The organism is Conexibacter arvalis, assembly GCF_014199525.1.
In the GTDB taxonomy this organism is placed as follows: Bacteria; Actinomycetota; Thermoleophilia; order Solirubrobacterales; family Solirubrobacteraceae; genus Conexibacter; species Conexibacter arvalis.
The window spans coordinates 1-55,740 of sequence record NZ_JACHNU010000002.1 but is presented as its reverse complement, the minus strand read 5'-3'; the positions used below and the strand labels follow the sequence as shown (position 1 = coordinate 55,740).

Here is a 55,740-nt window from a genome sequence, read left to right as displayed (position 1 = left end):
CCCGCCTCGCCTCGGGCGATCGGGCGGTCGCGGCGGCGCATGCGGTCGCCGAGCAGGTGCGGGCCGGGGCGGTCGCGCGCGACCGCGAGCACGCGCTGCCGCACGCGGAGCTGGAGCTGCTGCGGCGCTCGGGGCTGCTCGCGCTGTCGGTCCCGGCCGAGCACGGCGGGGTCGGCGCCTCGCACGTCGTGATCGCCGAGGTCTTCCGGATCCTCGCCGCCGCCGATCCGGCCTTCGTGCAGATCGTCCAGCCGCACGTCGCCTTCGTCGACGCCGTGCGGCGCTTCGGGACGCCGGCGCAGCAGGCGTTCTTCTTCGGCGAGGCGGTCGCCGGCAGGCGGTTCGGCAACGCGCTGTCGGAGCGCGGCACCAAGCATGCGCGCGACTACCGCACGCGGCTGACGCGCGACCCGGCCGGCGGCTGGCGGCTCAACGGCGCCAAGTACTACTCGACCGGCGCGCTCGGGGCCGACTGGATCGCCGTCTTCGCGGCCAAGGACGACGGCGAGTTGGTCTTCGCCTACGTGCCCGGCGATGCGCCCGGGGTCGCCGTCGACCAGGACTGGACCGCCTTCGGCCAGCGCTCGACGCTGAGCGGCACGACGACGCTGGACGAGGTCCACGTCCCGGACGAGCACGTGCTCGACTACGGCCTCGCGCCGGCCGCGCCGAGGCCGACGATCTCCGGCGCCTTCCCGCAGCTGCAGCACGCGGCGATCGACGTCGGCATCGCGCGCGGGGCGCTGGAGGACGGCATCGCGTTCGTGCGCACGCGGGCGCGGCCGTGGCCCGACGCTGAGGTCGAGCGAGCCGCCGACGAGCAGGCGACCCAGCTCCACTACGGGCGGCTGACGACGCTCGTCCACGCCGCCGAGCAGCTGCTGCGGCGGGCCGCCGAGCTGATGGACGTCGCGCGCGACGAAGGCGGCGAGGCGGCTGTCACAGCCGCGCGGCTGGGGGTCGCGGAGGCGAAGGCGTTCGGCGGCGAGGTCGCGCTGGAGGTGGCGACCGCGATCTTCGAGTCGGCCGGCTCCAGCGGCGTCGACGCCAAGCACGGGCTCGACCGTCACTGGCGCAACGCGCGCACGCACACGCTGCACGACCCCAACCGCTGGAAGTACATCCACGTCGGCAACTTCGTGCTCAACGGCGTCGCTCCGTCGGCGACCAACCACGTGATCTGACGGGCGGCGGCGGGGCGGCGCCGTCCGGTGACTATTCCGATAAAAGCGATCAAGATTGTCGAGTTTGTGCTAGGGTGATCGCTCGTGCACTCACCGTGAGGGGTCGGACGGACCGGCGCCTCACCGTGAGTTGATCGACGTACTCACCGTGACCATGAATGAACTCACTGCGCCGCCGGCGCGGGTCGACGTGCTGGTCGCAGGCGGCGGACCGGTCGGCTCCGCGCTCGCGCTCGAGCTCGCCCGCCGCGGCGTGCGCCCGCTGATCGTCGAGCGCCGCCGCGCGATCCAGACCGCGAACGTGCGCGCCCGCAACATCTCGATCCGCACGCTGGAGCTGTGCCGGCGGTGGGGCGTCGCCGGCGCCTTCCGCTCCGCGCAGACGCTGCCGCAGTCGTGGCATCGCGGCACCGTCGTCGCGACGCGCGTCGCCGGGGCGGAGCTGTGCCCGCCGCTCGGCGCCGGCCGCCCGACCTGGAGCCCGGCCGCGCCGTGGTGGGAGCTCGCCTCCGAGCCGCCGCAGGACCTCCCGCAGTACCACGTCAACCGCATCCTGCGCGAGCGGGCGCTCGAGCTCGGCGCGCGGATCGCGCTCGGGTGGGAGGTCGCGGAGGTCAGCCAGGACGCCGACTCCGCGACCGTCGAGGTCGTCGGGCCCGACGGCGAGCGGCGGTCGGTCGAGGCCGCATGGGTCGTCGGCGCCGACGGCGGACGCAGCGCCGTGCGGCGCAGCGCCGGCATAGAGATGGTCGCCGACGAGCCGCTCGGCCGCTACCACAACTTCGTCTTCCGTCTGCCGGGCGGCTTCGCGGCGCTCGGCGTCGAGCCGGCCGTCCTCTTCATGGTCTTCAACGCCGACGTCCACGGCCTGATCTCGCCGTTCGAGCCGGAGCTGTGGCGCGTCGGGATCGGCCCGACGCCGGTCGAGGTCACGCTCGAAGCGGCGCAGCTGCTCGACGCCGCCCGCCGCTACCTCGGCGTCGGCCCGGAGATCGTGCTGGAGGCGGTCTCGGTCTCGACCCACCTCGTCCAGAAGCGGGTCGCCGAGACGCTGCGCAAGGGACGCATCCTGCTCGTCGGCGACGCCGTCCAGGCCTTCCCGCCGCACCTCGGCCAGAACCTCAACTCCGGCATCGCCGCCGCCGCGACGCTCGGCTGGGCGCTCGCCGCCGTCGTGCAGGGGTGGGGCGGCGACACGCTGCTCGACGCCTACGCCCACGAGCGCGCCGCCGTCGCCCACCGGCTCGCCGACGCGACGATGGCCAGCGCGGCCGGCATGGCCGAGCTGCGCGCGCGGCTGGAGGCGCTGACGGCGCTGGAGCAGGACGGGCCGGAGGGCGAGGCGCAGCGCGCCGAGCTTGGCGCCGAGCTGGCGGCGATCCTCTCCGCCGGCAGCGACGGCATCGTCTTCGACCACCGCTTCCCCGACTCGCCGATCGTCGTCGCGCAGGAGGACGGCCCGCCGGCGCCGCCGTTCGACCCCGAGCGGGTGACGCCGTCGTCGGCGCCCGGCCACCGCGCGCCGCACCTGTGGCTGGCCGACGGCACGCCGCTGTCGGATCGCTTCGGCGACTGGTTCACGCTGCTCGACCTCGGCGCCGATCCCGCCGACGTCGCGGCGGTCGCGACCGCCGCGGAGGCGGCCGGCCTGCCGCTGGAGGTCGTCGCGCTCGACGAGCCGGCGGCGCGCGCCGCCTACGAGCTGCCGCTCGTGCTCGTGCGACCCGACCACGTGGTCGCCTGGCGCGGGACCGGGGCGCCGAGCGACCCGCTCGCGCTGATCGACGCGATCCGCGGCCGCCGCGTGCGCGCGGAGGCGGCGGCATGAGCGCGACGGAGGCGAGCGCCCGCTCGGCGTCCGGCGCGGCGGCGACGGGCGCGGCCACCGGCGCGGCGGCGACGGCGCGCGGGGCGGAGGCGCCGCACGGCGCGCCCCAGCTGCTGCTCGACGACGTCCGCAAGCGCTTCGGGGGCGTCCACGCGCTGCGCGGGGCGCGGCTGGCGCTGACCCGGCCGGGCGTCGTCCACGGGCTGATCGGCGCCAACGGCTCGGGCAAGTCGACGCTGCTCGGCGTCCTCTCCGGTCAGCAGCGCCCCGACGCCGGCAGGATCGTGCTCGACGGCGCCGAGATCGCGCTGACCAGCCCGCTGGCGGCGCTGCGCCATGGGATCGCGATGGTCTCGCAGGAGACGGCGCTCGCGCCCGACCTGTCGATCGCGGAGAACGTCTTCCTCGGCGGCCGGCTCGTCCGCCGCCGCGTGCGCGGGATCGACTGGCGCGCCTCCAACGCGCGCGCCGCCGAGCTGCTCGCGAGCCTCGGCCTCGACGAGGATCCCGCGACGCCGGTCGGCAGGCTGCGGCCCGACCGCCAGCAGATGGTCGAGATCGCCCGCGCGCTGTCGCAGGAAGCGCGGATCCTGATCCTCGACGAGCCGACCAGCTCGCTCGGCGACGACGAGGTGCAGGCGCTGTTCGCCGCCGTGCGGCGGCTGCGGGCGCGCGGCGTCTCGACGATCTTCGTCTCCCACCGTCTGCCCGAGCTGCTCGCGCTCGCCGACGAGCTGACGGTGCTGCGCGACGGCGAGACGGTCGCCGCCGGCCCGATCGCCGACTTCGACGCCGACCGCATCGTCGAGGCGATGGTCGGCCCGGCCGTCGCGGAGCGAGCGCGCGCCCGCAGCGGCGCCGCGACGCGGCCCGCAGCCGCCACCGCCGGATCCACCACCACCACCACTGCCTCAGTCCCCGCGCTGCGCCTGCGCGGCGTCGGCGCGCCCGGCCTGCTGCGCGAGGTCGACCTCGACGTCGCGGCCGGCGAGGTCGTCGGCCTCGCCGGCGTCGTCGGGGCCGGGCGCAGCGAGCTGCTGGAGGCGATCTTCGGCGCGCTGCCCGCGAGCGGGACGGTCGAGCTGCACGGCAGCGCGCTCCGGGCGCGCGACCCGCGCGCGGCGATCGCCGCCGGGGTCGGCTACCTGCCGCCCGACCGCAAGCACCAGGGCCTCGTCCTTCAGCGCTCGGTCGCCGACAACCTCGCGATGGTCGCCACGCGCGACGCCGGCCGCCTGCGCGCGCCCGGCGGCGCGGCCGAGCGCGCGCTCGTCGGGGAGGCGATCGCGACGCTGCGGATCGTCGCCGCCTCGCCGGCAGCGCCGGTCAGCACGCTCAGCGGCGGCAACCAGCAGAAGGTCGCGCTCGGCAGGTGGATCGCCGCCCGCTCGCGCGTGCTGCTGCTCGACGAGCCGACGCGCGGCGTCGACGTCGCCGCGAAGGCCGAGATCCACCGGCTGCTGCGCGCGGCCGCCGCCGACGGCGCCGCTCTGCTCGTCAGCTCCTCCGAGACCGAGGAGCTGCTCGCCCTGTGCGACCGCATCGTCGTGCTGGCGCGCGGCGAGGTCGTCGCGTCGCTGACCGCAGAGGAGGCCTCCGAGGAGGCCGTCGCCCGCTTCGCAGGAGGACACGCATGACTGCCGCACTGCCCCGCCGCGCCTGGGCCGCCACCCACCGCTTCCGCCCGGTGCTGTTGATCCTGGCGGCGCTGTTCCTGCTGTTCGGCGTCACGCAGGAGGGCTTCCTCGACGCGACCAACCTGCGCAACCTGCTGACGGGCGTCTCGATCCTGTGGGTGCTGGCGCTCGGGATGACGTTCGTGCTGATCAGCGCCGGCGTCGACCTGTCGGCCGCGGCGATCGTCGCGCTCGCCGGCGTCTTCCTCGCGAGAGCGCTCGGCGCGGGCGCCCCGCCCGGCGTCGCGATCGTCTTGACGGTCCTCTTCGGCGGGCTCGTCGGGGCCGGGGTCAACGGCCTCCTGATCGGCCGCCTCGGGCTCTCGTTCTTCGTCGTGACGCTCGGCTCGATGACGGCGCTGACCGGCATCGTCAGCCTCTGGTCGCAGACGGAGACGCAGTTCGTCACCGCGAGGCTGCTGCGCGAGATCGGGATGGGCTCGATCCTCGGGATCGCGACCCCGATCTGGATCATGGCCGCGACGCTGCTCGTCGCGCTGTGGATCCAGCACCGCACCTACCTCGGCCGCGACATCTACGCCGTCGGCGGCAGCCGCGTCGCCGCGCGGCTCGCCGGCATCCGCACCGTCCGCACGACCGTGGTCGTCTACGGCATCTCGGGCCTCTGCGCCGGGATCGCCGCGCTGATCGCCGTCGGTCGCATCGGCGCCGCCAGCCCGCAGGTCGACAACGCGATCGCGCTGCAGGCCGCCGCCGCGGTGCTGCTCGGCGGCACGAGCCTGATGGGCGGCGCCGGCGGCGTCGGCGGGACCGTCTTCGGCGTCCTCTTCATCGGCGTGCTGCAGAACGGCCTCTCGATCGCGGGCGTCCAGTCGTTCTGGCAGCAGGTCGTGACCGGCGTGATCCTCGTCCTCGCCGTCCTCGGCGACCGCATCTCCGCGGCCGGCGGCGTCCGCCCGCTGATCGCCGCCGCGCGCGCCCGCCTCGCCGCCACCGCCGACCGCCCGTCGGACACCGCCAACGAAGGGAGCAGCGCATGACCGCCACCACCGCCGGCCTCGACCTCGACCGCACGATCCCGTCGGCCGACGACGAGCTCTGGTACACGCGCTGCCCGATCCCGACCGCCTTCGAGCTGGCGCTCGCGACCGGGGCCTTTGAGCGCGAGTTCGACGGCAGCGGGCTGTCGTGGCTGCCGATCGCCTCCTCGCCCGATCCGGCGACTCACCAGTCGCACTTCACTCACCGCAAGGCCAACTCGTTCCGCCACGGCGGCAACGTGCCCGCGATCGTCGCCCGCGCCCGCGGCGCCGACACGGTCGTCATCGGCGTCTCGTGGACGCGCGTCCCGTACCCCGTGCTGGCCCTGCCGGCGTCAGGGATCGAGCGGGCGGCCGACCTGAGGGGACGCCGGCTGCTCGTGCCACGCCGCGACGGCGCCGCCGTCGACTTCTGGCGCGCCTCGACGCTGCGCGTCTACGCCGAGGCGCTGAGATCGGCGGACCTGAGCTTCGACGACGTCGAGCTGGTCGAGGTCGACGAGCCCGACCACGTGCTGCCGAACAGCGACCACGCCGACGTGCGCGGCCGGCTGCGCTGGGCGCTGCACGACAAGTGGTACTTCCAGCGCGCCGTGCTCGGGCCGCTCGTGCGCGGGGAGGTCGACGCGGTCACGTCGCAGAGCACCCACGCGCTCGAGCTGCAGGGGCTGGCCGGCGCGCGGATCGTCTTCGACCAGGCCGAGCAGCCCGACCGGATCGCGCGCGTCAACAACGGCGTCCCCGACACGCTGACCGTCAGCGGCGCCCTCGCGCGCGAGCGGCCCGAGCTGGTCGCGCGCGTGATCGCGCGGCTGCTGGAGGCGGCGGCGTGGTCGCGCGAGCACCGCGACGAGTCGGCGCGGCTGCTGTCGCACCGCCTGCAGCTGCCGACCGCGCTGCTGGAGGCGAGCTACGGCGACACGCTCACCGACGCGCTCGACGTCGCGCTTCCCGACGACACCGCGGCCGTGCTGCAGAGCCAGCACGACCACCTGCTCGCGCACGGCTTCATCGCGCAGCCGTTCGACGTCGACGCGTGGATCGACCCGCGCCCGCTCGAGCTGGCCCGCGAGCTGGCGGCCGGGCGCGGCTGACCATCACCACACGAGAACCAGGAGAACCACCCCGATGCACCGCATCGCACCCGATTGGGCGAAGCGCGCGTTCGCGCTGCTGATCGCCGCCGTCGCGGCCGTCGCGCTCGCCGCGTGCGGCTCGTCCGACGACGACGCCGCCGCGACCGCCGCCGCGCCGGCGACGCCCGCCGCCGGCGGCGGCGACGGCGCCGCGCGGGTCGCCGACGTCGTCTACGACGGCCCGGAGGCCGACCTCCCGACGAGCTTCCCGGAGCCCGAGATCAGAGCGGGCTTCAGGTTCACGATCGGCTTCCCGAATCCGTCGACCGCGGTCCCGTCGCTGGTCGCCCAGGAGGAGGCCGTGAGAGACGAGGTCGCGCGCCTCGGCGGCAGGGTGATCGCGACCGACGCGCAGTTCAGCGTTCAGAAGCAGGTCTCCGACGTCGAGCAGCTGCTGGCGCAGAGAGTCGACGCGATCGTCCTCTCGGCGCTCGACCCCAACTCGCTCACGCCGCTGCTCGACAAGGCCAGAGCGCAGGGCACGCTCGTCTTCGTCAACGACGTCCCATACAGAGCCGACCTGCCGTTCCAGGAGGGCTTCGCCGGCGAGATCTTCTCCGGCACCGACAAGTCGGCCTACGACCGCGCGAAGCTGCTCGCCGAGACGCAGCCCGGCGCCACGTACGCGCTGATCGGCCTCGGGATCCCGGCGCCGATGCTCGACTACAAGGTCAGACAGGTCAGATACTGGGGCGACAGGTTCGGCCTGCGGTACGTCGATCGCGTCGACGCGAGAGTCGACACGCCCGAGGCCGGCGCCGAGGCCGGGACCGCGCTGTTCGCCAAGCACCGCGACCTCGACGCCGTCTTCACCGCGACCGACAGCCTCTCGGTCGGCGTCTCGACCGCCGCCCGCACCTCCGGCCAGGACGCGGTGAAGATCATCGGCAACGGCGGCTACCGGCCGGCGCTGGAGGGCGTCAAGCGCGGCGACCTGTTCGCGACCTACTGGAGCAGCCCGCACGAGCTGCACAGACAGCTCGTCTGGGCCGCGTACAACGCGCTCACCGGACAGCACGCAGACCAGCCCAGACAGGTCGTCCTGTCCGGCGGCAGGGTGATCACGAGAGCGAACGCCGACTCGATCGAGGACCCGGTCGGATGAGCCTCTCCGACCACCGCATCCGTGGGCGCAGCGGTCTGCGCGTCACGCCGCTGACGCTCGGGACGATGATGCTCGGCGCGGCCGGCAACCCCGACCACGACGACGCGATCCGGATCGTCCACCAGGCGCTCGACGCCGGCGTCAACGTCGTCGACACCGCCGACGTCTACTCGAGAGGCGAGTCGGAGACGATCGTCGGCAAGGCGCTCGCGGGCGGACGCCGCGAGCGGGTGATCCTCGCGACCAAGGCCTACCGGCCGATGAGCGAGGACCCCAACCACCAGGGCGGCAGCCGCCGCTGGATCGTGCAGGCGGTCGAGGCGTCGCTGCGCCGGCTGCGAACCGACTGGATCGACCTCTTCCAGATCCACCGGCTCGACCGGCACACCGACCTCGACGAGACGCTCGGCGCGCTGAGCGATCTCGTCGCGGCCGGCAAGATCCGCTCGATCGGCTCCTCGACCTTTCCGGCCGAGTGGCTGGTCGAGGCGCAGTGGGTCGCCGAGCGGCGCGGGCGCGAACGGCTCGTCTCCGAGCAGCCGCCGTACTCGCTGCTGGCCCGCGAGGTCGAGAAGGACGTGCTGCCGACCGCGCGGCGCCACGGGATCGGGATCCTGCCGTACAGCCCGCTCGGCGGCGGCTGGCTGACCGGCAGGGGCAGAGCGATCGCCGAGAGCCGGCGCGGAGCCCGCTTCCCGCACCTCTACGACCTGTCGCTGCCGGTCAACCAGCGCAAGTACGCGGCGGTCGAGCGGCTGCAGGCGCTCGCCGACGAGGCCGGGATCAGCCTGATCCACCTCGCGCTCGCGTTCGTGATCCGCCACCCGGCGGTCACCTCCGCGATCATCGGCCCGCGCACCTCCGCGCAGCTGGAGAGCCAGCTCGGCGCCGCCGACGTCGCGCTGAGCGACGACGTGCTCGACCGGATCGACGAAATCGTCCCGCCCGGGACGACGATCAACCCGGCCGACCGCGGCTACGACAACCCGGCGCTGTCGCCCGCGGCGCGCCGCCGACCCGCAGGAGGGGAGCGATGAGCATCGCCGAGGTCACGGAGGCGGCGACCACCACCGACTGGGTCAGCGTCGCCCGCCGCAGCGTCGCCGGGTTCGCGGCGACGGTCGCCGAACGCGAGCGCGCCGGCGAGCCGCCGCACGCCGAGCTGCAGGCGGTCCGGGCGGCGGGGTTGACCAACCTGCTGATCCCGCGCGAGCACGGGGGAGAGGGGGCGACCCACGTCGAGGCCGCGGCGGTCGTCAGCGAGCTGTCGGCGCTGGACCCGAACGTCGGCGGCCTGCTCGCCTACCACTTCACGAACTTCATCCCCGACCTGCTCGACTACGACGGCGGCAACGCGGAGCTGCAGCGCGCCTCGGCCGCCGGGCGGTGGCTGTGGGGCAACGTGACGCAGCCGTTCGTGCCGTTCAGAGCGACGCCGACGCCCGAGGGCGGCTACGTGCTCAACGGCGTCAAGCCGCTCAACACCGGCGCGCTGACCGGCGACCTCTCGACGGTGCTCGCGCCGCGCACCGACGAGCGCTCCTACGTCTACGTCGCGGTGCCGAGAGACCGGGAGGGCCAGACCTTCCACGACGACTGGGACCACCTCGGCCTGCGCCGCACGGCGACGGTGACGATCGAGTTCAGAGACGTCGTCGTGAAGCCGGAGGAGGTCTACGCCGACAGCCACCCCGGACCGCGCGACTCGTTCCCGCCGTTCTACGAGGCGCCGGGCGGGCTGTTCTTCGCCTCGATCCTGGTCGGGGCGGCGCAGGGGGCGCTGCGGACGGCGCTCGGGCTGGTGCGCGGCGGCGGCGAGCCGCCGCCGGCGACCGCGGCCGAGCTGGATCCGGAGGCGCTGTCGCTGCTCGGCCGCCTGTCGGCGCGCGTCCAGGCGGCGGTCGCGCTGCGCGACGAGGTCGCCGCCGAGATCGCCGACGGCTTCGCGCGGCGGCGCGAGCTGGAGGTCGAGGAGATCGTCGCGCTCAAGCAGCGCTCCGAGACGCTGCGGCTGTTCGCGGCCGGCGTCGGCCTGGAGGTCGGCACCGAGGTGCTCGAGCTGCCGGGCGTCGCCGCCGGCCGCCACGCGACCGGCATCGACCGCTACTGGCGCGACGTGCGGATCCACTCGCTCCACCTCAACCCGCCGATCTACCACCACCGCATCGTCGGCGACGTGCTGCTCAACGGCTCACGCGAGCTTGGGCCGCGCTTCTACGGCGACTGACGCCAGCAAGGAGGACTGTTGCGATGACGACGATCGACGACCACCGCGCCGCGACCGCGGCGACGCTCGCGGCGCTGCGCGCCGAGGGGGCGCCGGCGCTGCTGGCGCCGAGCTCGCTCGGCGGCGAGGGCGCGTCCGTCGCGGAGGCGGCCGAGCTGGTGCGGGCGACCGCCGAGCGCGACGGCTCGGCCGCCTTCGCGCTCGGGTCCCATTTTGCGGTGATGGCGACGCTGCTCGCGCTCGGGGCGCCCGGCGCCGCGGCGGCCGCGCTGCGCGCGGCCGCCGCGCGCGGAGCGCTGCTCGGCGACGGCCGCGAGCTGCCGCCGGCCGCCGAGCGAGTGGGGCTGCGCGGCGTGCCGGACGCGGTCGCGCCGCCGGGCGGGACGCCGGCCGGGGCGACGGCCGCCGTCCCGGCGGCCGGGCGGGAGCGGGCGCCTGCGGGCGAGGCGGCGCTTCCGGTGCTGCTGGAGGCGCTGCAGGCGCTGTTCGACGGCGCCGTCGCCGCGGGGCTCGCGCTCGGCAGCGTCGAGGCGTCGGCGGAGCTGACGCGCAGACGGCCGCGGCCGCGCCCGCTCCCTGGCGTGAGCGCGGCGACCGGCGACCCGTTCAGTCAGACGCTGCTCGGAGCCGGGCTCTCCGAGGCGTGGGGCGCCGCGGCGCTCGTGCGCGCGGCGGCGGCCGAGCTCGGCGAGCTGCTCGGCGGCGGGGAGGGCGACGCGGCCAGCCCCGGCGCGGCCGCGACCGTCGGGGGCCGGGCGGCGGAGGACGCGGGCGCCTTCGCGCGCGCCTCCCGTCTGCGCCCGAGCGCGGTCGCGGCCGCGCGCGACCGCGCGCTCGCGGCGCTGGAGGTCGCGCTGACGACCGCCCAGGCGCAGGGCGACCGCGTCTGGCAGGTCGTCGGCACGAGCGGCACCGCCAACGCGCTCGGCTTCGACGCGGCGTGGCGCGACGCCCGCGCGCTGGCCGATCTGCATCCGCGCGCGGCCCGGCGCCGGCGGCTCGGCGCAGGCGCGCTCGCGGCGGCCTGAGCGACGGCGGGGCCGGGGAGCCCCGCCTCAGTCGAGGATCCGGCCCGGGTCGCCGCCGAGGCGCTCGATCACGGAGGCGACTGACGAGGTGATGTGCTCGGCGATGACGGCGACGGCGACCTGCTCGTCGCCGCCTTCGAGCGCGTCGACGACGGGGTCGTGCTCGTGGACGATCTCGTCGAGGTCGACGTAGTTGCGGTCGTCCATCCCCATCGCCATGTGGATCGGGCCCTGGAGGTTGCGGAAGACGGCGCTGACGTAGCCGTTGCCGCAGAGGTCGCAGAGCGTCTGGTGGAAGCGGACCTCGGCGTCGACGACGGCCTCGGTGTCGCCTCTGCCGGCCGCCGCCTCCATCTCGTCGACGAGCGCGCGCAGCGGGGTGGTCGACGCGCCGGCGCGGATGAAGAGGCGCGCCGCGGTCGTCTCGATCGCGACGCGCAGGTTGTAGATGTCGGCGATGTCGTCGGCGTCGAACTCGCGCACGAAGACGCCGTAGCGCGGGCGCTCGACGACGAGGTGCTCGTCGGCGAGCCGCTTGAACGCCTCCCGGATCGGCGCGCGGCTCATGCCGAGCTGGTCGGCGAGGTGGGTCTCCTTCAGCTGCGTGCCCGGCGGCACCTCGCCGGCGAGGATCGACCTGCTGATGCTGGCGTGGGCCATGTCCGCGAGCGACGGGCGATCGACGCGGTCGAACGCGAGCACGTCGGCTCCCTTTCTGGGCCTGCGCGGAGGTGCCATCGCGGAATACCCTAACGCACGCCCGCCACGAAAGTCGACAGTCGACCGAATGGCGCATGCCCTGCGGGGGCTTGCGTCGCGCGTCATCGGGGTCAGAGCGAAAGTGGACTAGTCGACTGTCGACAATCCTGTTAGCGTGTGCGCCCAGAGGAGACCGCCCCCCTAATCCCCGAGAAAGAGGACGGTTCAATGAGAAGGTGTTTCCGTGGGTTCGCGGCGCTTGCGCTCGCCCTCGCTTCGGCCGCTGCCCTGACGGCATGCGGCAGCAGCGGCGAGTCGTCGGGCGGCGCGTCCACCGCATCGGGCGACAAGCCGGTGCTGCGGCTCGGCATCTCGAGCTACACGGGCTACGGCCCGTACTTCATCGGCAAGGAGAAGGGCTTCTTCGAGGAGGCCGGCGTCGACCTGCGGCCGACGGTCGTCGGCGACGACGCGCTGCAGCGCGGCGTCGCGGTCCGCGCCGGGAAGCTCGAGGGCTTCGCCACGACGCTCGACACGGTCATCAACACGATCGCCAAGGGCGTCCCGGTCGTGAACGTGATGGTGACCGACGCCTCCGACGGGGCGGACGGCGTCGTCGGCGGCGACGGCATGAGCACGGTCGCCGATCTGAGAGGCAGAGAGGTCGCGGTCCAGGAGGGCACGACGACGCAGTTCCTGCTCGCGTACGCGCTGCAGAGAAACGGGATGAGCCTCGACGACATCACCGCGCGCAACCTCGATCCCTCCGCCGCCGGCTCGGCGTTCGTCGCCGGCAGAGTCCCGGCCGCCGCGACCTGGCAGCCGTGGCTCGACCAGGCGGCCGAAAGCGGCGGCACGGTGCTCGCCTCGACGAAGGACTACCCCGACGTGATCGTCGACACGATCGCGCTCGGCAGGGAGTGGGCCGAGGACAACCCCGACGCCGTCCGCGCCGCGATCGCCGGCTGGGACAGATCGATCGAGTTCCTGCGCTCCAACCCCAAGGAGGCGATCGAGATCATGTCGCGCGGCCTCGACACGAGAGCGAGCGACATCGAGGACCAGCTCGAGTCGATCAAGTTCTACACCTCCGCGGAGGCGCGCAGACTGATGGGCACGGCCGACGCGCCCGGCCCGCTGTACGCCGTCGCCGACGAGGCCGGCCGCTTCTGGAGCGAGATAGGCGACGTCTCGACGGCCGTGAAGGCGACCGACGCGCTCGACCCCCAGTACCTCGGCAATGGTTGAGACGCACGCCCGCGACGCGGCCGATCGCACGGCCGCGACGGCGCCCGGCCCGCAGCTTCCGCTGCGGGCCCGGCGCTCCCGCCTCAGCACCGCGATGCGGCCGAAGGAGCCGATCTCGCGCCCGCTCGCGCTCGCGCTCACGAGCGGCTGCTTCCTGCTCGTGCTCGCGCTCTGGAGCATCGTCTCCTACGGCGAGCTGGTCGACGACCTCTTCCTGCCGACGCCGAGCGCGACCGCCGACCGGCTCTACCAGCTGTTCGCGAACGAGGGCTTCGCCGGCGACGTCTGGTCGAGCACGCGGCGGATCCTGATCGCCTTCGCGCTGTCGGCGGTCGTCGCCGTCCCGCTCGGCATCGCGATCGGCTCCTTCCGCGCGGTGCAGGCGTTCATCGAGCCGCTGGTCGCCGCGGTCCGCTTCATGCCCGCGACCGCGTTCATCCCGCTGTTCATCATCTGGTTCGGCATCGACGAGACCGAGAAGGTCGCCGTCATCTGCATGGGCGTCTTCTTCCCGCTGACGCTGCTCGTCGCCGACGTGTCGGCGAACGTCCAGAAGAACCTGCTGTCGATCGCCTACACGCTCGGCGCCTCCAACCGCCAGGTCTTCACGCGCGTGCTGCTGCCGGCCTGCTGGCCGGGCGTGATCGACAACCTGCGGATCGCGATGGGGTGGGCGTGGACCTACCTGATCGTCGCCGAGCTCGTCTCCGCCGAGACGGGGATCGGCCACTCGATCCTCAACGCCGGCCGCTACATGGACAGCGAGACGGTGATCGCCGGGATCCTCACGATCGGGGCGCTCGGCCTCGTCAGCGACGCGCTGTTCCGCCTGCTCCACCGCCGCCTGTTCCCCTACGCGAAAGGCCGTCGCTGATGGGCGCCATCCAGATCGACCGCGTCACGAAGGTCTACAACGCCGACCGCCGCGACGTGCTCGCCCTCGACGACGTCTCGCTGACGATCCCCGACGGGGAGTTCGGCTGCATCGTCGGCGGATCGGGCTGCGGCAAGTCGACGCTGCTGAACGTCATCGCGGGCCTGGAGCCGCCGACCGAGGGCGCCGCGCTCGTCGGCGGGCGGCCGGTGACCGGCCCCGGCCCCGACCGCGGCATGGTCTTCCAGAGCTACACGCTCTACCCGTGGCTGCGCGTGCGCGAGAACGTCGAGTTCGGCCCGTCGCTGGCCGGCACGCCGGCGAAGGAGCGCCACGGGCAGTCGGACGAGCTGCTGGCGCAGATGGGGCTGTCGGAGTTCGCCGACGCCTATCCGTCAGAGCTGTCGGGCGGCATGCAGCAGCGGGTCGCGATCGTGCGCGCGATCGCCAACGACCCCGACGTGCTGCTGATGGACGAGCCGTTCGGCGCGCTCGACGCGCTGACCCGCAGCGGCGCCCAGCGCTTCCTCACCAACCTGTGGGAGCAGCGGAGGCGGACGATCGCCTTCGTCACCCACGACATCGACGAGGCGGTCTTCCTCGCCGATCGCGTCTACGTCATGTCACCCCGGCCGGGGCGCCTGCGCAAGGAGGTCGTGATCGACCTGCCGCGCTCGCGCGACCCCGAGGTCCTCACGACGCCCGAGTTCGCCGACTACAAGCGCGAGATCCTCGAGCTGATCCACGAGACCGCCGCGGAGACGCGGGCCTGAACATCCCCCCGAATCAGGAGCAGTGAAAGCCGTGCCGTTCATCGAAGTCAAGGCATTCGACACCCGCTGGGAGTCCCCCGAGAAGACCGCCGAGCTGATCGAGCGCATCACCAAGGCGATGGCCGACACGTTCGGCGAGCAGGTCGGTCGCGAGACCGAGGTCGTGCTGATCGGCGTGCCGAGACCCCAGTGGGGCTTCGGCGGCAAGGCGCGGATCTGATGGCGACGACCGCACCGACCCGCCTGCTGTCGACCAGCCTCACCGCCGGCAAGGCGGCGGTGCCGACGGTCGTCGGCGGCGACGGGATCCACTTCGAGCTGAAGGACGGGCGGCGCGTCATCGACGCCAGCAACACCGCCGCCCCGCTCGGCCACCGCCATCCGGAGATCGTCGAGGCCGTCCGCGCCGCGGCCGACGCCCCCGTCGTCAACGAGGGCTGGGGCTGGTGGGAGCGCGAGGCGGCCGCCGAGGACCTGATCCGCATCGGCTTCCAGGACGAGGAGTGGATCGGCGCCGTCCGCTTCTTCATCAGCGCCTCGGAGGCCAACGACGTCGCGCTCGCGCTCTGCCAGGCGCTGACCGGCCGGCGCGACCTCGCGACCCGCCTGCGCGCCTACCACGGCGGCGCCGGCCTCGCCCGCGACATGACCGTCCAGCCCCAGTGGCACGGCGGCCTCTCGTCGCTGGAGGGCGGCGTCGCGCCGGCGCCGCCGATGGTGCCGGTGCACACGATCGCCGCGCCGACGAGCGGGCGGATCACCGGCCAGGCCGACCCGACGCTCGCCGACGACGGCTGGGTCGCCGACGCGACCGAGAAGCTCTCCAAGAGCGCGGCGGTGATCCTCGACTACAGCCAGGGCGGCATCTACCACGCGCCCCACTACCAGGACCGCGTCGCCGCGATCGCCCGCGAGACGGGGACGATCTGGATCGCCGACGAGACGGTCACCGGCTTCGGCCGCGTCGGCGGCTGGCAGCAGTTCCACAGGGGCGACTCGCGGCCCGACATGGTGACGATGGGCAAGTCGCTGGCGGCCGGCGGCGCGGCGGCCGGCGCGCTGCTGATCTCCAAGCAGATGCTGGAGCGGCTGTCGGGCAAGGCGTGGCAGACCTACAGCACCTTCCGCGGCCATCCGATCGAGGTCGCCGCGATCCGCGCCCACCTGAAGGTCGCCGAGCGCGACCGCGTCCACGAGCGCGCGACCGAGCTCGACGCGGTGATGGAGGAGCAGATGCGGCTGATCGCCGAGGCCCACCCGTCGGTCCGCCGGATCGACGGGCGCGGCCTGCATTGGACCGTCGAGCTGCACGGGCCCGACTGGCGCACGTGGAAGGGCGAGGAGGCCGAGCCGCTCGCCAGCCGCGTCGCCGCGCGGGCGCTGGAGGCCGACGTGCTGATCACGACCAGCGGCGAGCAGACCTCGCTGTTCATCGCGCCGCCGCTGATCGCCGAGGCCGACGACATCAAGGCGATCGCCGCCGCGCTCGACCACGGCCTTGCGGTCGCCGACGCCGAGCTGGAACGGGGAGGGGAGGGCGCATGAGCGCGCAGGCACCGGACCTCGCCGCGGCGGCGCTGAGCGGCCTCGACGAAGTCGAGCGGCGGCTGGTCCGCTTCGCGCAGCGGCTCGTCGCGACGCCGAGCCTCCCCGGCGAGGAGGCGGCCGTCGCCGACCTGCTCGTCGCCGAGCTGGAGACGCTCGGTTACCGCGAGATCGAGCGCGACGAGCACGGCAACGTCGTCGCGCGGATCGGCAGCGGGCCGAACCGGCTGATGTTCAACGGCCACGTCGACCACGTCCCGCCGGCGGCGATGGACGACCCGTACGGCGCGCAGATCGTCGACGCGGCGGCCTACGGCGGCAGCGGCTTCGCGATCCGCGGCCGCGGCTCGTGCGACATGAAGGCCAACGTCGCGGCCGGCGCCTACGCGGCCGCATTCCTCGACCCGCAGCAGCTGCGCGACGGGACCTACGTGTTCACCGCCGACGTGCAGGAGGAGACCGACTCGCCGCTCGGCGTGCCGGCGCTGCTGGAGCGCGGGATCCGCGCCGAGTACGGGCTGAGCGGCGAGTCGACCCAGCTCGACCTGTACCTCGGCCACCGCGGCAAGATCCAGGTCGACGTGACGGTGAAGGGCCGCTCCAGCCACGCCTCGACGCCGGAGGACGGCGTCAACGCGGTCTACCGCGCGATCCCCTTCCTGCGGGCGCTGGAGCAGATGCCGCGGACGCTGCCCGCCGACGAGCTGTACGGCCGCGGCACGGTCACCGTCACCGACGTCAGAGCCGACCCCGGCGCGGAGGTCGCGGTCGTCCCGAGCGGCTGCACGATCCGGATCGACCGCCGCTACGTGCCGTCGGAGACGCCCGAGTCGGCGCTCGCCGAGATCAGGGCGCTGGTCGAGCGGGTCGGGCGCGAGACCGGCACGGCCGCCGAGGTCGCGCTCGTCAACGTCTACCCGCTGATGTCGATCCCGGCCGACCACCCGCTCGTCGACGCCGGCCGCGCCGCGATCGCCGCCGTCACGGGGAGCGAGCCGCGCCTGAAGACCTGGCGGTTCGGCGTCAACGCGACGTTCATGGGCGCCGCCGGCATCCCGACGATCGGCATCGGGCCCGGCAGCGAGGACTTCGCCCACACCCGCGACGAGCACGTCCCGATCGACCAGCTGGTGCGGGCCAGCCGCATCTACGCCGACCTGATCGTGCGGCTCTGCGACGGGCGGAGCGACCGATGACGACGATCGACACGCCAGGCTTCGCGGCCAGCCGCGCGCTCGACCGGCGCGGCCTGGAGGCCGACGTCGCGGCGCGCCGTGCGACGCTCGCGCGGCTGCTGAGAGAACGGGGCCTCGACGCACTCGTCGTCGCCAGCGAGGCGAACGCCCACTACCTGACCGGCTACGAGACGACCTTCTTCGGCAACCGCTCGAAGCCGTTCGTCGTCGTGCTGCTGGCCGACGGTACGGCGACCGTCGTCTGCCACGTCGGCGAGGCGACGAGCGTCGAGCTGGACGCGATCGACGTCGCCGTCCGGCCGTACGTCGGGCCGGCGGTGCTCGACGCCGACGGCGTCCAGGTCGACTACCAGGTGCCGGCGGTCGAGGAGCTCGTCGCGTTGCTACACGAGCGCGACGTCGCGGCGATCGGGATCGAGGAGAAGTGGCACTTCATTCCCGGCTTCACGCTGCACGCCTTCGACCGCCTGCGCCTGTTCGACGGGCAGGTGAGCGACGCCTCCGGGCTGATCTGGCGGGCCCGGCGGGTCAAGTCGCCGTGGGAGCTGGAGCGGATGCGACATGCCGCGGAGATCTGCGAGGAAGCCCACCAGGCGTTCGCGGCGCAGGCGCGCGTCGGCATGAGCGAGCGCGACCTCGGCCGCCTGCTGCGGCGCTGCGCCTACGACGCCGGCGCCGAGCGGATCGGCTACAGCGGCATCATCGCCGGCGTCGACCGCGCCCCGCTCGGCGGTCCGACCGACCGGCCGTGGGAGCGCGGGCAGCTGCTGTTCGCCGACCTCTGCCTGCAGATCGGCGGCGGCTACTTCGCCGACTTCAACCGCGTCTACGCGAGCGCGCCGCCGACGCGCGAGCAGCAGGCCGCCTACGAACAGCTCAACGTCGCGCTGCGGCGTGCGCGCGAGGTCGTCGCGGCCGGCACGCCGGTCGCCGAGCTGGCCGCCGCGCTGCTCGGCGAGGCGCCGTCGATCTACGCCCGCGCCGGCCACGGGCTCGGGCAGGAGATGCCCGAGCCGCCGTCGCTGTCGCCGCACGACCCGACGCCGCTGCGCGCCGGCGAGGTGCTCTGCCTCGAGCCCAACGGCGAGTTCGCCGGCGTCGGCTGGCTGGTCGGCGAGGAGGAGGTCGTCGTCGCCGACGGCGGCCACCAGCCGCTGTCGGTCCGCTTCCCGGAGGAGTTGCGCGTGATCGGCGGGGCGGCGGGGCCGGCGCGGGCGGCAGGGGAGGCGCAGGCGGGCGCGCAGGCGGGGCCGGCACGGGCGGAGCAGCCGGTCGCGACCGCCGCGTCGCCCTCCGCCTCGCCTTTCGCGGACGCGCAGGCGGGGCGTCCCGACCTGCAGCCGCTCGACTCGGCCGTGATCCCGCGCTATGCCGAGGTCGCGACCTTCATGCGGCTGCCGCGCGTGGAGAGCCTGGAGCACGTCGACGTCGGCGTCTTCGGCGTGCCGTTCGACAACGCCACCTTCCGCGGCGGCACGCGGGAAGGGCCGGCGGCCGTGCGCGAGGCGTCGCGGGCGATCCGGCGCGTCAACCCGTCGACCGGCACGAGCCCGTTCGACCTCGTCAACGTCGCCGACGTCGGCGACGCGCCGGTCAACGTGCTCGACGTGCCGGGGTCGTTCGCGGCGGTCGAGCGGTACGTGCGCGAGCTGCGCGAGCACGGCGTCGCGCCGCTGGCGGTCGGCGGCGACCACTCGACGACGCTGCCGATCTTCCGCGGCCTGCGCGACGCGGCGCCGTTCGGCGTCGTCCAGTTCGACTCCCACGCCGACATCCAGGACCGCTTCTTCGGCCAGAGGGACACGCACGCCTCGCTGATGCGGCGGGCGGTCGAGGAGGGGCTGATCGACCCGCGCCGCGTCGTGCAGATCGGCCTGCGCGGGACCCGCTTCGGCGACGACGACATCCAGTACGGGGTCGACGCCGGCTTCACCGCGATCACCTACGACGAGTACGAGGAGATCGGCCGCGCGGCGGTGATCGAGCGGATCCGCGAGGTGATCGGCGACGCGCCGGTGTACGTCACCTACGACATCGACGGCCTCGACCCGTCGCACGCGCCCGGCACCGCCGCGCGCGAGCCCGGCGGCCTGTCGATGCGCGACTCGCAGGTGATCCTGCGCTCGATGAGCGGGATGGACGTGATCGGCGGCGACGTCTGCGAGATCGCCCCGTCGCTCGACCCGACCGGCCTGACGCAGTTCAGCGGCGCGAACCTGCTGTTCGAGATCTGCTGCCTGATCGCGACCGCGCGGGCGCGGTGACGATCGACCGGGCGCTCGACGCCCGGCAGGGAAGCGACGGACGGCCCACGCGGCGCCGGAGCGACGGCTCCGGCGCCGCCGTGGCGAGCGGGGAGGGCGGTGCAGGAACCGCCAGCGGCGGGCGCGGTGCGGGTGGCGCGGGCGAGGTCTCCGGCGCCGCGCTCGTGCTGAGCGCGTCGCTGCTGATCCAGACCTCGTCGGCGCTCGCGACCTCGGTCTTCAAGACGCTCGGCGCGCTCGGCACGAGCGGGCTGCGCTTCGCCTTCGGGGCGCTGATGCTCGCCGGCCTCCTGCGCGGCGGGATCGGCCGACGGTCGCGCGGCGCCTGGCTCGGGATCGGCGGGATGGGACTGTCGATCGCCGGCGCCAACGTCGGGCTCTACTGCGCGATCGACCGCATCCCGCTCGGCACCGCGGTCGCGATCCAGTTCTGCGGTCCGCTGCTGGTCGCCGCGAGCCGCTCGCGCCGCCCGCGCGACCTGGCGTGGGTCGCGCTCGCCGTCGCCGGCGTCCTGCTCGTCTGCGGCGGCCTCGCGCTCGACTCGCTCGCCGGCGCGGCATTCGCGCTCGGCTCGGCGGCCTGCTGGGCCGGCTACCTCCTCAGCGCGCGACGGGTCGGCGACGACTCGGCCGGCCTCGACGGGCTCGCGCTCGCCGTCGCGGTCAGCGCCGTCGTGACACTGCCGTTCGCGCTCGACGCGCTCGCGCGGGAGCCGCGGCCGGGCGACCTCGCGCTCGTCGCGCTGCTGAGCCTGCTCGGCGTCGCGCTGCCGTACGCCTGCGAGCTGATCGCGCTGCGGCGGGCCGGCCTGCGCGTCGTCAGCGTCCTGCTCTGCCTCGACCCCGCGGTCGCCGCGCTCGTCGGCCTCGTCGCGCTCGGTCAGCGCCTCGGCGCCGCGCAGGTCGCCGGCGTCGCGCTCGTCACCGTCGCGAGTGTCGGCGTGGTCGTCGGCGGCCCGGATCCCGCCGCCGCCTGACCCGAGCCCGCGCGAGGTGGCTGGACGGGCGGGCGGCGGGACGCGCGGTGGCGGGACGGCGCCCGCTGGACGCGCGGCGGTTGGACGCGCGCCGGCTGGACACGCGCCGGCTGGACGCGCGCCCGCTGGATGCGCGGCGGCTAAACGCCCCCGCATTGGCTTTCTGCACGTCTCAGAGACGTGCAGAAAGCCAATGCGCGCCCGGGCGTCCGGTGGCGGAGCGCTGCGCGGCGTCTCGGACGACGCGCTAGCCGAGCGGCTCGACGTGGGCGCGGACCGCCGTGCCCGCCTCGTCGAGCCAGCCATGCCCGCGGGCGAACGCGACCATCTGGTCGAAGCCGGCGCGCCAGGCGGGGTCGTCGGCGCGCTCGCCGGCGAGCGCCAGCAGCGCGTCGATCGCGACGAACACGTCGCCGCCGTCGGTGAGACGGCCGTGTCCGGCGATCGCCTCGCCGAGCCCCGCGTCGTCGCCGGTGCCGTCGATCACGGCGAAGCGGCCGAAGTCGTCGGGCTCTTCGAGCGCGACGGTCGCGTGCCGCATGTCAGCACCGCCGGCGCCCGCGCCCGCGCCCGCTCCGCCCGCGCCCGCCGCGTCCGCTCCGCCCGCGCCCGCCGCGTCCGCTCCGCCCGCGCCCGCCGTGCCCGCTCCGCCCGCGCCCGCCGCGCCCGCGGCACCGCCCGCGCCCGCCGGGCCCGCGCCGTCGGCACCGCCCGCGCTCGCACTCGCGCGTACGACGAGCCTCACGCGAGCGCGTTGCGGTGCGCGTGGGCGGCGATCAGCTCGGCGATCCGGTCGGGCTGCTGGACGACGGCGAGGTGGGAGGCCGGCTCGTCGCCGACGCCCTCCAGCTCGACGTGGGTCGCGCCCGAAATCAGCTCGGCCCAGCGGCGCGGGTGGGCGGCCGGAACGAAGCGGTCGTCGGCGAAGCCGATCACCTGCGTCGGCGCGGCGACGCGCGCGAGGCGGCGGTCGAGCCGGACGTCGTAGCGGGGGTTCCAGGTCAGCCGCGCGAAGGTGATCGACTCGCCGTAGGCGTGGAGCGTGTCCTCGACCTCGCCGGCCTGCTCGAGGTACTCGGCGTAGCGCTCGCCGACGCCGCTGAAGAGGGTCTCCAGCGCGACCTCCGGCGACCAGCGGAAGGGGTCGGCCGGCGGCGCCTCCGGGACGCGCAGGCCGATCGGCGCCATCAACGTCAGCGATGCGAAGCGGCGCGGGTAGGTGAGCGCGAGGCTCGCCGCGATCCACGCGCCGAGCGAGTGGCCGACGAGGTGGACGCGCTCGACGCCGAGGCCGTCGAGGAAGGCGTCGTAGTGGAGGACGAGGTCGTCGATCCCGTCGAGCCATTCCGGCATCGCGGTGTCGCCGAAGCCGGGATGCTCGGGCACGATCGTGTCGAACGACTCGGCGAGCCGCGCGTACAGCGGCTGCCACATGCGCGTCAGGCCGGCGCCGTGCAGGAACAGCAGCGGCTCGCCCTCGCCCTCGCGCCGGTAGGCCGTCTCCAGGCCGTCGACGGTCGCCCACGCGGGCGTCGTCCAATGGGCCCAGGAACGGGCCTCCAGCGTTGCGGTGTCGTGCGCCACGGAATTCCTCCCTACAGGTCTTGGCATCCGAATATCGGGCTGCTATGTTCGGCTAACGGTATTGAGGGAGACCTCGCACGTCAAGCGCGGGCCAGGTGAAGGGTCACGGTGACAGTGCATGAAAGGGAGACGATGAATCGGCTTGAGTTCCACCTCTTCAACTACGGCGCGTACCCGGACATCCCGCACGCCGACGAGCTGCCGAACTCGGCCTACATCGACCTGCCCAACAGGCACTACGACCCGGTCCGCGGCCAGTGGTACCTCGACTCCTACCTCGACACGCTGGTCTTCGGCGAGAAGCTCGGCTTCGACGGCATCCACACGACGACGCAGATGGGCGGCCCGGTCGGGATGACGCCGTCGGCCAACCTGACCGCCGCGTACCTGGCGGCGAAGACCGAGCGGATCATGATCGGCACGCTCGGGCCGATCCTCAACGTCTTCAGCTCGCCGATGCGCGCCGCCGAGGAGCTGGCGATGCTCGACGCGATGTCGGGCGGGCGGCTGATCGTCGGGCTGCCGATGGGCCACGGCATGAACTATCACGCCGCCGCCACGATGAACCCCTCGCAGGCGCGGGAGCGGTACTGGGAGGGACATGACCTGATGATGAAGGCATTCACCTCGCCGGGTCCGTTCGAGTGGCAGGGCAAGTATTTCCACGTGCCGTACGCGAACCTGTGGCCGCGGCCGATCCAGCAGCCCCACCCGCACGTCTGGATCCCCGCCGCCGGCTCGAAGCTGACGCTGGAGAAGTGCGCCGAGCACAGATACACCTACCAGGCGCTGTTCTCGCCGCGGCGGGTGCTGAAGCGCAACGTCGAGACGTTCAGAAAGGCCGCCGACAAGCACGGCTACGAGCCGTCGCCCAAGCAGATCGCCGCGGTCCTCTTCATCCACGTCGCCGAGTCCGACGAGCAGGCCCGCCGCGAGGCCGAGCCGCACCTGATGTGGCTGTTCCAGAACATCAACCGCTCCCCCAGACACGACGCCTTCCCGCCCGGCCACTTCAGCATCGAGTCGCTGCGCGGCTTCATGCTCGGCGGCGGCTACCGCGAGAAGGACATGGGCCAGATGACCTACGACGAGCTGACCGCCGAGGGGTGGGCGGTGATCGGATCGCCCGACACGGTCACCGAGCAGCTCGAGGAGATCGTCGCCGAGCTCGGCGCCGGGATCGTGATCCACGTCGCCGACTTCGGCGCGATGCCCAACTGGCTGATCCGCAAGTCGCTGACGCTGATGGCCGAGCAGGTGATGCCGCGCTTCCGCGACCCCGGCGGCAAGCCGATCTGGGCGCAGGAGGACCCGCGTCCCGCAGGCACCCACGCCCAGCTCGGCGCGGTGCGCGAGGCGCCGGAGCGATTCCCGCAGGCGCGGATCCCCGGCCACGGCGTCGTCGACGTGCGGACCGCGCACGTCGAGGAGCTGCGCGCCCCGCTGCGGCCGTGAGCGGTCCGTCGCGCGCCGCCGGCCGGCCGGCGGGCGGCGCGGCGACCGGTGGGCGGGCGGCCGGCGAGCACGCACTCCGCGGCGCCGTCGGCGGCGAGGCGATCGAGCCGCTCGCGGTCGTCCGCGGCGTCGTCGTGCCGGGCGACAGGCGCGGGCGGCTGCTCGGCTTCCCCACCGCGAACCTGCGGCCGGGGCCGGGGGCGCAGCTGCCGCCGTTCGGCGTCTACGCCGGCACGGCCGGCGGTCGCCCCGCGGCGGTCTCGATCGGCGTGCGGCCGACCTACGGCAGCGGCCTGGAGCCGCTGCTGGAGGCCCACCTGCTCGACTTCGAGGGCGATCTCTACGGCGTCGAGCTGGAGGTGGTGCTGCTGCACCGGCTGCGACCGGAGCTGGCGTTCGCCGGCGAGGCGGAGCTGATCGCGCAGATCGCCGCCGACGTCGCCGAGGTGCGGCGGCTCGTGTCGCCCGGCTGAGCGACCGCGCCTGTCGCGCCGGCCCGTGCCGGCCCGCGCAGGCTGCGCCTCCCGCGCGTGTCGCGCCCGGCGCGCCTGCCGCGCCGCCCGCGCCGCCGCGTCGCCCGCGCCGCCGCGTCGCCCGCGCCGCCGCGCGCCGCCCGGCCCGCCCGCCGCCGCCGCCCACTACGCGGGCGCGTGGTGTCGGGAATCGAAGTATTGGATGCTGTCACCCGGAGAGAGACCGGGCTGTGACGTGCTGCGCGAAGGACGCGTCAGCGCGCGATTTCCCCTGCTCGGATGGTGAGTTGGTCAATCCCGCATCTCGCCGTCCGGAGCCTTGACAGCCCGCCGCCGGCATCCTTAGGATTCCAGACATCGAACTTAAGTGTTCGTTTTTCGGACAGGGAGTGATGGAGTGACTGCGACAGGGACGCCGGACCACCGGCCCCCGCACATCGAGGCCCGTGGCGTGGTGAAGCGCTACGGCGGCGTGCACGCGCTGCGCGACGTCGACGTGACGATCCGCCGCGGCGAGATCCACGCGCTGGTGGGGGAGAACGGAGCCGGCAAGTCGACGCTCGGCAAGATCCTCGCCGGCGTCGTGCGGCCGGACGGCGGCACGGTCTCCGTCGGCGGCCGCGCCGTCCACTACCGCGCCCCGCACGAGGCGATCCGCGACGGGATCGCGATGATCGACCAGGAGCTGGCGCTCGTCCCGGCGCGCTCGGTGCTCGACAACGTCTTCCTCGGCAGCGAGCAGCACCGCGCCGGCGTCGCGAAGGACCGCCAGGCGCGCGAGCGCTTCCGCGCGCTCGCCGCGCGGACCGGCTTCGACCTCGATCCCGACGCGCCCGTCGGCAGCCTCCGCGTCGCCGACCAGCAGAAGGTCGAGATCCTGCGCGCGCTCGCCCGCAACGCCGAGCTGATCGTGATGGACGAGCCGACCGCTCCGCTGACGCCCGACGAGGCGCAGCGGCTCCACGCGATCATGCGCGACCTGCGCGACAGAGGCACGACGATCGTCTTCGTCTCGCACTTCCTGCGCGAGGTGCTGGCGCTGTCGGACACGATCACCGTCCTCAAGGACGGCCGCTTCGTGCAGAGCGGGCCGGCCTCCGAGCAGACGCAGGACAGCCTCGTGCTGGCGATGCTGGGGCGCTCGCTCGACGTCGCCTTCCCCGACCCGGCGCCGCCCGCCGACGACGCCCCGGTCGTGCTGCGGGCGCGTGGCCTGACCCGCGCCGGCGCGATCGAGGGCGTCGACGTGACGCTGCGCGCCGGCGAGATCGTCGGCATCGCCGGCCTCGTCGGCAGCGGCCGCACGGAGGTCGCGCGGGCGCTGTTCGGCGCCGACCGGATCGACGCCGGCACGATCGAGCTCGACGGCAGGGCGCTGAGGCTGCGCGCGCCGGCCGACGCGATCCGCGCCGGGATCGCGATGCTGCCGGAGAGCCGCAAGGAGCAGGGGCTGCTGATGCTCCGCTCCGTCGGCGAGAACATCACGCTCCCGCACCTGCGCCTGGTCGCCGGCGGCGGGGTCGTCCGCCGCCGCGGCGAGAGCGCCAGAGCGCGGGAGCTGATCGAGCGCCTTGGGGTCAAGTGCGACGGCGCCGACGCGCCGGTCGCGAGCCTCTCCGGCGGCAACCAGCAGAAGGTCGCGCTCGCCAAGTGGCTGATGAAGACGCCGCGCGTGCTGATCGCCGACGAGCCGACGCGCGGCGTCGACGTCGGCGCCAAGAGCGCGATCTACGACCTGCTGCGCGGCCTCGCCGCGCAGGGCGTCGCCGTGCTCGTGATCTCCAGCGAGCTGGAGGAGGTGCTCGGCCTCGCGAACCGGGTGCTGGTGATGCGCCGGGGCCGCGTCGCGGCCGAGCTCTCGAGCGACGAGGCGACCGACGAGAAGGTGCTGACCGCGGCCTTCGGCACCAGCAGACGAGTCAAGGGCATCGACGAGGAGGAAGCAGCGTGAGCACCAACGAACCGCAGGGCCCGACCGCCGCGCTCGACGCGCGCACTCAGGCCCGCGGCGGCGCGCGGCGCTCGTTCGAGGTCGGCAGCCTGCGCGACTACGGCATCGTCTTCGCGTTCATCGCGCTCTTCCTGGTCCTGACGTTCAGCTCGGACGTCTTCCTGACGAAGGGCAACCTGCTCAACCTCGCCGACCAGTCGGCGGCGCTCGGGATCCTCGCCTGCGGGATGACGCTCGTGATCATCGCGGGCGGCTTCGACCTCTCGGTCGGCGCGATCTTCGCCGTCACCGCGATCGTCGGCGCGAAGGTGACCAACTCCTCCGGCGCCGAGCTGGGCGTGCTGGCCGCGTTGACGGCCGGCATGGCGCTCGGCCTCGTCAACGGCGTGCTCGCGACCGTCGGGCGGCTCAACCCGTTCGTCGCGACGATCGCGACGACGCTCGTCTTCCGCGGGCTGGCGCTGGCGATCTCGGGCGGCTTCCTCGTGGCGATCTCGGACGCCTCGTTCGGCAACCTCTCGCAGCCGAGAGTGCTCGACGTTCGCATATCGGTCTTCATCTTCGCCGCGTTCGCGCTCTTCTGCGCCTTCCTGCTCAACCGCACCGTCTACGGACGGCACCTGTTCGCGGTCGGCGGGAACGCCGAGGCGGCGCGGCTCTCGGGCGTGCGCGTCAACCGCGTCCGCGCGCTCGCCTACGTCCTGATGGGCTTCGCCTCGGCGCTCGGCGGCGTGCTGGTCGCGAGCCGGACGCTGACGGTCGACGGCAACACCGGCATGGGCATCGAGTTCGACGCGATCGCCGCGGTCCTCGTCGGAGGGACCTCGGTGATGGGCGGCGAGGGCGCGATCTGGCGCACGATCCTCGGCGTCTTCCTGCTCGCGCTGGTGGGCAACGGCTTCAACCTGCTCGGAACCGATCCGCTGTACCAGCGGATCTTCACCGGGGCGATCATCATCCTCGCGGTCGGGAGCGACGCGTGGATTCGCCGCGGCAAGCGGGCCTGAAGGTTCTCGACAACGACGCCGGCCCGCGTGTCGGCGTGTCCAGGAGGTCAGTGGTGAGGAGCACATTCGGTACGCGTCTGGCGGCGGTCGGCGCGATCGCGGCGATCGCCGCGTTCGGCGTCGGCTGCGGATCCGGCGACGACGACGGCGGCAGCGGCGCGACGGCGGCGGCGACGACCGCCGACGGCGCGACGGCGCCCAAGATCGCCTTCCTGACGGGCGACATCAGCGACTTCGGCCAGGGCCAGGTCAACGGCCTCAGAAGCGTCGCCGAGGCCAACGGCGGCAGCCTGACGATCTTCGACGGCGGCTTCGACGCGCAGAGACAGAACGCCGACTGCCAGGACGTCGTCACGACCGGCAAGTACAACGGCATCGTGATGAACGGCAACAGCGGCCCGGCCGCCGTCGCCTGCGTCACCGCCGCGCGCGAGGCCGGCATCCCGATCGTCGCGCTGGAGACGGCGATCGGCCCCGACCCGGAGAAGCTCGAGCCGCAGGTCGAGGGCGTCGTCGGCTCGGTGCTGATTCCGGCCTCCTCGACCGCCGAGGGGCAGATCGAGCTGTTGAGAGAGGCGTGCGAGCAGCTGAGAGCCGACCCGTGCAACTACCTGCTGATCATCGGCGACCGCTCCTACCAGCTCGACGACACGCGCATGAAGGTCTTCGAGGAGCAGCTCGGCGGAGACGCCGGCTACAAGCGGCTCGGCCTCGGCGAGGACGGCTACGACGGCGCCGTCGGGCAGAGAGTCGTCAACGACCTGCTGCGCGCGCAGCCGAACACCGACGTGATCGTCGCCTCGACCGACTCGACGGCGGTGCAGGCGGCGAAGGTCGTCAAGGACCTCGGCCGCGAGGGGAGAGTGCTGATCACCGGCGACGGCGGCTCCAGGGAGGGCGTGAAGGGGATCGCCGCCGGCGACGTCTTCTCGACGCAGGCGCTCCTTCCCGTCCAGATGGGCGAGATCGCGGCGCAGATGATCGTCGACGCCGTCAACGGCAGAGCGATCGAGAGAGACGCGGTCAGCGTCTACGACCTGACCGAGCCGCGCGTCCTCAAGCAGGACAACGTGGACGCGTTCACCCCCGAGTGGGGCTAGAGCGGAAGAGACGCGACGGGGCGCGCCGTCCGGCGCGCCCCGCGCCGAGGGAGGAATCGATGGCAACGACCGGTTTCGTCTGGCACGAGCGCTACGCCTGGCATGACATCGGCGCAGGCACCGGCCCGCTGCGCGCGGGCGGCTGGGTCGAGCCCGGCGAGCAGCATGCCGAGCACGCCGCGACGAAGCGGCGGATCCGCAACCTGATCGACGCGAGCGGACTGCTGGGCAAGCTGGTGCAGCTCGAGCCGGCGCCGGCGACCGACGCGCAGCTGGAGCGCTTCCACACGCCCGCCCACATCGCCCGCGCGCGGGAGCTGTCGGAGGGGGAGGGCGGCCCGTTCGGCTTCGACGCCTTCGTCGGCCGCGGCTCGGAGCCGATCGCGCGGCTGGCGGCCGGCGGCGCGATCGCGGCGGTCGACGCCGTGATGGCGGGCCGGGTGGCGAACGCCTACGCGCTGATCCGCCCCTGCGGCCATCACGCCGTCGCGGCGGAGGGCAAGGGCTTCTGCATCTACAACAACGTCGTGCTGGCGGCGCTGCACGCGCGCGCCGAGCACGGCGCCGAGCGGATCGCGATCGTCGACTGGGACGTCCACCACGGCAACGGCGCCCAGGAGGCCTTCTGGGCGGACCCGTCGACGCTGACGATCTCGCTCCACCAGGAGAACGTCTTCCCGCCGGGCTCCGGCGCGCTGGAGGAGCGCGGCGGCGGCGCCGGCCATGGGGCCAACCTCAACCTGCCGCTGCCGCCCGGCTGCGGGATCGGCGCCTACGAGGCGGCGTTCGAGCGGGTGATCGTGCCGGCGCTCGACGCCTTCGCGCCCGACCTGCTGCTGATCGCCTGCGGCTTCGACGCCGGCGCGCACGATCCGATGGGCCGCCAGCAGCTCAACCCCGGCGCCTTCCGCACGATGACGCGGCATGCGATGGAGGTCGCCGAGCGCCATTGCGCCGGACGGCTGGCGATGACCCACGAGGGCGGCTATCACACCGGCCTCGCGCCGTTCTGCGGCCTCGCGGTGATGGAGCAGCTGTCGGGCGAGCGGACCGAGGTCGAGGACCCGTGGGAGCTGCCGATCGCGTCGATGGGCTGGCAGGCGCTGCAGCCCCATCAGGAGGCGGCGATCGAGGCCGCGGCGGCGCTGGTCGGCGAGGTTCCGCGCCCGTCCGCATGACGGCCACGGGTGCTACAATAACGAACGTCACGCATCGATAATCGGACACTGTGATTGAGATGGGAGCAGGGAGATGACGGTCAGGCTGCCGGCGACGCAGCTGTATCTGGACGGGGAGTGGCGCGACGCCGCCGACGGCGGCGCCTTCGCGCTGGAGAACCCGGCCACCGAGGAGCGGATCGCCGAGGTCGCGTCCGCGACCGAGCGCGACGTCGACGCCGCCGTCGCCGCCGCCCGGCGCCAGTTCGACGGCGGCCCCTGGTCCCGCATGCCCGGCGCCGAGCGCGGACGCCTGCTCAACCGCCTCGCCGACCTGATCGAGCGCGACGTCGACGAGCTGGCGACGCTGGAGGCGCTGGAGGTCGGCAAGCCGGTCGGCGACCCGCGCGCGATCGACGTGCCGGCCGCCGCCGAGACCTTCCGCCACTTCGCCGGCTGGGCCGACAAGCTCCACGGCGCGACGATCCCCGTCCCGGAGATGGGCGGCAGACCGCGCCTCTCCTACACCGTGCGCGAGCCGGTCGGCGTCGTCGCGGCGATCACGCCGTGGAACGCGCCGACGATGATCGCCGCCTGGAAGATCGCGCCGGCGCTGGCGGCCGGCTGCACCGTCGTCGTCAAGCCGCCGGAGGATGCGCCGCTGACCGCGCTCAAGCTCGCCGAGCTGGCCGCGGAGGCCGGCATCCCGGCCGGGGTCCTCAACGTGCTGCCCGGGCTCGGCGCGGTCGCCGGCGCGGCGCTCGTCCGCCACCCCGGCGTCGACAAGGTCTCCTTCACCGGCAGCCCGGAGGTCGGCGCCGAGATCGCGCGCGTCGCCGGGCCGCCGTTCAAGAAGGTGACGCTGGAGCTGGGCGGCAAGTCGCCGCAGGTGATCCGCGCCGACGCCGACCTCGACGCCGCGCTGCCGGTCGTCGCCGCCGCGCTGTTCGCCAACGCCGGCGAGATCTGCGCCGCCGGCTCGCGCGTGCTCGTCCATCGCGACCGACGCGACGAGGTCGTCGAGCGGCTCGCCGCGGCGGCGCGCGAGCTGACCGTCGGCGACCCGTTCGACCCCGCGACGAGAATGGGCGCGCTGATCAACGCCGCCCAGCGCGAGCGGGTGCTCGGCTACGTCGCCGCGGGCGAGCGCGAGGGGGCGACGCTCGTGACCGGCGGGCGCCGGATCGACCGCCCGGGCCACTTCGTCGAGCCGACCGTCTTCCTCGGTCGCAACGACCTCACGATCGCGCGCGAGGAGATCTTCGGCCCGGTCGGCACGGTGATCGAGTTCGCCGACGACGCCGAGGCGCTCGCGCTCGCCAACGACACGAGATACGGCCTCGTCGCGATGCTGTGGACGCGCGACCTGTCGGCCGCCCACCGGCTCGCCGCCGGCGTCCGCGCCGGCGCCGTGTGGGTCAACGGCTGGGGTATCCCCGACCCGCGGCTGCCGTGGGGCGGCGTGAAGGCGAGCGGCATCGGCCGCGAGCTCGGCCTCGCGGGGCTGCACGCGAACACGGAGGAGAAGGTTGTCTCGGTCATCCTCTGACGCGGCCCGGTCCGCGACCGCGCCCGGCGCGCCCGCACCCGGAGCGCCCGGCGCGTCGCTCGCCGACGCCGTCCGTCAGGTCCACCGCGGCTACCCGACCGGCGTCACGATCGTGACGGTCGCGGTCGACGGGGTCCCGTACGGCCTCGCCGTCAACGCCTTCTCGTCGATCTCGCTGGAGCCGCCGACGGTGATGGCCTGCGTCGCGGAGTCGTCGCAGACCCACCCGCACCTGCTGCGCGGCGACCACTTCGCGGTCAACGTGCTCGCGCACGACCAGGCCGCCGTCGCGGCCGCCTTCGCCAGGTCGGGCGGCGACAAGTTCGCCGCGCTGCGCTGGCGGCCCGGCCGCCGCGGCTCGCCGCTGCTGGACGGCGCCGCCGCCCACCTCGAGGTGGAGGTCGAGTCGAGGACGCCGGCCCACACGCACACGATCTTCGTCGGGCGCGTCGTCGACGCCGACTCCACCGGCGCGGCACCGCTCGTCTACCTTGGCGGCCGCCTCTACGACGGCGACCGCCTGCAACCGGCCGGGGAGGCCGCATGAGCACGACCGCTGCAGAGGCCAACCGCTCCGCGCTGCTCGCCGCCTGGAGGGCGATCGACGACGAGGGGCGGCTGGATGAGATGGGCCGCTGGTTCGCGCCCGGCTACGTCCGCCGCTCGGCCGACGGCGAGTACACGCGCGAGGGCTTCCGCGACGTGCTCGCCGCGCTCAAGCGCGGCTTCCCGGATCTGAGCACGCGGATCGAGGACGCCGTCGCCGAGGGCGACCGCGTCGCCTACCGCTGGGTCGCGATCGGCACGCACGCCGGCGACTACCTCGGGATCGGCCCGACCCACAAGCGCATCACCGCGACCGGGATCACGATCAGCCGCTTCGACTCCGAGGGGCTGATCGTCGAGGACTGGGCGTCATGGAACAAGGCCAGCGTGCTGCACGCGCTGGGGATCATCCCGCTCGGCTGAGCAAGGACCAGCAGATGAGAGACATCGAATTCTTCGTGCTCCACGACGGCGAGTACCCGTTCGTGCCGCACAACGACGAGATCGGCCAGTGGTCGCGCACGAACTTCATCTCGCTGCCGACCGAGTTCTACGACGGCCCGTCGGCGCGCCGGATGCTCGACGACTTCCTCGACACCTTCGTCTTGGCCGAGAAGCTCGGCTTCGACGGCGTCCTGCACAGCGAGCAGCACAACGGCCCGATCGGCCTCAGCGGCAGCGGCCTGACGCTGTCGGCCTACATCGCGGCGGTCACGAGCAACATCAAGATCGCCGCCGTCGGCCCGATCATGAACGCCTACCAGTCGCCGATCCGGCTCGCGGAGGAGGTCGCGCTGGTCGACCAGCTCTCCAACGGGCGGCTGGTGCTCGGCCTGCCGATGGGCACCGGGATGCAGTACCACAGCTACGGGAACATGAACCCGGCGTTCGCACGCGAGCGCTGGAACGAGGCCCACGAGCTGCTGATCGCGGCGATGACGAGACCGGGCCCGTTCGACTTCCAGGGCAAGCACTTCCACGTCCCGTACGTGAACCTGTGGCCGCGCCCGGTCCAGGCGCCGCACCCGCCGATCTTCATCCCGGCGGCCGGCTCCCGCGAGACGCTGGAGCTGACCGCGAAGCACAGATACACCTACCAGGCGGTCCTCAACCCGCGCGCGGCGCTGAAGCGCAACTGCGACCTCTTCCGCGAGCTGTGCGAGCAGAACGGCTACGAGGCCGATCCGCGGCAGATCTCGGTCAACCTCTTCGTCCACGTCGCCGAGACCGACGAGCAGGCCCGGCGCGAGGTGGAGCCGCACATCATGTGGCTGATGCAGAACTTCTTCCGCTCGACCTTCCAGGACTCGTTCCCGCCCGGGCACGTCTCGCTGAGGTCGCTGCGGGGGATGGTCGACGGCGGCTACCGCAGCAAGCCGCCCGCCGAGATGACCTGGGACGACCTCGTGCGCGAGCGCTGGATCGTTGTCGGCTCGCCCGAGACGGTCGCCGCGGGGATCGAGGAGATCGTCGACGAGCTGGGCGCCGGGCGCGTCTGCCTGTCGGCCAACAACGGCACCGAGCCGCTGTGGATGATCCACAAGAGCCTGACGCTCTTCGCCGAGCAGGTGCTGCCGCGCTTCCGCCCCAAGGGCGCCGCCCCGACCTGGGCGCGCGAGCCGCAGCCGATCCCGCGCACGCGCGCCGAGCTGGCCGTCCGCTCGCAGCCGAGGCGCCAGCCGCAGGCCGAGATCGAGGGCGTCGGCATCGTCGAGACGCTGACGGCCCACGTCCCCGAGCTGCGCAGAGCGGTGCGCGATCGGCTCGACGCCTGACCTCTTCCCGATCTGCAGAAGGAGCCTCATGGCTGAGACGACGACGGCCCCGCTGTGGCCGTTCCACACCGAGCCGGAGTTCATCGAGGTCGACGGCCTCAGAACCGCCTACCGCCGCGACGGCGCCGGCGAGCCGGTGCTGTTCCTGCACGGCGCCGGGCAGACGCGCCGGTGGCTGCCGTTCCACCAGGCGCTGGCGGAGCGGGTCGAGCTGCTGGCGCCCGAGCACCCCGGCTTCGGCGACACGCCGCTGACCCCCGAGGTCGACCGCATCGACGACGTCGTGCTCCACTACGACGCGCTCGTGCGCGCCTTCGGGTGGGAGCGCTTCCACCTCGTCGGCCACTCGCTCGGCGGCTTCCTCGCGGCCGAGTTCGCCGTCTACTACCCGGAGCGGGTCAAGAGCCTCACGCTCGTGACCGCACCGGGCCTGCGCGTCCCCGGGCACCCGATGGCCGACGTCTTCCGCATGACGCCGGAGGAGGCCGACGGCCTGCTCTTCAACGGGCACGCGGCGGAGTACGCGGAGTACCTGGAGGAGGGCGACCCCGGCGAGGCGCTGATCCACGGCTACCAGGAGATGACGATGCTCGCGCGGCTGCACTTCAACCCGCGCTACGACGTCAAGCTCGACCACCGCCTCGCGCGCGTGACCGCTCCGGCGCTGCTCGTCGCCGCGGAGGACGACCGCCTGATCCCCGGCGCGCACATGGAGCGCTGGGCGGAGCTGCTGCCGAACGGGCGCCTGGAGGTCCTCACGGGCGACAGGCACCCGACCGGCCACCTGCCGCACGTGACCGAGCCGCGGAAGCTCGCCACGACGATCGCCGACTTCGTCGCCGCGCAGGCCGGCGCCTGAGCGGCCACACCGAACCCACCACACAGCAGAAGGAGAACGCACGATGTCCGACTGGGTCTCGTTCCGGCCGCCCGGCACCCCGCATCCGTTCGCGCTCGCGATCGCGAGCGACCAGGCCGTCTTCGTCTCGGGCCTCAGCGGCCACGATCCGGAGACCGGCGAGCTGCCCGACGACATCCCGGCGCAGGCGCGCCAGGCGATGCTCAACCTGAAGGCGTCGCTGGAGGCGTCGGGCTCGTCGCTCGACGAGATCGTCTGGTTCCACCCGTACGTCACCAAGCGCGAGTACGCGCTGGAGATGGACGAGGTGATCAAGGAGTTCATCGGCGAGATCCCGCCGGCCTCGGGCGCACTGGTCATCTGCGACCTCGCCTTCCCCGGCATGAGACTCGAGTTCGAGGCGGTCGCCGTCAAGGGCGCCCGCCGCGTCGCCCACCCGGCCAACGGCTGATGAGCGCCTGCTTCGAGCTGGTCCGCTTCGCGCCGAAGGCCGGCGCCGAGGAGGCGCTGGCGGCGGCCCGCCCGGCGATGGAGGCCGCCTTCCGCGCCGCCTACCCGGGCCTCGTCGACCTGCGCCTCGGGCGGCTGGAGGACGGCACCTACGCCGACCTGTTCGTGTGGAGAACGCGCGCCGACGCCGACCACGCGCAGGCGACCGAGCACGACATGCCGGAGTTCCAGGCGTTCGTCGCCAACGTCGAGCGTCTGCTGGCCCACGACTTCGGGACGCTCGTCGCCTGACGGCGCTCCCTCACTCATCTGATCAGGAGGACCGTCGCAATGGCAGTGGCAGTGGAGAAGATCGGGCACATCGGCATCGCGGTGCGCGACATGGAGCGGACGATCCGCTTCTACACGGAGGTCCTGGGCCTGCGCCTGACCGAGCAGTTCGAGTACCCCGAGGACGAGATCGGTCACGGCGTCGCGGTCACGGCGGGCGCGTTCGTCCGCTGCGACACGACCCATCACTGCATCTCGATCTTCACGCTCAAGCAGGGCGCCGAAGAGGTCGAGGGCGTCGGCTACGGGCTGCACCACATCGCGTTCGAGATCGCGACGCCGGAGCGGCTCCTGGAGCTGTACCGCGAGTTCAAGTCGCGCGGGGTCGAGATCGTCAACGCCCGCCGCGGCGGGCCGGGCAACCAGCCGCGCTTCTACGCGCGCGACCCCGACGGCAACCTGCTCGAGTTCTACTGGGGCATCGACCACATCGGCTGGGACGGCCGTCCGCGCCCCTACCCGCCGATCGAGGAGATCGACCTCGAGTCGTTCGACTTCGAGGCGTTCCTGGCCCAGCGCGAGCAGGACGCCGCGGCCGCCCAGGAGCAGGCCTCGGGGGACCGCGTCGCCTGAGCGGGGCGACACGAGGGGAACGAGGACGCCGCCGCCGGCATCGCCGGCGGCGGCGTTTCGCTTCTCAAAGCGAGAAGGGGCGCGTCTTGAGCGAGCGCACGCCGAGGTCCGTCAGGACGTGCGTGGCGACGTGCGCGTGGTGCGTGGCGGCGAGGAGGTCGTGGGCGGAGGCGGCGAAGCCGTCGGCCGGCCCGTCCTCGCCGTCCGCGAGCGTGCGCGGGGCGAGCGACAGCAGCACGCCGCCGCGCTTCGCCGTGCGCGCGAGCGCGGCATCCAGCTGCGCACGGCGGCCGGCGCGGGCGGCGTCGAAGGCGTCGAGCAGGGGGTCCTGCACGTGCACCTCGACCGGCGCCGGGGCGGCCGCGTCGCGGTCGGCCGGCAGCAGCGCGAGGTGTCGGCCCGGCAGCAGCCGGTCGGCATAGGAGACGGCGCGGACCGGCCCGGCGGTCGTCTCCAGCGGTCGGTCGGCGACCCGCCGCACGAGCGGCTCGGAGCGCAGCAGGTGGTCGAGCACCTCGATCGTCGAGACGACCCGCGCGCCGATCCGCTCGGCGAGCGCGTCGAGCGCCGCACCGGTCGCCGGCTGGCCGGCGGCGTCCATCGCCTGGCAGAGCGCGGCGCCGCCCGGGAGGCCGGCGAAGGCGGCGAGCGCGGCGCCGGCCGCGAAGGCGTCGGGGCGCCGTGGCAGGTCGTCGCGCTCGACGCGGTGGGCGGTGATGTGGCCGGGCTTGGCGACGTCGGCGGCGGTCGCCTCCGGCGAGCTGGCGATCCGCATCGTCAGCGCGCGATCGGCCGCGGAGATACCGGTCGTCACGCCTTCGGCGGCCTCGATCGCGACCATCGCCGGCGGCGGGCCGCCGGGCCGCGGGCGGCCGAGCGCCCACAGCTCCAGCGCCCGGCAGCGCTCCTCCTCGAGCGCCAGCAGCGGCATGCCGGCCGCCTCGCGCAGCATCGTCGCGACCATGTCGGCCGTGACCGTGCGTGCGGCGGCGACGAGGAAGCCGGCGCCGCCGGTCTCCGGCGGCTCGACCAGCAGCGCCATCTCGCCCGCCGCGACCTCAGCGACGGCCGCCTCGAAGGCGGCCGACGCGGGCGCGGCGAGCAGTCCGGCGGGGGTCATGCCGACGCGGCGTCGGACTCGGCGTCGACCGCGGCGAAGACCTCTCTCGCGAGCCGGAAGGCCTCGACGCCGGCGGGGATGCCGGCGTAGATCGCGAGCTGGATCAGCGTGTCGCGGATCTCCTCGCGGGTGCAGCCGTTGCGCAGCGCGCCGCGCAGGTGGAGCTTGAACTCGTCGGAGCGGTTGAGCGTCCCGATCATCGCGAGGTTGAGCAGCGAGCGGTCGCGCCGCGACAGCGCGCCGTGCTCCTCGCGGCCCCAGCCGGCGCCCCAGCAGAACTCGGTCACGAGCCGCTGGAAGTCGCGCGAGAAGTCGTCGGCGCCGCCCTCCAGCGCTCTGTCGACGTACTCGGCGCCGACGACGGCGCGGCGGATCTCCAGCCCGCGCTCGAACAGCTCGTCGCTCATCGCAGCGCCTCCTCGGCGACGACCGGGTTGGTGAGCACGCCGACGCCCTCGACCTCGACGCGCACGACCTCGCCCGGCTGCAGGAAGCGCGGCGGCGTGCGCTTGAAGCCGACGCCGGCCGGCGTGCCGGTCGGGATCACGTCGCCGGGCTCCAGCTCGACGAACTCGGAGAGGTGGGCGACGATGGTGGGGATGTCGAACAGCATGTCCTTCGTGTTGCCGTCCTGCTGCAGCTCGCCGTCGATGTGGGTCGTGATCCGCAGCGCGTGCGGGTCGGCGACCTCGTCCTTGGTGACGAGCGCGGGGCCGAACGGCCCGGAGGCGTGGAAGTTCTTGCCGGCCGTGTACTGGGTCGTGCGGAACTGGAAGTCGCGGATCGTCGCGTCGTTGAAGACCGAGTAGCCGGCGATGTGGTCGAAGGCCGCCTCCTTGGCGATGTGGCGGCCGCGTCTCCCGATCACGATCGCCAGCTCGCCCTCCCAGTCGAACTGCTCGGAGACGGTCGGGCGCACGAGCGCGCCGCCGTCGGGCAGCAGCGTCGCGGCGAAGCGGGTGAAGATGATCGGTATGGGGGAGAGCTCTCTGCCGGCCTCCCGCGCGTGCTCGGCGTAGTTGCGCCCGACGCAGATGATCTTCGGCGGCTGCGGCACCGGCGGCAGCAGCTGCACGTCGGCGAGCGGGGCGCGCAGCAGCTGCGCGGCGGCGCTCGCCGGGTCGAGCGAGCGGGCATGGTCGAGCGCGGCCCGGGCGTCGGCGAGCGCCGGCTCGCCGAGCGCGAGGAAGGCGAGCACGTCGGCGGGGACGGTCGCGTCGGCGTGGGCCTGCGCGGTCGCGCGCCCGGCGGCGCGGGCGCGCGCGGCCGCGGCGCGGTTGAGGTCGACGACGGCGTCGCCTCCGTCGAGGGCTCCGAGCCGCTGCTCGCCGGCCTGGAGGTACGTCGCAATTCGCATGTGGCGTCCGTTATTCGGTTACAGTAGTTCGACGATAGCGTCTGTTCGGCGGAGTCGTCAACGCTTCCGAGCCGTCCGCTGCGAACGCAACGGCATGGTTTGTTCCGCATAGCGGATAAACTCGGCCGTTGGAGACGCGCTCCCCGACCGAGGCCCACGACCCATGGCAGAGACTTCGAAGACCGCCGACCACGCGCTCACCGTGCTGCTGAAGCTGACCGAGGACGGTCCGATGACGCCGGCCGAGCTGGCGCGCGAGCTGGGGCTCAACCGCACCGTCGTCCATCGCCTGCTGACGACGCTGCGCGAGCGCGGCTTCGTCACCCGCTCCGGCGGCGGCTATGTCCCCGGCGCGATCGTCGTGCGGATGGCCGAGCGGGTGCAGCCGGAGCTGCGCGCGGCGGCGGCCGGCGTGATGGCCCGCCTCGGCAGAGACGTCGGCGAGACGATCGTCCTGCACATCGCCGACGGCGACGACGCGATGGTGCTCGAGCAGTACGTCGGCGACCAGCACGTCGTCCGCGTCGAGCACATGATCGGCTCGCGCCACTCGCTCACGCAGGGCGCCAGCGGTCGCGCGCTGCTCGCCTTCATGTCGCCGGCGACGATCGACCGCGTGCTGCGCAGAGTGCCCTCGCCCGAGGGCCTGCGCAAGCAGCTGGAGGGGGTTCGGCAGCTCGGCTACGCGCTCTCCCACGACGAGCTGCAGCAGGGCGTCCACGGCCTCGCGGTGCCCGTGATGCACGACGGCCACGCCGTCGCCTCGCTCGCGATCCTCGTTCCGACGACGCGCGCGACCGGCCTCGCCGAGCACATCGACGTGCTGCGCGAGGCCTCCGCGCAGGTCGCCGCGAAGCTGTACGGCTGAGTCGTGCCGCGGAGCGCCCGCGCGGCGCGGGGGCTCCACGGTCGCCGAGCGGCGGGGGCGCGGTCGCCTCAGGCCGGCTGCCGCGCGAGCAGCGCCGCGGTCGCGACCATCGCGGCCGCCGTCGCCAGGCACGGCGCCGCCGCGCCGCTGAGCGACGACAGCGCGCCGGCGCCCGCCGAGCCGACGATCTGGCCGCCGGACCAGCAGAGGTTGAAGAGCGCGAAGGCGTGGCCGTCGCCGACGCCGGCGCGCTCGACCAGTCGATGGAGGCGGACGCTGCCGGCCGGCCAGAAGCAGGCCGAGGCGGCGCCGCCGAGCACGAGCGCGGCGGCGAGCGCCGGCAGCGTGCCGAGCGAGCCGAGCAGCGCGATCGGCGCGGCCATCAGCGGCAGGCGGAGCAGCACCGGCCAGCGGACGCCGCGACCGTCGGCGACGCGGCCGAGCAGCGGGTTGAGCAGCGCCTCGCTGCCGCCCGCGACGACGAAGACGACGGCGATCAGCGCGGCCGAGGCGCCGAGCGCGTCGAGTCGCAGCGGGCCGAGGTAGTAGACGAGGCCGAGCGCCGTCGCCGGCAGCAGTACGAGCCACAGCGACCACGCCGTCTCGCCGCGCGCGCCCCGCGCCGCCAGCGCCGCCGGCGAGCGGCGTTCCTCCTGTGGCGGGGCGCCGTCCGGGAGTCGCGCCATCCCGGCGGCGAGCGCGAGCGCGAGCGCCGGGATCAGCGCGAACAGCAGCGCGGGGGAGAGCGCGACGGCGAGCGCTCCGAGCGGCGGCCCCAGCAGCGCGCCGGCCGGCGCGAGGCCGAGCAGCGTGCCGAGCGCGGTCGCGCGCTGGTGGGCCGGCGCGACGGCGGCGACCCAGGTCAGGCCGGCGGCGCCGATCGCGGCGGCGCCGCAGCCCTGTGCGAAGCGGGCGGCGTCGAGCAGCGCGGGCGTCGGCGCGAGCCCGAAGGCGATGCTCGCCAGCGACAGGAGCGCGAGGCCGAGCAGCATCGCCCGCTTGCCGCCGAGTCGCGCGGCGAGCGCGCCGGCAGGCAGCGCGAACAGCAGCGCGCCGGCGGGGAAGGCGGCCGACAGCAGGCCGGTCGCGGCCGGTCCCAGCTCGAGCTCCCGCTCGTAGTGGGGCAGCAGCGGCGCCAGCACGGTGAACATCGCGCCTTCGAGGAAGAGGGCCGGCGCGACCAGCGGGAGGACGCGGCGGACGCTCGGCGCCGCGGAAGTGGAGGCCATCGTGCGAGCACGGTACCCGAATATCGAGCTAATGTGTTCGACTTACGGTATAGTCGCCGCTCTCGCTTCGTCCTGCACCAAGGAGATGTCACCCATGAACGTCGCGATCTTCGGCGCGACGGGCGCGATCGGCAGCCGTGTCGCCGTCGAGGCGCTCGGGCGCGGCCACGCCGTCACCGCGGTCGTCCGCGATGCGGCGCGCGCGCAGGCGCTGCCGCCCGGCTGCACCCCCGTCGTCGGCGACGTGACCGACGCGGCGAGCGTCGCCGCGGCCGTGCGCGGCCACGACGCCGTGGTCAGCGCCGTCGGCGGCGTGCCGCCGGAGGGGCCGCCGGTCGCGGTCGCGGCGGCGCGGGCGCTGATCGCCGGGCTGCCGCAGGGCGGCGTCGAGCGGCTGCTGGTCGTCGGCGGCGCCGGCAGCCTGTTCGTCGCCCCGGGCCTCCAGGCGGTCGACGCGCCCGGCTTCCCGGACGCGTGGAAGCCGGCCTCGCTCGCGCAGCGCGAAGCGCTCGAGATCTACCGCGCCGAGGCCGGCGTGCTCGCCTGGACCTACCTCAGCCCGGCCGACGTGATCGAGCCGGGCGAGCGGACCGGCGCCTACGCGATCGGCGGCGAGCAGATGGTGCGCGACGCCGACGGCGACAGCCGCATCTCGATCGAGGACTACGCGGTCGCGCTCGTCGACGAGCTGGAGCGCGGCGCGCACGTGCGCGCTCGCTTCACCGTCGCGTACGCGTGAACGCCGCGTGACGCAGCAGACTCCCCACGACAGAGGACAGACAGACGTGGCACAGAAGGCAGCAGAGATCTCGCACTGGTTCGCGCAGATGTACGGCGAGCAGGCCGCGGTTCCGGCGCGCGCGCCGCTGAGCGGCTCGCGCGACGCGGACGTCTGCATCGTCGGCGCCGGCTACACCGGCCTGTGGACGGCGTACGCGCTCAAGCGCGCCGAGCCGTCGCTCGACGTCGTGCTGCTCGACGCCGAGACGACCGGCTTCGGCGCCTCCGGCCGCAACGGCGGCGCCGTGATCGCGCAGCTCGCCGGCTCGCGCGAGCATTGGGTGCAGCGGGGCGGGCGCGACGGCGCGCTCGCGATCGAGCGGGCGCTGCAGGCGACCGTCGACGAGATCGGCGCGACCGTCGAGCGCGAGGGGATCGACTGCTCCTTCTCCAAGAACGGCGTGATGATGGTCGCGCGCAACGACCTGGAGCTGCGTCGCTTCCAGGCGTCGGTCGAGGCCGACCGCCGCTGGGGCTTCGGGCCGGAGGACAGCACGATGCTCGACGCCGCCGGCGTCGCGGAGCGGATCGCGATCGACGGCGCGCTCGGTGCGCGCTTCAGCCGCCACTGCGCCAGCATGCACCCGGGGCGGCTCGTGCGGGGCCTCGCCGACGCGGTCGAGCGGCTCGGCGCGACGATCCACGACCACTCGCCGGTCACCCGCGTCGAGCCGCACGCGGCGCACACGGCGCGCGGAACGGTGCGGGCGAGATTCGTCGTGCGCGCGACCGAGGCGTACACGGAGAGCGTCGGCGGCGCGAGCGGGCTGATCGTCCCGATCCACACCTCGATGCTCGTGACCGAGCCGATCCCCGCGGAGCTGTGGGAGCAGGTCGGCTGGGCCAGACGGGAGGCGCTGCTCGCCGAGCATCCCTTCCTGCACCTCCAGCACACCGCCGACGGCCGCATCACGATCGGGGGCGACGACAACCGCGTCCCGTACAAGTTCCGCTCCAGCCCCGGCGAGCCCGGTCCGGCGATCGAGAGAGTGCGGGCGATGTACCACGCCGAGCTGGTGAAGCTGTTCCCGGCGCTGCGCGACGTGAAGATCGAGCGGAGCTGGACCGGCGTCTTCGGCACCTCGCGCCGCTGGGTCCCGACCGTCGGCGTCGACCGCGCGACCGGCCTCGCCTGGGCCGGCGGCTACGTCGGCGAGGGCGTCGCGCCGTCGAACCTCGCCGGCCGCACGCTCGCCGACCTGCTGCTGGGCCGCGACACCGAGCTGTCGCGCCTGCCGTGGGTCGACAGCCGCCCGCTGCCGCGCTGGCACCCGGAGCCGCTGCGCGCGATCGGCTCGACGCTCGTGTGGGCGATGCGCGACGTCGGCGACAGACGCGAGCTGCGCACCGGCAAGCCGTCGCGGATCCTCGCGCTCGGCAACAAGCTCGCCGGGTACGGCGGCCACCTCGGCTGAGCGCTCGCTTCCGCTCAGGCCTCGCGCACCGAGCCGTCGTCCGCGAAGTGGAGGCGGCGGTCGGCGTCGGCGGCGAACCAGCGGTCGTGGGTGGCGAAGAGGACGGCGCCGGCGTAGCCCTGGAGACCCTGCTGGAGCGCGTCGGCGCTGTGGAGGTCGAGGTTGTCGGTCGGCTCGTCGAGCAGCAGGAGCGTGGCGCCGGCCAGCTCCAGCAGGAGGATCTGCAGCCGCGCCTGCTCGCCGCCGGAGAGCGTCTCGAACGGCTGGTCGCGGGTCGCGGCGAGCTCGTAGCGGGCCAGCGCTGCGATCGCCTCGCCGCTCTCCAGCGCGTGGTCGGCCATGACGATCGCGGCGGGCGTGCGGCCGTGGAGGTCGGGGCGCCGGTGGGTCTGGACGAAGAGGCCGGGGAGAACGCGGGCGCCGAAGCGGAGCGTGCCGTCGTGGGGCGGGCGCGACGGCCCGGGCGCCATTCGGGCGCCCGGCCGCCCCGCGTCGGCGAGCAGCTCGAGGAAGCGGGACTTGCCAACGCCATTGGCGCCGTGCAGCGCGACGCGCTCGCCGAACCAGACCTCGAGGTCGAACGGTCGCAGCAGGCCGGGGATCGCGAGCCGCTCGGCGATCACCGCCTGCTTGCCGGTGCGGCCGCCCCGCAGCCGCATGCGGACGTTCTGCGGCTGCGGCGGCGCGGTCGGCGGCCCGGCTGCCTCGAACCGCGCGAGACGTGCCTGCGCGGCGCGGTACGAGCCGGCCAGCCCGTCATTGCGCGCGGCGCTCTGGCGGCGCGCGTGCACGAGCTGGCGCAGCCGCGCGCGCTCGCGGTTCCAGTCGCGTCGCCGCGCCTCGAGCCGGCCGAGGCGACGGCGGCGCGCCTCGGCGTAGGTGGCGAAGCCGGCCGGGTGCACCCAGACGCCGCCGTCCTCGACGGTGACGACGCGGTCGGCCGCGGCGGCGATCACCTGGCGGTCGTGGGAGACGAGCACGACCGTCTTGGCGGTCGCCCGCAGGTCGTGCTCGAGCCGTTCCTTGGCGGGAACGTCGAGCGCGTTGTCGGGCTCGTCCAGCAGCACGATCTCGTCGGGCCCGCGCAGCAGCGCCTCCAGCACGAGCCGCTTCCGCTCGCCGCCGGAGAGCGAGGCGACGGGACGATCGGCGACCTCGGCGTAGGGAAGCCCGAGCGCGTCGCGGGCGACGGCATCCCACACGACCTCGAGCTCGTAGCCGCCGGCGTCGGCCTGCTCGGCGAGCGCCGCCGCGTAGGCGAGCTGCGTCGCCTCGTCGCCGCGCTCGGCCAGCCGCGCCTCGGCGCGGGCGAGCGCGGCGGCGGCGCGCCGGATCCGCGGAGGCGCGACGGCCAGCAGCTGGTCGCGGACGCTCCCGCTCCCCGGGCCGGCGCCGATCAGCTGCGGCATGAAGCCGACGCCGGCCGACGCGGTGACGCTGCCGCCGTCGGGGTGCAGCTCGCCGGCGATCAGTCGCAGCAGCGTCGTCTTGCCGCCGCCGTTGGGCCCGACGAGGGCGACCGTCTCGCCGCCGCCGACGGCGAACGAGACGCCGTCGAGCAGCAGCCGGCCGTCGGGCCGCACGTAGCGCAGGTCGCGGACCTCCAGGTGCGCGGCGCCGGTCATCCCAGTGCTTCCGGATCGATGATCTGGTTCTCGAACACTGTTCTAGAACCGGAACGATAGCCTGCCGAGCGATGAGCGTCTGGTTGCAGCCCGAGCGCCGGGGGCGGGACAAGCCGTCGCTGACCCGTGCGCGGATCGTCGAGGAGGCGGTCGCGCTGCTCGACGAGGAGGGGGTCGCCGGCCTGACGATGCGCCGCCTGGCCGAGCGGCTCGACGCCGGCCCGACGACGCTCTACTGGCACGTCCCGACCAAGGACGACGTGATCGACCTCGCGCTCGACGCGATCTTCGCCGACGTCCCGATCCCGAGACGCCCGAGCCGCGACTGGCGCCGCGACGTCCGCGCGCTCGTCTCCGCCTGGCACGCCGCGATGCTGCGGCACGGCTGGTCGGCCGCGCTGCTCGGCCGCCCGCTGCTCGGCCCCAACGTCCTCGCGCGCACCGAGCACCTCCAGGCGACGCTGCGGCGCGCCGGCCTGCGCGAGCCGCATCTCACCGCCGGCACCCACGCGATCGCCGACTACGCGATCGGCTCGGCCGTCACCCGCTCCAGCTGGGAGCGCACCACCGACCCCGAGCTCCGCCGCGCCGCTCGCGACCACCTCCGCGCCCACCGCGACGACTACCCGACCCTCCACGCCCACGGCCATCTCGACGACCGCGACGAGGACCGGACCTTCGCGCTCGGACTCGACTACCTGCTCGACGGCCTCGCTCGGCACGCCGGCGCGGGCGACGGCGACGGCACCGGCACGTCAGGCCGCTGACCGCAGCCGGCCGCTCGGGCTAGGCTGCGGGGCGATGGCGCACACGGAATCGCTCTGGCCGCGGCTGGCTGACCTGCCGCTCGTCGTCGAGTCGTGCGAGTACGAGCGGCTGCACGCCGTCCTCGCCCACGAGTTCGAGCGCGTGACGACGCACGTGCGGCTCGCCGGCGGCGGCGTCGAAGGGGTGGGGGAGGACGTCTCGGTCCATGTCGAGGACGGCACGTCGCTGCACGAGGCCCGGCCCGCGCTGCCGCTCGCCGGCGTGTGGACGCTCGCCGGCTTCTGCGACCACCTCGCGACGCTCGATCCGTGGCCGAGACCGCCGGAGTGGGAGGCGGCCCGGCGCTATCGCACCTGGGCGTTCGAGTCGGCGGCGCTCGACCTCGCCCTGCGCCAGGCCGGCCGCTCGCTGCACGACGCGCTCGGCCTCGAGCCGCGACCGGTCCGCTTCGTCAACTCGCTCGGCCTCGGCGAGCAGCCGTCGATCGAGCACGTCCGCCGGCGGCTCGCCCGCTCGCCGGGCGTGCGCTTCAAACTCGACGCGGAGGCGACCTGGGCGCCGGCGCTGGTCGACGAGGTGGCCGCGACCGGCGCGGTCGACACGATCGACTTCAAGGGCCGCTACGGCTTCGAGGTCGAGGATCCGGCGGCGCTCGGCGCGCTGTACGACCGCGTGCTCGCCGCGTTCCCCGACGCCTACCTGGAGGATCCGCACGACCTGCCCGAGATCGCGCGGCGGCTCGGCGCCCACGTCGAGCGCGTCTCCTACGACGCGCCGATCCACACCGCCGACGACATCGGCGCGACGTCGCCGCCCGGACGCGTGGTGAACGTCAAGCCGTCGCGCATCGGCAGCCTGCGCGAGCTGTTCGAGGTCTACGCCCGCTGCGCGCGAGAGCGGCGGCCGATGTACGGCGGCGGCATGGGCGAGCTGGGCGTCGGCCGCGGCCAGATCGAGCTGCTGGCCGCGCTCTTCCACGCCGACGCGCCCAACGACGTGGCGCCGAGCGCGTACAACGAGGACGCGCCGGCAGGCGAGCTGCCGGGCAGTCCGCTGACGCCCCGCCCCGACGCGGTCGGCTTTCGCTGGGCCGCGTAGCGGGCGACGGGACAGACCGGGGGAGCCGCCCGCCGCCCGGGCAGAAGTGCCCGGGCGCCGGGTGCGCGGCAACGCCCGCGTGAGCCTGCGGTCGGTGGGTATCGAAGCGGTCCGTCAACTTGGAAAGGAGCGGCCATGCGCCTCTCACCCAAGCCGCTCGCGGTCGTGATCGCCGCGGCGGCCCTCGTCGTCCTGCCCTCCACCGCATCCGCGAACGACGGCCCGAGGCATGCCGACGGGCACAGTCGCCACGCGCGGATCGCCCCGATCTCCGCGGAGGCGTACCTGCCCGCGGCGGCACAGGCCAACCGCTTCGAGATCGTGACCGGGCAGCTCGCCCAGCAGCGGGCCGAGTCGAGCGAGGTCAGAGCGCTCGGCGCGATGTTCGTGACCGACCACACCAGACTGCTCGAGCAGGGCAGCGCCGTCGCGGCCGCCCTCGGCGTCGCCGTGCCGGAGGGACTCTCACCGCGGCAGCAGGCGACCGTCGAGGCGCTCGCGCGTCTCCGCGGTCCCGACTTCGACGCGGCCTGGATCGACGCGCAGATCGCGGCGCACCGGGACGCGCTGCTGCTGAACCTCCGCGCCGCCATCCGCGGCGAGCAGCCGCAGATCCGCACGCTCGGCCAGGGCGCGCTGCCGATCATCACCCGTCACCTCGGCGAGCTGCTCGACCTCTCCGAGGCCGCCCGCGGCCCGGGGAACGACCGGCACGGGGACAACGGACGCCGCGGTGACCACGGCGATCGCGGCGACCACGGCGGCCGCAAGCACGGCCACCACCGCCATGCCCACGCGCGTCAGCGCTGAGGACGGCGCGCCGCTCGCGTGGTTGAGCCGGCGACGGGCGGGCACGTAAGCGGTCCAGGCCACAACGAGGAGGCTTCATGTTCCACCATCACAGAGAGCTGGCCTACACGGTGCGCGTCGACAGACCGAACCCGGTCTTCGGGCGCATGCTGCAGCAGGCGATCGGCGGCCCTGAGGGCGAGATGCGGGTGATGAACCAGTATCTCTTCCAGGCGTGGGGGACGCGCGGGCCGAAGAGATACCGCGACATGCTGCTCGCCACCGGGACGGAGGAGATCGGCCACATCGAGGTGCTGGCGACCGCGGTCGCGATGAACCTCGACGGGATGCCGTCCGAGAAGGTCGAGGACGTTGTGACGAACCCGCTGGTCTCCGCGCGGATGGGCGGGATCGAGCCGCGCCACTTCCTCTCCGCGGGCCTCGCGGCGATGCCCTCCGACGCCAACGGCGTCCCGTTCAACGCCGCTTGCATCGACGTCGGCGGCAACCTGACCGCGAACATGCGCGCCAACGTCGCCGCCGAGGCGATCGGACGCACGCTCGCGGCGCGGCTGCGGGAGCTGACCGACGATCCGGGGATGAAGGACATGCTGTCGTTCCTGATCGCGCGCGACACGATGCACCAGCAGCAGTGGATGGCGGCGATCGAGGACATCGGCGACACCTTCGCCTCGGCACCCAACGACGTGATCGACGAGGGCGGCTACAAGGAGTACGCCTACGCCTTCTTCAACCACTCCGACTCGCCCGACGCGGAGATGGGCCGCTGGTCCCAGGGCGCGTCGCTGGACGGGCGGAGCGAGTTCCACGTCGGCGACCCGCATGCCGTCGCGGGCCAGGAGCCGGAGCTGATGGGCGGCCCCGTCTCGGTCCACGCCGGCCGCGAGGCGACCCGCTCCGACGGTCAGGGCGGCGGCGTCATGGACAAGGTCAAGGGCGCCGTCGACAAGATGACGTGAGCGGTCAGGCGGCGCGCGGCGCCGCTGCGGCGCCGCCGCCGTCCACCGCGGCGCCGCTGTCGATCGCGGCCTGCCGGACGGCCTGGGCGACGGCGTCGTGGACGGCCGGGTCGAGCACGTCGGGGACCAGCTCGGACTCGACCGTCAGCCCCGCCAGCGCCCAGGCGGCCGCGCGCTTCATCTCGAGGTTGATCGCGCTCGCGCCGGCCAGCAGGGCACCGTGGAAGATGCCCGGGTAGCCGAGCACGTTGTTGACCGAGGTGCCGTCGGCGGCGAAGGCCGCGCCGGCCGCCAGCGCGACGTCGGGCTCGATCTCCGGCACCGGGTTGGTCAGCGCCAGCACGACCTGTCCCGGGCGCACGAGCTCGGGCGAGATCAGACCGGGCTGGCCGCTGGTCGCCACGACGACGTCGGCCTCGCGCATCACCGTCTCGAGGTCTGCGACCTCCATCCCGCGCGCGCTCGCGCGGTCGCGGGCGCCGGGGTTGGGATCGGTCGCGACGAGGCGTCTGACGCCGGCGTCGTGGATCAGGCTGGCGATGCCGAAGCCGGCCGCGCCGAGGCCGATCTGGCCGACGACCGCCTCGTCGAGCCGCATGCCGGCGTGGCGGCAGGCGGCGATCGCCGCCGCGAAGGTGACGACGGCCGTGCCGTGGACGTCGTCGTGCATCACCGGCTGGGGGAGGGCCTCGATCAGCCGCCGCTCGATCTCGAAGCAGGCCGGCGCCGAGATGTCCTCCAGGTGGATCCCGCCGAAGCCCGGCGCGATGCGGACGACCGTCTCGACGAACTCGTCGACGTCCTTGGTGTCGACGAGGATCGGCACCGCGCTGATCCCGACCAGCTGGCCGTAGAAGAGCGCCTTGCCCTCCATCACCGGCATCGCGGCGACCGGGCCGATGTCGCCGAGGCCGAGCACGCGCGTCCCGTTGGTGACGATCGCGACCGAGCGCCCGATCATCGTGAACTTGCGCGCCAGCTCGGGATGCTCGTGGATCGCGGTCGAGACGCGCGCGACGCCGGGCGTGTAGACGTCGCGGACGTGCTGGTTGGACTCGACCGCGCGCACGCCGCGGACCTCGAGCTTGCCGCCGTCGTGGGCGATGAACGCGCGGTCGTGGTACCAGCTGACGTGCACGTCCGGCAGCTCGGCCAGGCCCGCCGCCAGCTCGTCGGCGTGCGCCTTGTCGCGCACCTCGATCGTGATCTCGCGCAGCGCCTCGTGGCGGGCGACGGAGATCGTCGAGACGTCTCCGACGACGCCGCCGTGGCGGGCGATGCAGGCGCACACCGTCGCCAGCTGCCCGACGCGGTGCGGGATCCGAAGTCGATACGTGCAGTCCAGAGCCATGGAGCAGCCTTCTCAGCGGTCGGCGAGTGCGGTCGGCGCCGTAGCCTACTGTCTACAGTCGGCAAACCGTCGGCTCGCCGGCGGCTGGGCGGGCCGGGCGACCCGGCTCGCTCACGCCTCGACGACGGCTCTCCCGGTCGCGGCCCACGCGCGCTGGCGCTCGCGGGGGCGCCCGATCACGACGTTCACGCCGTCGTCGAGGATCGGCCGCTGCAGCAGCGAGGGATGCTCGAGCAGGATCGCGACGACGGCGTCGGCGTCGAGGCCGTCGGCGTCGAGCCCAAGGTCTCTGTACTTCTTGTCGCGCCGGATCAGCGCGTCGACCGGATCGCCCTGGAGGCGCGCGGCCAGCGACCGCAGCTCGGCCTCCGACAGCCGCTCGGCGACGAGCAGGTACTTGCGGACGGTCACGTCGTGGCCAGCCTCGGTGAGGGCGTCGAGCGCGTGCGCCGAGGTGGAGCAGTGGGGGTTGTGCATCAGTGTCAGGGTCACGGGGCTGATCCTAAGCGCGGTGGCGGGCGGCGGCGCGGGGCGACGGCTGTCGCGCCGACCTCGGTTCCGGCGCCACAGGCGTCGGGCTGCGCGCGAGCGCGGGTGGGCTACGATCACGCCATGACCGTCGCGGCTCCCAGCATGCGCTCCCCGCACCGGGACCTCCCGCGGTCGGCTCGCCTCGCCGCGATCGTGCGCGCCATTCCCCGCTAGGGGAATCGGTCGACAGCGTCCTCGCACGCCTCCCAACCCCAGGCCTCGCCGCAGCCGGTGCGCCGGTGCCGCCGAGGCCGCTCCGCCCGCAGCCGGCGCCACGGCGCGGCGCCGCCGGCGGAGCCGCACACGATCTCCGCGACCCCAGGACTCCGATGCCCGTCGACAAGCCCGCCGCGACCGCCGTCGCGGACACCGCCGCAACCGCCCCGCCCGCCGCAGCCGTCGCTGCGACCGCTCCCGCGACCGCTCGCCCGTCGGTCGGCGCCGACGTCGTGCTGCGCGCCTTCGAGGCCGAGGGGGTGACGGTCTGCTTCGGCATGCCGGGAGGGGCGATCCTGCCGATCTACGACGCGATCGCGCGGAGGACGTCGGTCCGGCACGTGCTCGTCCGCCACGAGCAGGGCGCCGGGCACATGGCGGAGGGCTACGCGCGTGCGTCGGGTGAGGTCGGCGTCGCGCTCGCGACCTCGGGCCCCGGCGCGACCAACCTCGTCACGCCGATCGCGAACGCGCGGATGGACTCGACGCCGCTGGTCTGCGTGACCGGCCAGGTGCGCGCCGAGCTGATCGGCACCGACGCCTTCCAGGAGTGCGACATCGCCTCCGTCGTCGCGCCGCTGGTGAAGCGCGCGTGGCAGGTGCGCGACGTCGAGCGGCTCGCCGAGGTGCTGCACGACGCATTCCGGCTCGCCCGCAGCGGCCGGCCCGGCCCGGTGCTCGTCGACATCCCGCGCGACGTGCAGGAGGCGCCGTGCGCGTACGCCGCGCCGCGGTCCGCGGGAGGGGCCGACGGGGCGGTCGGAGCGCGCTCGCGCGGCGCGGAGCCGCGGCCGGAGGCGGCGGCGGTGGGGGAGGCGGCGGCGCTGATCGCCGCGGCGCAGCGCCCGGTCCTCTACGTCGGCGGGGGCGCGGTCAACGCCGACGCCGGCGCGGAGCTGCGCGCGCTCGCCGAGCGGGCGCAGGCGCCGGTCGTGACGACGTTGATGGCGAAGGGCGCGCTGCCGGAGTCGCACCCGCTGCACGCCGGCATCCCGGGCATGCACGGGCACAAGTTCGCCAACCTTACGCTCAACGAGGCCGATCTCGTGGTGGCGGTCGGCGCGCGCTTCGACGACCGCGTCACCGGCCGGCTCGACGCCTTCGCGCCGGTCGCGAAGGTCGTCCACCTCGACGTCGACCCGCGCGAGATCGGCAAGATCCGCCGCGCCGACGTCGCGCTCGTCGGCTCCCTGCGCGAGACGCTCGCGCGGCTCGCCGAGCAGGTCGACGGGGGTGACGCGGCCGCGTCACGGACCGCCGCCTGGCGCGAGCGGATCGCCGCCTGGCGCGAGCGCTTCCCGCTCCACTACGAGCCGGCGCCGGCCGACGCGCCGCCGAAGCCGCAGCAGGCGCTCGAGCTGCTGCACGCGGCGGTCGCCGAGCGCGGCGGCGACGCGATCTGGACGACCGGCGTCGGCCAGCACCAGATGTGGGCGATGCAGTACCTGGGCTGCGAGCGGCCGCGGTCGTTCCTCACCTCCGGCGGTCACGGCACGATGGGCTTCGGCGTCCCCGCCGCGGTCGGCGCCCGCGCGGCGCGGCCGGGCGCGACGGTCGTCTGCGTCGACGGCGACGGCTCCTTCCAGATGGCCGCGCAGGAGCTGGCGACCGCGGTCCAGGCCGATCTGCCCGTGCTGGTCGTCGTGCTGAACAACCGGGTGCTGGGGATGGTCGACCAGTGGCAGCACCAGTTCTTCGAGTCGCGCCGCTCCCACGTCGACCTGTCGGAGCCGACTGACTGCGCCGCGGTCGCGCGCGGCTTCGGCGCGCGGGCGTGGACGGTTCGCACCGTCGCCGAGCTGGAGCGGGCGCTCGAGGAGGCGCTCGCCGCGGGCGGCACGGCGGTGCTCGACGTCCACACCGCGCCGGGCGAGGTCCTCTACCCGATGATCGAGCCCGGCCGCGCGGCGGTCGACATGGTCGAGCATCCGGCGCTGGCGGCGCCGCGGCGGTGAGCGCGGGCAGGTCGGCGGCCGCTCAGCGTCCGCCGACCTGCAGCTCGACCGGCCGCAGCTCGAGCGTCCGCTCCTCGCCGCCGCGGACGATCCGCAGCGCGACGCGCTGGTCGATCAGCTCGGCGACGAGCAGTCGCTGGAGCTCGGAGACGCTCGCGATCGGCGTGTCGTCGACCGCGACGATCAGATCCTCGGGGCGCAGGCCGGCGCGCGCGGCGGGGCTGCCGTCGACGATCTCGACCACCTCGATGCAGCTGGAGCGCCCGAGTCGCGCGGCGATCCGCGGCGGCAGCGGGCGCGAGCCGCCGGCGATGCCGACGTACGCGCGGCGGACGCGGCCGTCGCGCATCAGCGCGGAGACGATCTGCCGCGTCGCCTCGTTGATCGGCACGGCGAGCCCGAGGCCGACGCCGGCGACGGCGGTGTTGATGCCGACGACCGCGCCGCGCCCGTCGACGAGCGCGCCGCCGGAGCTGCCCGGGTTGAGCGCGGCGTCGGTCTGGATCACGTTGTCGATCACCCGCGCGATCCCCCGTGCCGGCAGGGAGCGGCCGAGCGCCGAGACGACACCGGCGGTGACCGTTCCGGCGAACCCGTGCGGGTTGCCGATCGCGACGACGAGCTGGCCGACGCGCAGGCGGTCGGCGTCGCCGAGCTGGGCCGGCGCGAGTCCGGCGCCGTCGGTCCGCAGCAGCGCCAGGTCCGACAGGGGGTCGACGCCGATGATCTCCGCGGTGCGGTCGGTGCCGTCGACGAACGACGCCCGTACCCGCGTGGCGCGCTCGACGACGTGTGCGGAGGTCAGCATGAAGCCGTCCGGCGTGATCAGGACCCCGCTGCCGCCGCCCTCGACCGGGCGCCCGCCGGCCGTGCGCCCGCGTGCGCGCAGGTTGGCGACCGACGGCGCGAGCTGCTCGGCCACCTCCGTCACGACGCGCGAGTAGGCGTCGAGCGCCTCGCCGTCGTCGGGCCGTTCGCGCCGGGGCGGCGGCGATGCTCTCTCCGGGCCGCGTGCGTCCTCGATCCAGACGAGTTCGCCCATCGAGCCGAGGCTAGCAGGGCGGGTTCGGGCCGCAGCGGGGCTCGGGGTGGGCGCCGTCTCCGGCGCCTGCGAGACTGCGTCGGATGTTCGACCACGTCACGATCACCGTCGCGGACCGGGAGGCCTCGGTGCCGGTCTACGCCGCGATCCTCGCCACGCTGGGGATCGAGCCGACGGCCTTCGACGAGTTCGGCGACTTCTCGATCGCGTCGGCGAGCGACGCGCGGCCGGCGACGCGCGGTCTCCACATCGGCTTCCGCGCGCCGTCGCGCGCGGCGGTCGACGCCTTCTGGCAGGCCGGCACCGCCGCCGGCTGGTGCAGCGACGGCGAGCCGGGCCCGCGGCCGCAGTACGTCGAGGACTATTACGGCGGCTTCCTGCTCGACCCGGACGGCAACAGCATCGAGGCCGTCCACTACGGCACGATGCGCGACCAGGGCGAGATCGACCACCTCTGGATCCGCGTCGCCGACGTGCCGGCCGCGACGCGCTTCTACGAGCTGGTCGCGCCGCACGGCGGCTTCCGGCCGGTCGAGAGGCGCGAGGGCTACGTGCGCTTCAGCGGCGGGCCGCGCGGCGGCTCGTTCTCGCTCCTGGACGACAGAGCGCCGACCGAGCACGTCCACCTCGCCTTCCCCGGCACGGCCGCGCAGGTCGAGGCGTTCCACCGCGAGGCGCTCGCCGCCGGATACCGCGACCACGGCGCGCCGGGCGAGCGGCCGGAGTACCACCCGGGCTACTACGGCGCCTTCGTGCTCGACCCCGACGGCAACAACGTCGAGATCGTCGACCACAGACGGTGAGGGGCGCGGGCGCGTCGGGGCGCGGGCGTGCTGTGCGGCCGCCGCGGGCGCGCGGGCGCGCTGTCCGGCCGCCGCGGGCGCGCTGTGCGGCCGGGCGCGGTCAGCCCTCCTGGCGGCCGCCTTCGGCCTGGGTGTCGCCGCGCGCCTTCTGCACCAGCTCCGCGAGCCCGATCTCGGCCGACTCGACGACGACGTAGACGAGCGCGGCGGCGAAGCTCGCCAGCGGCCAGGCGGCGGCGCCGTCGACCAGCTCGGCCGTTCCGATCGCCGCGCCCACGCCCGCGCTGACGGAGGCGACGTTGAGCGCGGTGCCGAGCAGTCTGACCTCTGCGTGCGCGACGCGGGAACGAACGCGGAACCCGCGCGAGACGATCCCCTCCAGCAGGGCCACCGAGAGCGCGGCGCCGACGCCGAACAGCAGGATCTCCGCGACCGTGCCGGAGCCCTCGATCGTGGTGAGCGCACCGAACGTGGCGGTGATCATGATCGAGAAGCCGAACGCGGTCGCGTTGCCGTGCACCGACGTCGCGACCGCCTGCCCGACCGGCCCGTGCGATTGCTCGCGGCCCGGCTCCTCGCCGCCGGACCCGTGCCGCTTGTCGTCTGTCCGTCCAGCCATGACGCTTCAGATACCCGGAGCGCTCGGGTCCAGCCCTGCGCGGGGGCGCCCGCCGGCACGCCGGCGCGGTCCTCGCCGAGGATGCCCTAGCTTCGACACTGATGCCGGTACGCGGCGGCTATGAGTCGCCCAGTTCGAGACGAACCGACGCCCGGCGAGTTCGTGCGCGACCCATTCGCCAACCCCGGCGCGATCATCGCGGCGGGGTTGGTCCCGCGAGCGCTCGATGGCGGAGCGCCTCGAGCTGGCGATCAGCTGGAGCAAGACCGCGTCCCGGCATGCTCCGCGCGACCGAGCACGCCGCTCCCAGACGGTGACGTTCGACGCCGGCGAGCTGTTCCGCGCACTCGCACGCCACGACGTCGCCTTGGCTCCGTGAGGTCGCGGCGCGCAGGCAGCGTCGGTCAGCGGCTGTGAGGCGCGCTTCCCTTGAGGCAGAAAACCCGAAGTTTGCGCGGCATTCTTGAGGATGAGCGACGGGACTCGGACCCGCGACCGCCTGGACCACAATAAGGCGCTCTCAGACGCTGCGAACGTCGCAGAAGTCCGGGATTTGCAGGGAGTTCTGCGCGCGGGCGCGGCGCCGCTTTGCGCAGGAGGCCCCAGCGGATTGGCGTGGATGGTGGGCGATTCCGCGGGATTCAGCCACTCGCAGGGCGTGAGTGCCGGAACGACTCCTGCCGCTGGCGTGAACGCGCTACCGCTTGCCGTGCTTGCGCTCGTGCGCGATCCGATAGACGCTCGGCCGGTTGCCGCTCGGGTGGCGGACGCCGAACGCAATCACTCGCAGCGCGAGCGGTCGGGATGGATGAACGGCAGGAACGAAGACGAGTCCGAAGCGCCCAGTCGGCCAGGGCACATACGTCTTCAGGCACCCGCCGAGATCGGTGCCATCGCGGCCTTCTGCGTCACATCGCTTCAAACGAGCCATCTGAAGACCGCCCGAACGGTTCAGGTCGCGCTGAAACGTCTCAAGCGCGACACGCGCGCCGCCCGGCAGATGGTGCAGATCCTCCGCGATGGCGTGCTCGTCGAAGAGAACAGGCACCACAGGCCCGACCGGGCTGTCTGCCACGGTCAGCCTTCGCCGTCGGCGGGCAGATGCCCGAAGTGACGATCGAACTCGTCCGGCGCCAGCTCACGCTCGCCGTGGCGCGCAAGGATCGCCTCGACGCTGAGGTCGGGCCGCAACACCAGACGCCCATCCGCCCGCTGATCCTCGACCACATAGTCGCCCGACAGATCGCCGGTCAGCTTCACGTGCGCCTCGTCCATGCCTCCCAGTGTCGCACGCCGGCCCACGGAACCTCTACAGCGCATGTGTTGTCAGGCACGTCAGTGAACGGAGCGCGACCGATGCATTCGCCGGGCGTGAAGCCCGCCCGCGCTTCGGTGGGATGGGTACGGCGGGGCATGGGCGCGAGCCAAGCCAATCGGACCTAGTTTGCCGGAATAAAGGCACTCGTGCCTGAAATCACCCTCCGCGCACCCGGCGCCGACGCGCCCCAGAAACGCAGAAACCCCCGCGCTAGAGGGTGTCGCACAAACCCCGGCCTGTGGCCGGGGTTTGTGCTGTCCGGGGGCTTTAAGACGATGCCGTGGTCGGCGTCGTCGGGGAGGTGCT

The 55,740-nt window shown here is 74.1% G+C and carries 54 protein-coding genes (1 of these 54 only partly in view); 40 read left to right on the top strand and 14 right to left on the bottom strand.

What is annotated here, in order from left to right; genetic code table 11:
* The 9 genes from BDZ31_RS08810 to BDZ31_RS08770 all read left to right on the top strand — a co-directional run.
* Positions 1-1,184: the 3' portion of an SfnB family sulfur acquisition oxidoreductase gene (locus BDZ31_RS08810; RefSeq protein ID WP_183341199.1), read on the top strand. It extends 64 nt beyond the left edge of the window; 1,184 of the gene's 1,248 nt are visible here — the last part of the coding sequence; its start codon lies beyond the left edge, outside the window; its stop codon occupies positions 1,182-1,184.
* A gap of 154 nt (positions 1,185-1,338) precedes the next feature.
* Entirely contained in the window at positions 1,339-3,012 is a 1,674-nt protein-coding gene (locus BDZ31_RS08805; protein WP_183341197.1) for an FAD-dependent monooxygenase, read from the top strand.
* Positions 3,009-4,649: a sugar ABC transporter ATP-binding protein gene (locus BDZ31_RS08800; protein ID WP_183341195.1), complete on the top strand. Its 1,641-nt coding sequence runs from the start codon at positions 3,009-3,011 to the stop codon at positions 4,647-4,649. The genes BDZ31_RS08805 and BDZ31_RS08800 overlap by 4 nt, the downstream gene beginning before the upstream one ends.
* Positions 4,646-5,689, top strand: coding sequence for an ABC transporter permease (locus tag BDZ31_RS08795; protein WP_183341193.1), 1,044 nt, complete (start codon positions 4,646-4,648; stop codon positions 5,687-5,689). The genes BDZ31_RS08800 and BDZ31_RS08795 overlap by 4 nt, the downstream gene beginning before the upstream one ends.
* Entirely contained in the window at positions 5,686-6,783 is a 1,098-nt protein-coding gene (locus tag BDZ31_RS08790) for an ABC transporter substrate-binding protein (RefSeq protein WP_183341191.1), read from the top strand. Before BDZ31_RS08795 ends, BDZ31_RS08790 begins: the two co-directional genes overlap by 4 nt.
* A 34-nt stretch (positions 6,784-6,817) precedes the next feature.
* Positions 6,818-7,930 (top strand): sugar ABC transporter substrate-binding protein, encoded by a 1,113-nt coding sequence (locus BDZ31_RS08785; protein ID WP_183341189.1) that lies wholly within the window; start codon positions 6,818-6,820, stop codon positions 7,928-7,930.
* Complete coding sequence (locus BDZ31_RS08780) at positions 7,927-8,967, top strand: aldo/keto reductase (RefSeq protein ID WP_183341187.1); 1,041 nt, start codon at positions 7,927-7,929, stop codon at positions 8,965-8,967. The genes BDZ31_RS08785 and BDZ31_RS08780 overlap by 4 nt, the downstream gene beginning before the upstream one ends.
* The gene (locus BDZ31_RS08775; protein WP_183341185.1) at positions 8,964-10,157 is read left to right on the top strand and encodes an acyl-CoA dehydrogenase family protein; all 1,194 of its coding nucleotides are present in this window, start codon (positions 8,964-8,966) and stop codon (positions 10,155-10,157) included. Before BDZ31_RS08780 ends, BDZ31_RS08775 begins: the two co-directional genes overlap by 4 nt.
* 23 nt (positions 10,158-10,180) lie before the next feature.
* Positions 10,181-11,185: a hypothetical protein gene (locus BDZ31_RS08770; RefSeq protein WP_183341183.1), complete on the top strand. Its 1,005-nt coding sequence runs from the start codon at positions 10,181-10,183 to the stop codon at positions 11,183-11,185.
* A 27-nt stretch (positions 11,186-11,212) separates the two neighbouring features.
* On the opposite strand, the gene BDZ31_RS08765 is transcribed toward BDZ31_RS08770, so the two are convergent.
* Positions 11,213-11,887, bottom strand: coding sequence for a GntR family transcriptional regulator (locus BDZ31_RS08765; RefSeq protein ID WP_221242952.1), 675 nt, complete (start codon positions 11,885-11,887; stop codon positions 11,213-11,215).
* Between the two features lie 225 nt (positions 11,888-12,112).
* On the opposite strand from BDZ31_RS08765, the gene BDZ31_RS08760 reads away from it, so the two are divergent.
* The 8 genes from BDZ31_RS08760 (at position 12,113) to BDZ31_RS08725 (ending at position 20,761) form a co-directional block, all read left to right on the top strand.
* On the top strand, positions 12,113-13,132 hold the full coding sequence (locus BDZ31_RS08760; RefSeq protein ID WP_183341179.1) for an ABC transporter substrate-binding protein: 1,020 nt from the start codon (positions 12,113-12,115) through the stop codon (positions 13,130-13,132).
* A complete protein-coding gene (locus BDZ31_RS08755) occupies positions 13,125-14,006 on the top strand; it encodes an ABC transporter permease (RefSeq protein WP_183341177.1) in 882 nt (293 codons plus the stop codon). The genes BDZ31_RS08760 and BDZ31_RS08755 overlap by 8 nt, the downstream gene beginning before the upstream one ends.
* A complete protein-coding gene (locus BDZ31_RS08750) occupies positions 14,006-14,779 on the top strand; it encodes an ABC transporter ATP-binding protein (RefSeq protein WP_183341175.1) in 774 nt (257 codons plus the stop codon). The genes BDZ31_RS08755 and BDZ31_RS08750 overlap by 1 nt, the downstream gene beginning before the upstream one ends.
* 31 nt (positions 14,780-14,810) lie before the next feature.
* Complete coding sequence (locus tag BDZ31_RS08745; protein ID WP_183341173.1) at positions 14,811-14,999, top strand: tautomerase family protein; 189 nt, start codon at positions 14,811-14,813, stop codon at positions 14,997-14,999.
* The gene (locus BDZ31_RS08740) at positions 14,999-16,324 is read left to right on the top strand and encodes an aminotransferase class III-fold pyridoxal phosphate-dependent enzyme (RefSeq protein ID WP_183341171.1); all 1,326 of its coding nucleotides are present in this window, start codon (positions 14,999-15,001) and stop codon (positions 16,322-16,324) included. Before BDZ31_RS08745 ends, BDZ31_RS08740 begins: the two co-directional genes overlap by 1 nt.
* A complete protein-coding gene (locus BDZ31_RS08735; protein WP_183341169.1) occupies positions 16,321-17,520 on the top strand; it encodes a M20/M25/M40 family metallo-hydrolase in 1,200 nt (399 codons plus the stop codon). The genes BDZ31_RS08740 and BDZ31_RS08735 overlap by 4 nt, the downstream gene beginning before the upstream one ends.
* Positions 17,517-19,784 carry an arginase family protein gene (locus tag BDZ31_RS08730; protein WP_183341167.1) on the top strand — a complete coding sequence of 756 codons (2,268 nt, stop codon included), beginning with the start codon at positions 17,517-17,519 and terminating at the stop codon, positions 19,782-19,784. The genes BDZ31_RS08735 and BDZ31_RS08730 overlap by 4 nt, the downstream gene beginning before the upstream one ends.
* 80 nt (positions 19,785-19,864) lie before the next feature.
* Positions 19,865-20,761 (top strand): EamA family transporter, encoded by an 897-nt coding sequence (locus BDZ31_RS08725; protein ID WP_183341165.1) that lies wholly within the window; start codon positions 19,865-19,867, stop codon positions 20,759-20,761.
* A gap of 247 nt (positions 20,762-21,008) precedes the next feature.
* Here the strand turns inward: BDZ31_RS08725 and BDZ31_RS08720 are convergent, their stop codons facing one another.
* Together BDZ31_RS08720 and BDZ31_RS08715 are read right to left on the bottom strand one after the other, a co-directional pair.
* Positions 21,009-21,302, bottom strand: a complete 294-nt coding sequence (locus BDZ31_RS08720; RefSeq protein WP_183341163.1) for a hypothetical protein — start codon at positions 21,300-21,302, stop codon at positions 21,009-21,011.
* 200 nt (positions 21,303-21,502) lie between these two features.
* Positions 21,503-22,345, bottom strand: coding sequence for an alpha/beta fold hydrolase (locus BDZ31_RS08715; protein WP_183341161.1), 843 nt, complete (start codon positions 22,343-22,345; stop codon positions 21,503-21,505).
* Between the two features lie 132 nt (positions 22,346-22,477).
* On the opposite strand from BDZ31_RS08715, the gene BDZ31_RS08710 reads away from it, so the two are divergent.
* The 14 genes from BDZ31_RS08710 to BDZ31_RS08645 all read left to right on the top strand — a co-directional run bounded on the left by BDZ31_RS08710 (position 22,478) and on the right by BDZ31_RS08645 (position 35,570).
* Entirely contained in the window at positions 22,478-23,800 is a 1,323-nt protein-coding gene (locus BDZ31_RS08710) for an LLM class flavin-dependent oxidoreductase (protein WP_183341159.1), read from the top strand.
* Positions 23,797-24,273: a riboflavin kinase gene (locus BDZ31_RS08705; protein ID WP_183341157.1), complete on the top strand. Its 477-nt coding sequence runs from the start codon at positions 23,797-23,799 to the stop codon at positions 24,271-24,273. The genes BDZ31_RS08710 and BDZ31_RS08705 overlap by 4 nt, the downstream gene beginning before the upstream one ends.
* Before the next feature lie 397 nt (positions 24,274-24,670).
* Positions 24,671-26,224, top strand: a complete 1,554-nt coding sequence (locus tag BDZ31_RS08700; protein ID WP_183341155.1) for an ATP-binding cassette domain-containing protein — start codon at positions 24,671-24,673, stop codon at positions 26,222-26,224.
* A complete protein-coding gene (locus tag BDZ31_RS08695; protein WP_183341153.1) occupies positions 26,221-27,231 on the top strand; it encodes an ABC transporter permease subunit in 1,011 nt (336 codons plus the stop codon). Before BDZ31_RS08700 ends, BDZ31_RS08695 begins: the two co-directional genes overlap by 4 nt.
* Before the next feature lie 53 nt (positions 27,232-27,284).
* On the top strand, positions 27,285-28,331 hold the full coding sequence (locus BDZ31_RS08690; protein ID WP_183341152.1) for a substrate-binding domain-containing protein: 1,047 nt from the start codon (positions 27,285-27,287) through the stop codon (positions 28,329-28,331).
* Positions 28,332-28,390: 59 nt separating this feature from the next.
* On the top strand, positions 28,391-29,509 hold the full coding sequence (locus BDZ31_RS08685) for a class II histone deacetylase (protein WP_183341150.1): 1,119 nt from the start codon (positions 28,391-28,393) through the stop codon (positions 29,507-29,509).
* Positions 29,510-29,582: 73 nt separating this feature from the next.
* Positions 29,583-31,037: an aldehyde dehydrogenase family protein gene (locus BDZ31_RS08680; RefSeq protein ID WP_183341148.1), complete on the top strand. Its 1,455-nt coding sequence runs from the start codon at positions 29,583-29,585 to the stop codon at positions 31,035-31,037.
* Positions 31,018-31,584 carry a flavin reductase family protein gene (locus BDZ31_RS08675; RefSeq protein ID WP_183341146.1) on the top strand — a complete coding sequence of 189 codons (567 nt, stop codon included), beginning with the start codon at positions 31,018-31,020 and terminating at the stop codon, positions 31,582-31,584. Before BDZ31_RS08680 ends, BDZ31_RS08675 begins: the two co-directional genes overlap by 20 nt.
* Positions 31,581-32,006 carry an ester cyclase gene (locus BDZ31_RS08670; protein WP_183341144.1) on the top strand — a complete coding sequence of 142 codons (426 nt, stop codon included), beginning with the start codon at positions 31,581-31,583 and terminating at the stop codon, positions 32,004-32,006. The genes BDZ31_RS08675 and BDZ31_RS08670 overlap by 4 nt, the downstream gene beginning before the upstream one ends.
* Before the next feature lie 14 nt (positions 32,007-32,020).
* A complete protein-coding gene (locus BDZ31_RS08665) occupies positions 32,021-33,358 on the top strand; it encodes an LLM class flavin-dependent oxidoreductase (protein WP_183341142.1) in 1,338 nt (445 codons plus the stop codon).
* A gap of 28 nt (positions 33,359-33,386) precedes the next feature.
* The gene (locus BDZ31_RS08660) at positions 33,387-34,217 is read left to right on the top strand and encodes an alpha/beta fold hydrolase (protein ID WP_183341140.1); all 831 of its coding nucleotides are present in this window, start codon (positions 33,387-33,389) and stop codon (positions 34,215-34,217) included.
* 43 nt (positions 34,218-34,260) lie between these two features.
* Positions 34,261-34,668, top strand: a complete 408-nt coding sequence (locus tag BDZ31_RS08655) for a RidA family protein (protein WP_183341138.1) — start codon at positions 34,261-34,263, stop codon at positions 34,666-34,668.
* Complete coding sequence (locus tag BDZ31_RS08650) at positions 34,668-34,958, top strand: antibiotic biosynthesis monooxygenase (RefSeq protein ID WP_183341136.1); 291 nt, start codon at positions 34,668-34,670, stop codon at positions 34,956-34,958. The genes BDZ31_RS08655 and BDZ31_RS08650 overlap by 1 nt, the downstream gene beginning before the upstream one ends.
* A 39-nt stretch (positions 34,959-34,997) precedes the next feature.
* Entirely contained in the window at positions 34,998-35,570 is a 573-nt protein-coding gene (locus BDZ31_RS08645) for a VOC family protein (protein ID WP_183341134.1), read from the top strand.
* Between the two features lie 64 nt (positions 35,571-35,634).
* On the opposite strand, the gene BDZ31_RS08640 is transcribed toward BDZ31_RS08645, so the two are convergent.
* From BDZ31_RS08640 to BDZ31_RS08630, 3 genes are read right to left on the bottom strand one after another with little or no spacing between them, the layout of a single operon-like run.
* Complete coding sequence (locus BDZ31_RS08640) at positions 35,635-36,690, bottom strand: 3,4-dihydroxy-2-butanone-4-phosphate synthase (RefSeq protein ID WP_183341132.1); 1,056 nt, start codon at positions 36,688-36,690, stop codon at positions 35,635-35,637.
* Entirely contained in the window at positions 36,687-37,097 is a 411-nt protein-coding gene (locus tag BDZ31_RS08635) for a carboxymuconolactone decarboxylase family protein (RefSeq protein ID WP_183341130.1), read from the bottom strand. The genes BDZ31_RS08640 and BDZ31_RS08635 overlap by 4 nt, the downstream gene beginning before the upstream one ends.
* A complete protein-coding gene (locus BDZ31_RS08630; protein WP_183341128.1) occupies positions 37,094-38,047 on the bottom strand; it encodes a fumarylacetoacetate hydrolase family protein in 954 nt (317 codons plus the stop codon). The genes BDZ31_RS08635 and BDZ31_RS08630 overlap by 4 nt, the downstream gene beginning before the upstream one ends.
* Positions 38,048-38,210: 163 nt before the next feature.
* On the opposite strand from BDZ31_RS08630, the gene BDZ31_RS08625 reads away from it, so the two are divergent.
* Positions 38,211-38,915, top strand: a complete 705-nt coding sequence (locus BDZ31_RS08625; RefSeq protein WP_183341126.1) for an IclR family transcriptional regulator — start codon at positions 38,211-38,213, stop codon at positions 38,913-38,915.
* Positions 38,916-38,983: 68 nt separating this feature from the next.
* Here BDZ31_RS08625 and BDZ31_RS08620 read toward each other — a convergent pair whose 3' ends face one another.
* Positions 38,984-40,144, bottom strand: coding sequence for an MFS transporter (locus BDZ31_RS08620; RefSeq protein WP_183341124.1), 1,161 nt, complete (start codon positions 40,142-40,144; stop codon positions 38,984-38,986).
* A 94-nt stretch (positions 40,145-40,238) separates the two neighbouring features.
* Here BDZ31_RS08620 and BDZ31_RS08615 point away from each other — a divergent pair, with 94 nt between their 5' ends.
* On the top strand, positions 40,239-40,883 hold the full coding sequence (locus BDZ31_RS08615) for an NAD(P)-dependent oxidoreductase (RefSeq protein ID WP_221242951.1): 645 nt from the start codon (positions 40,239-40,241) through the stop codon (positions 40,881-40,883).
* A 46-nt stretch (positions 40,884-40,929) separates the two neighbouring features.
* On the top strand, positions 40,930-42,339 hold the full coding sequence (locus BDZ31_RS08610) for an FAD-dependent oxidoreductase (RefSeq protein ID WP_183341121.1): 1,410 nt from the start codon (positions 40,930-40,932) through the stop codon (positions 42,337-42,339).
* Positions 42,340-42,353: 14 nt separating this feature from the next.
* On the opposite strand, the gene BDZ31_RS08605 is transcribed toward BDZ31_RS08610, so the two are convergent.
* Positions 42,354-43,964 (bottom strand): ATP-binding cassette domain-containing protein, encoded by a 1,611-nt coding sequence (locus BDZ31_RS08605; protein ID WP_183341119.1) that lies wholly within the window; start codon positions 43,962-43,964, stop codon positions 42,354-42,356.
* Between the two features lie 71 nt (positions 43,965-44,035).
* Here BDZ31_RS08605 and BDZ31_RS08600 point away from each other — a divergent pair, with 71 nt between their 5' ends.
* From BDZ31_RS08600 to BDZ31_RS08585, 4 genes are all read left to right on the top strand, one after another.
* Entirely contained in the window at positions 44,036-44,731 is a 696-nt protein-coding gene (locus BDZ31_RS08600) for a TetR/AcrR family transcriptional regulator (RefSeq protein WP_183341117.1), read from the top strand.
* A gap of 34 nt (positions 44,732-44,765) precedes the next feature.
* A complete protein-coding gene (locus tag BDZ31_RS08595) occupies positions 44,766-45,830 on the top strand; it encodes an enolase-like domain-containing protein (RefSeq protein WP_183341115.1) in 1,065 nt (354 codons plus the stop codon).
* A gap of 135 nt (positions 45,831-45,965) precedes the next feature.
* On the top strand, positions 45,966-46,640 hold the full coding sequence (locus tag BDZ31_RS08590; RefSeq protein ID WP_183341113.1) for a DUF4142 domain-containing protein: 675 nt from the start codon (positions 45,966-45,968) through the stop codon (positions 46,638-46,640).
* 77 nt (positions 46,641-46,717) lie between these two features.
* A complete protein-coding gene (locus BDZ31_RS08585) occupies positions 46,718-47,599 on the top strand; it encodes a manganese catalase family protein (RefSeq protein WP_183341111.1) in 882 nt (293 codons plus the stop codon).
* A 4-nt stretch (positions 47,600-47,603) separates the two neighbouring features.
* Here the strand turns inward: BDZ31_RS08585 and BDZ31_RS08580 are convergent, their stop codons facing one another.
* Positions 47,604-48,950 carry an NAD-dependent malic enzyme gene (locus tag BDZ31_RS08580; protein ID WP_183341109.1) on the bottom strand — a complete coding sequence of 449 codons (1,347 nt, stop codon included), beginning with the start codon at positions 48,948-48,950 and terminating at the stop codon, positions 47,604-47,606.
* A 111-nt stretch (positions 48,951-49,061) separates the two neighbouring features.
* Positions 49,062-49,442, bottom strand: a complete 381-nt coding sequence (locus BDZ31_RS08575) for an ArsC/Spx/MgsR family protein (protein ID WP_221242950.1) — start codon at positions 49,440-49,442, stop codon at positions 49,062-49,064.
* A gap of 368 nt (positions 49,443-49,810) precedes the next feature.
* Here BDZ31_RS08575 and ilvB point away from each other — a divergent pair, with 368 nt between their 5' ends.
* Positions 49,811-51,652 carry a biosynthetic-type acetolactate synthase large subunit gene (gene ilvB, locus BDZ31_RS08570; RefSeq protein WP_183341107.1) on the top strand — a complete coding sequence of 614 codons (1,842 nt, stop codon included), beginning with the start codon at positions 49,811-49,813 and terminating at the stop codon, positions 51,650-51,652.
* Positions 51,653-51,674: 22 nt separating this feature from the next.
* Here ilvB and BDZ31_RS08565 read toward each other — a convergent pair whose 3' ends face one another.
* Positions 51,675-52,694: a S1C family serine protease gene (locus tag BDZ31_RS08565; RefSeq protein ID WP_183341106.1), complete on the bottom strand. Its 1,020-nt coding sequence runs from the start codon at positions 52,692-52,694 to the stop codon at positions 51,675-51,677.
* An 83-nt stretch (positions 52,695-52,777) separates the two neighbouring features.
* Here BDZ31_RS08565 and BDZ31_RS24505 point away from each other — a divergent pair, with 83 nt between their 5' ends.
* On the top strand, positions 52,778-53,497 hold the full coding sequence (locus BDZ31_RS24505; RefSeq protein WP_221242949.1) for a VOC family protein: 720 nt from the start codon (positions 52,778-52,780) through the stop codon (positions 53,495-53,497).
* Between the two features lie 100 nt (positions 53,498-53,597).
* On the opposite strand, the gene BDZ31_RS08555 is transcribed toward BDZ31_RS24505, so the two are convergent.
* The 3 genes from BDZ31_RS08555 to BDZ31_RS08540 all read right to left on the bottom strand — a co-directional run bounded on the left by BDZ31_RS08555 (position 53,598) and on the right by BDZ31_RS08540 (position 55,391).
* Positions 53,598-54,116, bottom strand: coding sequence for a hypothetical protein (locus BDZ31_RS08555; protein ID WP_183341104.1), 519 nt, complete (start codon positions 54,114-54,116; stop codon positions 53,598-53,600).
* Positions 54,117-54,813: 697 nt separating this feature from the next.
* Complete coding sequence (locus BDZ31_RS08545) at positions 54,814-55,191, bottom strand: hypothetical protein (protein WP_183341099.1); 378 nt, start codon at positions 55,189-55,191, stop codon at positions 54,814-54,816.
* A 2-nt stretch (positions 55,192-55,193) separates the two neighbouring features.
* The gene (locus BDZ31_RS08540; protein ID WP_183341097.1) at positions 55,194-55,391 is read right to left on the bottom strand and encodes a hypothetical protein; all 198 of its coding nucleotides are present in this window, start codon (positions 55,389-55,391) and stop codon (positions 55,194-55,196) included.
* Positions 55,392-55,740: the final 349 nt, after the last annotated feature.

Bases quoted from the DNA above. Each gene is read 5' to 3' on its own strand.
- BDZ31_RS08805 (WP_183341197.1), top strand. From the start codon at position 1,339: ATGAATGAACTCACTGCGCCGCCGGCGCGGGTCGACGTGCTGGTCGCA.
- BDZ31_RS08800 (WP_183341195.1), top strand. From the start codon at position 3,009: ATGAGCGCGACGGAGGCGAGCGCCCGCTCGGCGTCCGGCGCGGCGGCG.
- BDZ31_RS08795 (WP_183341193.1), top strand. From the start codon at position 4,646: ATGACTGCCGCACTGCCCCGCCGCGCCTGGGCCGCCACCCACCGCTTC.
- BDZ31_RS08790 (WP_183341191.1), top strand. From the start codon at position 5,686: ATGACCGCCACCACCGCCGGCCTCGACCTCGACCGCACGATCCCGTCG.
- BDZ31_RS08785 (WP_183341189.1), top strand. From the start codon at position 6,818: ATGCACCGCATCGCACCCGATTGGGCGAAGCGCGCGTTCGCGCTGCTG.
- BDZ31_RS08780 (WP_183341187.1), top strand. From the start codon at position 7,927: ATGAGCCTCTCCGACCACCGCATCCGTGGGCGCAGCGGTCTGCGCGTC.
- BDZ31_RS08775 (WP_183341185.1), top strand. From the start codon at position 8,964: ATGAGCATCGCCGAGGTCACGGAGGCGGCGACCACCACCGACTGGGTC.
- BDZ31_RS08770 (WP_183341183.1), top strand. From the start codon at position 10,181: ATGACGACGATCGACGACCACCGCGCCGCGACCGCGGCGACGCTCGCG.
- BDZ31_RS08760 (WP_183341179.1), top strand. From the start codon at position 12,113: ATGAGAAGGTGTTTCCGTGGGTTCGCGGCGCTTGCGCTCGCCCTCGCT.
- BDZ31_RS08755 (WP_183341177.1), top strand. From the start codon at position 13,125: ATGGTTGAGACGCACGCCCGCGACGCGGCCGATCGCACGGCCGCGACG.
- BDZ31_RS08750 (WP_183341175.1), top strand. From the start codon at position 14,006: ATGGGCGCCATCCAGATCGACCGCGTCACGAAGGTCTACAACGCCGAC.
- BDZ31_RS08740 (WP_183341171.1), top strand. From the start codon at position 14,999: ATGGCGACGACCGCACCGACCCGCCTGCTGTCGACCAGCCTCACCGCC.
- BDZ31_RS08735 (WP_183341169.1), top strand. From the start codon at position 16,321: ATGAGCGCGCAGGCACCGGACCTCGCCGCGGCGGCGCTGAGCGGCCTC.
- BDZ31_RS08730 (WP_183341167.1), top strand. From the start codon at position 17,517: ATGACGACGATCGACACGCCAGGCTTCGCGGCCAGCCGCGCGCTCGAC.
- BDZ31_RS08720 (WP_183341163.1), bottom strand. From the start codon at position 21,302: ATGCGGCACGCGACCGTCGCGCTCGAAGAGCCCGACGACTTCGGCCGC.
- BDZ31_RS08710 (WP_183341159.1), top strand. From the start codon at position 22,478: ATGAATCGGCTTGAGTTCCACCTCTTCAACTACGGCGCGTACCCGGAC.
- BDZ31_RS08685 (WP_183341150.1), top strand. From the start codon at position 28,391: ATGGCAACGACCGGTTTCGTCTGGCACGAGCGCTACGCCTGGCATGAC.
- BDZ31_RS08680 (WP_183341148.1), top strand. From the start codon at position 29,583: ATGACGGTCAGGCTGCCGGCGACGCAGCTGTATCTGGACGGGGAGTGG.
- BDZ31_RS08670 (WP_183341144.1), top strand. From the start codon at position 31,581: ATGAGCACGACCGCTGCAGAGGCCAACCGCTCCGCGCTGCTCGCCGCC.
- BDZ31_RS08665 (WP_183341142.1), top strand. From the start codon at position 32,021: ATGAGAGACATCGAATTCTTCGTGCTCCACGACGGCGAGTACCCGTTC.
- BDZ31_RS08660 (WP_183341140.1), top strand. From the start codon at position 33,387: ATGGCTGAGACGACGACGGCCCCGCTGTGGCCGTTCCACACCGAGCCG.
- BDZ31_RS08655 (WP_183341138.1), top strand. From the start codon at position 34,261: ATGTCCGACTGGGTCTCGTTCCGGCCGCCCGGCACCCCGCATCCGTTC.
- BDZ31_RS08650 (WP_183341136.1), top strand. From the start codon at position 34,668: ATGAGCGCCTGCTTCGAGCTGGTCCGCTTCGCGCCGAAGGCCGGCGCC.
- BDZ31_RS08645 (WP_183341134.1), top strand. From the start codon at position 34,998: ATGGCAGTGGCAGTGGAGAAGATCGGGCACATCGGCATCGCGGTGCGC.
- BDZ31_RS08640 (WP_183341132.1), bottom strand. From the start codon at position 36,690: ATGACCCCCGCCGGACTGCTCGCCGCGCCCGCGTCGGCCGCCTTCGAG.
- BDZ31_RS08635 (WP_183341130.1), bottom strand. From the start codon at position 37,097: ATGAGCGACGAGCTGTTCGAGCGCGGGCTGGAGATCCGCCGCGCCGTC.
- BDZ31_RS08630 (WP_183341128.1), bottom strand. From the start codon at position 38,047: ATGCGAATTGCGACGTACCTCCAGGCCGGCGAGCAGCGGCTCGGAGCC.
- BDZ31_RS08625 (WP_183341126.1), top strand. From the start codon at position 38,211: ATGGCAGAGACTTCGAAGACCGCCGACCACGCGCTCACCGTGCTGCTG.
- BDZ31_RS08620 (WP_183341124.1), bottom strand. From the start codon at position 40,144: ATGGCCTCCACTTCCGCGGCGCCGAGCGTCCGCCGCGTCCTCCCGCTG.
- BDZ31_RS08615 (WP_221242951.1), top strand. From the start codon at position 40,239: ATGAACGTCGCGATCTTCGGCGCGACGGGCGCGATCGGCAGCCGTGTC.
- BDZ31_RS08605 (WP_183341119.1), bottom strand. From the start codon at position 43,964: ATGACCGGCGCCGCGCACCTGGAGGTCCGCGACCTGCGCTACGTGCGG.
- BDZ31_RS08600 (WP_183341117.1), top strand. From the start codon at position 44,036: ATGAGCGTCTGGTTGCAGCCCGAGCGCCGGGGGCGGGACAAGCCGTCG.
- BDZ31_RS08595 (WP_183341115.1), top strand. From the start codon at position 44,766: ATGGCGCACACGGAATCGCTCTGGCCGCGGCTGGCTGACCTGCCGCTC.
- BDZ31_RS08590 (WP_183341113.1), top strand. From the start codon at position 45,966: ATGCGCCTCTCACCCAAGCCGCTCGCGGTCGTGATCGCCGCGGCGGCC.
- BDZ31_RS08585 (WP_183341111.1), top strand. From the start codon at position 46,718: ATGTTCCACCATCACAGAGAGCTGGCCTACACGGTGCGCGTCGACAGA.
- BDZ31_RS08580 (WP_183341109.1), bottom strand. From the start codon at position 48,950: ATGGCTCTGGACTGCACGTATCGACTTCGGATCCCGCACCGCGTCGGG.
- ilvB (WP_183341107.1), top strand. From the start codon at position 49,811: ATGCCCGTCGACAAGCCCGCCGCGACCGCCGTCGCGGACACCGCCGCA.
- BDZ31_RS08565 (WP_183341106.1), bottom strand. From the start codon at position 52,694: ATGGGCGAACTCGTCTGGATCGAGGACGCACGCGGCCCGGAGAGAGCA.
- BDZ31_RS24505 (WP_221242949.1), top strand. From the start codon at position 52,778: ATGTTCGACCACGTCACGATCACCGTCGCGGACCGGGAGGCCTCGGTG.
- BDZ31_RS08555 (WP_183341104.1), bottom strand. From the start codon at position 54,116: ATGGCTGGACGGACAGACGACAAGCGGCACGGGTCCGGCGGCGAGGAG.
- BDZ31_RS08540 (WP_183341097.1), bottom strand. From the start codon at position 55,391: ATGGACGAGGCGCACGTGAAGCTGACCGGCGATCTGTCGGGCGACTAT.